Here is a 56,597-nt window from a genome sequence, read left to right on the forward strand (position 1 = left end):
CAGTTCTTCACGATGGGCATCGTTATCGGCCTGATCGGCGTGGTGTTTCGTCTCAACGGCATGACGCTAAACGATATGGCGAACGCCTTCACCGAAGGGGCGAAAATCATGATTGCCCCCGCGCTGCTGGTCGGCTTCGCCAAAGGCATTATGCTGTTGCTGGGTAACGGCGACGCCAGCACGCCGAGCGTGTTGAATACTCTCCTCAACGCCATCGCTGGCGGCATTGGCGAGCTGCACACCGCGGTCGCCGCCTGGTTTATGCTGCTGTTCCAGACGCTGTTCAACTTCTTCGTCACCTCAGGTTCAGGCCAGGCGGCGCTGACCATGCCGCTGATGGCTCCGCTCAGCGATCTGGTCGGCGTTAATCGCCAGGTGGCCGTGCTGGCGTTTCAGTTAGGCGACGGGTTCAGCAATATTATTTACCCTACCTCGGCATCGTTAATGGCGACGCTCGGCGTTTGCCGGGTCGATTTCCGCAGTTGGATTAAGCCCGCGCTGGCCCTGGCTGGTCTGCTGTTTGCCTTCTCCAGCGTGCTGGTGGTTGGCGCGCAGATCATGGGCTACCAGTAACGAAACATGCCGGATGGCGCTGTCGTCATCCGGCATCAACCTCACGCCATCACAGCAGTGATTTTGCGGCTTCGACAATCGCGGCGGCAGTCAGCCCGTATTCCTCCTGCAAAAAATCCTGCGTGCCAACCTGGCCGTAACGTTCTTTTACGCCGACCCGACGCATGGGCACCGGACAGGTTTCCACCAGCACTTCCGCCACCGCCGACCCCAGTCCGTTGTGAATACTGTGGTTCTCGCAGGTCACGATGCGTCCCGTTTTCTCGGCGTAGTTTTTCACCAGCATCCGATCGATAGGTTTCAGGGTGAACATGTCGATCACCGCGGCGCTGACCCCGTTTCTCTCCAGCTGCCGCGCCGCCTCCAGCGCTTCGGCCACCATGATTCCATTAGCAATCAGGGTGATATCATTACCTTCCCGCAGCACGTTGCCTTTACCGATGGTAAACGTCGAGCCGGGCGCGTAGACACTCGGCGCCTGTTTACGAATGGTGCGGACCCAGTAGAATCCCTCAAGGTCGATGAGCTGACGCAGGATATCCTCAAACATCACCGCATCCGTCACCTCCAGCACAATGGCGTGCGCCAGTCCACGCACGATCCCCATATCTTCAAACGACATGTGCGTACCGCCGTTATGACAGGCGGTGACGCCCGCATCCGAGGCGATCACTTTGACGTTATTTCGCTGGTAGTCCAGCGACATAAACAGCTGATCGAAACAGCGGCGGCTGGCAAACGCGGTGAAGGTATGCACGAACGGCTTGCGCCCGGTTAACGCCAATCCCGCGGCGGCGCCAATCACGTTGGCTTCCATAATGCCGCAGTTAATCACATGCTGCGGGTAATCACGGGCTACGCCATCCATCGCCATTGAACTCATCAGGTCTGCTTCCAGCGCGATGATCGGGCTGCCGTCTTTTATCTGCCGGGCCACGAATCCGGCGTATACCTTGCGCATCTCCACGCGATCTTTTTGTCCTGCGGGCGCGAGATTAATCATGCGTGACCTCCAGTTGGCGAATGGCGTTATTCAGGGTTTGCTTCATGTCCTCTGTCAGGCGCAGGTGATGAGAATTGCTCAACTGTTCAAGACATGGCACCCCTTGCCCTTTAATGCTGTCAAGAATGATTACCCGTGGGCGGGCCTGCGCCTCGGGAACAGGCTGGACGGCAGCCAGTAGCGCCGGTATATCATCGCCCTTCACCGTGATGGTATCGAAGCCAAACGCGCGGAATTTTGCATCAAGGCTGAACGGGCGAATAATTTCATCTAACTCGCCGTCCAGTTGCTGCTTATTCCAGTCAACAAACACCGTCAGGTTGTTGAGGCAATGATGAGCAATAAACTGAAACGCTTCCCAGCACTGTCCTTCGTTCAGCTCACCGTCGCCGACAATACAGAAGACCCGGTTCGGACGCTGCGCCAACTTATGCGAGAGCGCCATTCCGGCGGCGATGGAGATCCCCTGCCCCAGCGATCCCGTGGTCGCGTCCACGCCATGGGTTTTCAGCCGATCCGGATGACTGGGCAGCCGGGTGCCGTTCTGATTCAGCGTGTTCAACTCGTCGATCGGGAAATAGCCTTTGATCGCCAGCGTGCTGTAAAGCGCCGGTCCCGCGTGCCCTTTCGAGAGAACAAAGTTATCGCGTTCCGGCCAGTCCGGATCGGCCGGATCGATTTTCATTACCGCGCCGTACAGTACCGCGAGGGTTTCCACCACCGACATACTGCCGCCATAGTGGCCGAAGCCCAGATGGGTGAGTGATTTCAGGGTAGCTACGCGAATATCCCGCGCCAACTGCGTCACTTCTTTTACATTCATGGTTTGGCTCCGTTATTTTCCGCTGAGTGACCTGTCGCCGTCTTGTTCTTTGCGAACAGATTCCAGAGGACCAGTACAACAAACAGCCCGACCACCAGCCCGGTAATCGCCAGAGGCGACAGGTAGCGGGCCAGGTTACCGAGCACAATGCCAATCGCGCCAAAGTCGGCATCCGAAAAGGTGGTGTTGGCAAAGCCGATAGCGCCGAGTACCGGCAAGAGCAGCACCGGGAGGAAGGTAATCAACAGACCGTTGGCGAACGCGCCGAGCATAGCGCCACGACGGCCGCCGGTGGCATTACCGAACACCCCCGCCGTCGCTCCCGTGAAGAAGTGCGGCACGACGCCTGGCAATATCAGCACCAGCTTCATTTGCCCGAGCAGAAACAGCCCCACCAGCCCACCGAGGAAACTAAACAAAAATCCGATCAGCACAGCGTTGGGGGCATAGGGATACACCACCGGGCAATCCAGCGCCGGACGCGCGTTGGGCACCAGTTTTTCAGAGAAGCCGGTGAACGCCGGAACAATTTCCGCAAGGATGAGGCGAACCCCTTGCAGGATAATAAACACCCCGGCGGCAAAGGTAATCGCCATGATGATGGCGTAGACCAGATAGTTCTGCCCGCCGCTGAAGGTGCTTTCCACATACTCCCGACCGGCGCTAACCGCCATGATCAGATAGATGATCATCATGGTCAGCGAAATGGAGATCGAACTGTCGCGCAGGAAGCTTAAATTCTTCGGCAGATTCATTTCTTCGGTCGAACGGGAGCCTTTACCGCACACGCTGCCGATCCAGCCTGACAGCACATACCCCAGGGTACCGAAGTGACCAAAGGCAATGTCGTCGCTACCCGTGATGCGTTTCATGTAGCGTTGCGCCAATGCCGGGAAGAAGGCCATCACCAACCCGAGGATCAGCGAGCCGGTAAAGACCAGCCCCGCTCCCTCAAAACCGGCGACGGTCAGGATCACGCCGATCATACAGGCCATGTAAAAGGTGTGGTGCCCGGTTAAAAATATGTATTTCAGCCGCGTAAAGCGCGCGACAATAATATTCGCCACCATTCCGAACGCCATAATCAGTGCGGTAGCGGCACCGTATTTTTCCAGCGCAATCGAGACAATCGCTTCATTATTCGGAATAATCCCCTGGATAGTAAAAGCGTGTTCAAACATACCGCCTAACGGATTTAATGAGCCGACCAGAACGGTAGCCCCGCCGCCAAGAACAATAAACCCCAGAATTGTTTTAATGGTTCCCTTTACGACATCCGAAAAGGCTTTCTTTTGCGCCACCAGGCCAATAAGCGCAATTAAGCCGACCAGTACCGAAGGCACTTTAAGAATATCAACAACAAAATTCAGCGTTTCAAGGATAAACATAGCCACCTCGATGCATATTTGCGGTCACGCTGTGGTGAGACAGCGCGAAGGATTGGGTGCAGACAGAATTATTGTTTATCGAACCATGCCCGTAGCTGTGTTTCGAGTTCATTGATATCGATAATGTTATTGATTACCACCAGTTGCGCCTCGGGCACGCTGGCGCTGGCGGCAATATCTTTCGCCATCACAAAGAGATCGGCGGCGCCCGGCGTCGCCGAGGAGAGATCGGAATGTTCCACCTCAGCGTCAATATTGAGTTTTTTGAGTACCTTTTTAATATTCATTTCGACCATAAAACTACTGCCCAGGCCGGAGCCACAAATAGCCATAATTTTCATTGTTATTACCTTTTTTAAGTAGAGTTTGTTCGCATCACGCGCAGGCGTAATGTTTCATCAATACAGAGGCATGCGTAAAATTAATAACGTGAAATTATTTTTTTAATCTCCTCCAGGGTGGCCGCCTGATGTAATTTCGCCAGATCGTCATCGTTTGAAAATAATTCAGCCAGGGCCGAAATCATTTCGATATGGCTGTGTTTATCCGCTGCGGCTAATAAAATAATAATATCAACCGGATCATTTTCTCCTGCGCCAAACGACACGCCGTCCGTCAGCTTCAGCAACGATAAGCCGATAGCCTTTGCGCCTTCCTCCGGGCGGGCATGCGGCATCGCCAGCCCGGGCGCCAGCACATAATACGGCCCCAGCTTCTGATGTTGTGCGACGATAGCGCTAACATAATCAGGCGTAATGACGCCCGCCTGCAGCAGCGGCCCGGCGCAAATCCCAAGCGCTTCCCGCCAGTCGCTCACCTGCTCGCGCAGTTGAATCGTGTTATCCGTTAACCAGGTTTCAAGCACGATCGTCCCTCTCTCTTGGCTTAACATGAGCAAACTTTATTCAACCCCAACCACCTTATCTGCGATCGCAATCACAAAGATAGCGCTATCAAACGCTATCGTTCAGATATGTGATAGCGCTATCAAAAACAGATTGCTGTGTGAAATCAGAGCAAATAAGGACAATTAAGGCGTATACTGCGCTAAACGTGACGCAAAAAACGATCATAAAAAAGCGTCTCAACTGGTTGTAATTGCGCAGGAATTTGTATGTCTCTAACCCGAAAACGGCGTAGTACCGGTAAAGTGACCATCGCCGATGTCGCACAGCTTGCGGGTGTCGGCACCATGACCGTCTCGCGTGCCTTGCGCACGCCGGAGCAGGTTTCCGATAAACTGCGGGAGAAAATCGACGCGGCTGTCCACGAGCTGGGATATATGCCGAATCTCGCCGCCAGCGCGCTGGCGTCAGCATCGTCACGTACCATTGCGATGGTGGTGCCAAATCTTGCCGAAGCAGGATGTTCAGAAATGTTTGCCGGATTGCAGCATATTCTGCAACCCGCCGGATACCAGATCATGCTGGCGGAATCCCGTCACCGTCTTGAGCAGGAAGAAAAACTGCTGGAAACGCTGCTGGCTTCCAATATCACCGCGGCGATATTGCTCAGCGTCGAGCACAGCGACACCGTCCGACACTGGCTAAAGAACGCGTCGATTCCGGTCATGGAGATTGGCGCGATCCGTACCGATCCCATTGATATGAATATCGGGATTGATAACGTGGCCGCCATGTTTGAGCTGACGGAGATGCTGATTCAACGTGGCTACCAGAACATTGGCCTGCTGTGTGCGAATCAGGAACAGTGGATCTTTCAACAGCATTTGCAGGGCTGGTATAAAGCGATGCTGCGCCATCATATGTCGCCCAACCGGGTGATTAACGCCGCCCTGCCGCCCAATTTTTCCACCGGGGCTTCGCAACTGCCGGAGTTTATCCTGGCGTGGCCGGAACTGGATGCGCTGGTCTGCGTGTCGGATGAACTGGCCTGCGGCGTCCTGTATGAATGCCAGCGCCGACGGATTAAAGTCCCTGACGACCTGGCGGTTGTGGGGTTTGGCGACAGCGACGTCAGCCGGGTCTGTCAGCCGCCGCTGACCACGATGGCGGTTCCGCACCGCAAAATCGGTCTTGAGGCCGGACGGGCCTTACTGGAAAGAATTCAGGATGGAAACTGGCGCGATCAACAGCCGATCGCCTCCAGTTTATGTCTGCGGGACAGTTGCTGAGGCGTTATTCCGCCTCTTCCTGTTTTTCTTGCTGTTCTTCTTGTTGCCGCTCACCTTTTGCAGACTCGTTTTTGGCGTTGCGGGTCATCCACAGCGCCAGCGCTTTTAGCGAGTCCGGGGTGAATTCGTCACAGCGGGCGGTAATTTCCTCCGGCGTCAGCCAGCATACTTCGCTGACCTCTTCCTCCTGCAAGGCGAAGGGGCCATGCGATACGCAGCTAAACAGCGCGCCCCAGACGCGGCAATGCTCATCTTCAAAGTAGAACTGACCGTGTTCAGCGAACGGAACGCCCGCAATGCCCAGTTCCTCCTCCGCTTCGCGGCGGGCAGAGTCTAACAGTTGTTCGTCTGCCTGAACGACGCCACCGGCCGTGGCGTCTAACATGCCAGGCAAAAAGTCCTTTGTCTCGGTACGACGCTGCACCAGAATTTTGCCCATCCCATCGTGTACCACGATATAGGTTGCACGATGACGCAGGCACTGCGCTCGCATCTGTTCCCGGCTGGATTGTGCGATGACTTCGTTGTCTTCATTCACAATATCCACCCATTCCGTACTTGCCAAACGACGCTGTTCCACCATCAGGAAACCTTCTTTTTCTTAGCACTCTGCGGCGCATTTACATATGTGGGGGTAAATTACGAATTAATCGCCACCTGCGCAATGATACTTTGATCATTGAGTGCGATTACGCTCAATACATTATCGTCCAGCATTCCGTAGCTCGCCGGATGGCCGCCCTTCGGTATGCTCACGGAGCCAGGATTGAAATGGTATATATCGCCCCGCTTTTCTGCCACCGGCAGATGAGTATGTCCGTACACCAGCACATCGTTGGACTGCAGCGCTGGCAGATTTTCCGCTCCAAAAAGATGACCGTGGGTCAAAAAGAGCCGCTGGTTTTCCAGTAACGCCTGCTGCCACGGCGCGGTGAGCGGAAAGTGGAGCAACATCTGATCCACTTCGCTGTCGCAGTTGCCGCGCACGGCGATAATCCGCGACGCATATTCGTTCAACCGCCCGGCGACCTCAGCAGGCGCGTAGCCTTCAGGTAAGGCGTTACGCGGCCCATGATTCAGTATATCACCCAGTATCACCAGCCATTGCGCGCCGCTGCGAGCAAACAGCGCCAGCACGCGCTCAGTGGCCGGTAAGGAACCGTGAATATCGGATGCAAACATCAGTTTCATCACGTCCTCCGCATCATAAAAAAACCGCACTATGATACTGGATTGTAGACCCTTTTTCAGCCCGTACGCTTAGCGGAAAGCGCAATATATCGCTGGACAGAAGCGCGCTGCCATTGAAACGCGGCATATTCCGCCAGCGGCGTCGGCACGTCGTCACCGTTGAGCGCCAGACGGTTGATCATCAGCGCCAGATCGGTGTCCGCCAGACACCATTCGCCGAACAGGTTCGGCGTCCCGTCAGCCAGCAGATGGCTCGCCGTGGCAAACAGCTTTTCCACGCTGGCTTTCCCGGCGTCGCTTAATGGCCCTTTCTTGACGCCGCCGAACACCACATCCGTCGGGCGCTCCTCGCGGACAGGCATCAGGTCGCTCCGGAGCCACGCCTGAATCTGCCGCGCCCGGGCGCGTTTCTCAAGATCGAGGGGATAGATGCGCTCCCATGTCGGCGGCGCAAAGCGATCTTCCAGATACTCCGCAATAGCTGACGACTCGCTAAGTTCGAACCCGTCAATCTCCAGCAGCGGTACCCGGCGCGTCTGGGCGTAACCCTGCCAGCCAGGCGCGAGATGTTCACCGCGATCCAAATCCACCGTTTTCAGGGTAAAAGGAAGCCCCTTTTCCTGGAGCGCGACGTAAGCAGACAGCACGTAAGGGGAGAAAAAATTGGCGTCTGACCAGAGGGTAATCACAGGTTTACTCATAGCTTCCTCGATGTTGATGGTTTTTTTTCTTTCAACATAAAGCGTCTTTCGTTCGCTGTCACCTGATGAAATCTCACACAACACGCCAGGCTTTCTATACTTGTGGTTGTCTCGTAGATAAAACGCTTGCTGGAGCTGAAATGATCGATCTCTATTACGCCCCTACACCCAATGGACACAAGATTACGCTCTTTCTTGAAGAAGCCGAAATGGACTACCGACTGATCAAAGTCGATATCAGTAAGGGCAACCAGTTTCGTCCCGATTTCCTGGCGATATCGCCCAATAACAAAATTCCCGCGATTGTCGATCGCGCCCCTGCGGACGGCGGCGCGCCGCTTAGTCTTTTTGAGTCTGGCGAAATTTTGCTTTACCTGGCGGAAAAAAGCGGCATGTTACTGAGCGGCGAGCTGCGCGAGCGTCATATTACGCTGCAGTGGCTGTTCTGGCAGGTTGGTGGGCTTGGGCCAATGCTGGGGCAAAATCATCATTTCAATCATTTCGCGCCGCAGGCCATCCCGTATGCTATCGAGCGTTACCAGGTGGAAACTCAGCGGCTGTATAACGTGCTCAATAAACGTCTGGAAGCTTCTCCGTGGCTGGGCGGCGAGCATTACAGCATCGCGGATATTGCCTGCTGGCCGTGGATCAATGCCCATCAGCGTCAACGCATCGATCTGGAAATGTACCCGGCGGTAAACAACTGGTTCCAGCGTATCCGCTCGCGTCCGGCCACCGAACGTGCGCTGATGCAGGCGCAACTTAATCCTGAGACGTTGAAAGGATAACGCGCGGCGGTTCTCGTGTATGATGCGAAGGTTCATATATGGAGAACTCTGCAATGTCTCAACCTGACGCTATTATTCGTATAAAAAACCTTCGCTTACGCACCTTTATCGGTATCAAAGAAGAAGAGATCACTAACCGCCAGGATATTGTGATCAACGTTGCGATTCATTATCCGGCAGAAAAAGCGCGGGTCAGCGAAGATATTAACGATGCGTTGAATTACCGTACCATCACGAAAAGCATTCTTCAGCACGTCGAAAACAACCGTTTTTCGTTGCTGGAAAAATTAACGCAGGATGTGCTCGACATCGCACGCGAACACCACTGGGTCACTTATGCTGAAGTGGAAATCGATAAGCTTCACGCGTTACGTTATGCCGATTCGGTATCTATGACCTTAAGCTGGCGGCGTTAGTCGCCTTTACGGGAGGCTGCATGAACATACTGGTTACCGGAGGAACAGGTCTTATCGGCGGACACCTTATCCCGCGTCTGTTGGCGCTCGGGCATCAGGTGACGGTTCTCACTCGCAGCCCCGAAAAAGCCCGGGATCGGCTCGACAGTCGGGTGGCGCTCTGGACCACCCTGGACGATAAAAAGCAGCTTGAAGATGTCGACGCGGTGATCAATCTTGCGGGTGAGCCGATTGCCGACAAGCGCTGGTCGAGCGCACAAAAGGAGCGTCTTTGCCAGAGTCGCTGGCGCATCACGCAGAAACTGGCGGATCTGATTAATGCCAGCGAAACGCCGCCCTCGGTACTGATCTCCGGCTCCGCTACCGGCTATTACGGTGATTTGGGTGAAGTGGTGGTGACCGAGGAAGAGCCGCCGCATAATGAATTCACGCATAAGCTGTGCGCGCGCTGGGAACAAATCGCCTGCACCGCCCAAAGCGATCGCACCCGCGTTTGCCTGCTGCGTACCGGCGTCGTGCTGGCGCCCAAAGGCGGTATTCTCGGTAAAATGGTTCCGCCGTTCCGGCTGGGGCTGGGAGGACCGATTGGCAATGGTCGCCAGTATTTACCGTGGATCCACGTTGATGACATGGTGAACGGCATCCTTTGGCTGCTGGACAACGATCTGCGCGGCCCCTTCAATATGGTTTCGCCCTATCCCGTGCGTAACGAGCAGTTCGCCCATGCGCTGGGACATGCGCTACAGCGCCCTGCTTTCGTTCGCGTCCCGGCGACGGCGATTCGCCTGCTGATGGGCGAGTCCTCGGTGCTGGTATTGGGTGGCCAGCGCGCGCTGCCGAAACGTCTGGAAGCCGCAGGCTTCGCCTTTCGCTGGTATGACCTCGAAGAAGCGCTGGAAGATGTGATTCGCTAACCCTCCGGCCTGTGCATGCTCGCCGTTCCGGTGGTAAGGTAATCAGGATGACTTCCGGAATGGCGATTTTATGGCTTTACTGACGACCCCGCGACTGACGCTCTCCCCTTTTCAGGCGACCGACTGGCCTTTCTTTCTCGCCCTGCGAGAGAACCCGGATATTATGCGGTATATGGGCGAACGCTGCCCGGAACGCGATATCCGTTTACTGTTCGCGCGTCGTCTGGTTTCGAAACATATGTTCGTTATTCGCCAGCATCATGACGCAACCCCGCTTGGGGACGTCGGTCTGCAAATCAGCCACCAATTTCCCCAGGAAGCGGATATCGGCTATTGCCTGCTCCCTGATGTGCAGGGGCGCGGCTTTGCCAGCGAAGCCGTTCGCGCCGTGTGCGAGTATGGCTTTCACGATGCAGGGCTACAGGCGATCAACGCCTGGGTGCTGGCAGAAAACCGGGGGTCCGTAAGATTGCTGGAAAAGCTCGGATTCGCGCGCACGCAGGTGCTGGAAAAAGCATTTACGATCAATGGCATTCGCTATGACGACTGGGGTTACCGGCTGGAAAGCGCCTGAAGGCGCGGCGCTTATCCAACCTGTAAGAAACGTAATTTGCCGCCCGGCGAAACCGGTGACTATTTCAACGAACCTTTAAGAAACTGCTGCAATCGCGGGCTTTGCGGATTGCCAAACAGTTGCTCTGGCTCCCCTTCTTCTTCAATCTTCCCCTGATGCAGGAAAATCACGTGGCTTGACACATGGCGAGCAAAACCCATTTCGTGGGTCACCACTACCATGGTTTTGCCCTCTTCCGCCAGTTGCTGCATGATGCGCAACACTTCACCCACCAGTTCAGGATCCAGCGCAGAGGTCGGCTCATCAAACAACAGCACCTCCGGTTCCATCGCCAGCGCGCGGGCAATCGACACGCGCTGCTGCTGCCCGCCGGAAAGATGCACCGGATATTTACCCTGGGCACGCTCATCAATGCCCACTTTCGCCAGATACTTGATCGCCCGTTCGCGGGCTTCCTGCTTGCTCAGGCCCAGTACCTGAACCGGCGCTTCCATGACGTTTTCCAGCACCGTCATGTGGCTCCACAGGTTAAAGTGCTGAAACACCATCGTCAGACGCGTGCGCAACAGGCGGAGCTGGGTTTTATCCGCCACCTTCAGTTGACCGTCTTTGTCGCGTACCAGCGTGATATTTTGGCCGCTGACCACAATCGATCCTTCGCTCGGCTTCTCAAGAAAGTTAATGCAGCGCAGAAAGGTACTTTTCCCCGAACCCGATGAGCCGATAATACTTATCACATCCCCGGCGTTGGCCTGCAGCGATACCCCTTTCAGCACTTCATGTTCGCCGTAGCGTTTGTGCAAATCGATAACGTTTAATTTATTCTCAGACATCGTGTTACTCGAATTATTTAGAGGAAACATGCTGCAACCAGCGCCTTTCCGCCCTGCGGAACAGACTGATCAGGACATACGAAATGATTAAATACAGCACGGCGGCAAGCCCGAAAGCGGTAAAGGGCTGATAGGTCGCTGAATTGATATCGCGAGCGATTTTAAGCAGATCCGGCACCGTCGCGGTAAAAGCCAGGGCCGTGGAATGCAGCATTAAAATAACCTCGTTGCTGTACGCCGGAAGCGCAATACGCAGCGCCGAAGGCAAAATAATGCAGCGGTACATTTTAAACGAAGAAAAGCCATAGGCCCGCGCGGCCTCGATTTCACCATGCGGCACCGAGCGAATGGCGCCGGCAAAAATCTCGGTAGTATAGGCGCAGGTGTTAAGGGTTAACGCCAGAACGGTACAGTTCAGGCCGCTACGAAAGAAGGCGTTGAGGAAATCGGTGCCTTTGACGATTTCCAGGGTATACATCCCCGAATAGAACACCAGGAGTTGCACATACAGCGGCGTCCCGCGAAAGATATAGGTAAATAACCAGATGGGGAACTGGATAAACTTATTGCTGGACACGCGGCCAATCGCAAGGATCACCGCCAGGATGCCCCCCATCACCACTGATGAGATCAGCAGCCACAGGGTAATCGCCACGCCGGTAAAGCGATAGCCGTCGGTCCAGAGCAGGGATTTCCAGTACTCCTGAATAATGTCGATCACAGGTCAGCCCTCTTTACACCCACGGAGTAACGGCGCTCGAGGAACAGCAGCACACCATTGGACACAGTCGTAAATACCAGATAAATCAGCCCGCACACCACTGCGAAATAAAAGGGCTCCCAGGTGCTCTTACCGGCCAGTTGCGTGGCTTTTACCACATCCTCCAGACCGAGCAGCGAGACCAGCGCCGTGGCTTTCAGGATAACCTGCCAGTTGTTGCCAATGCCGGGCAGCGCATAGCGCATCATTGCCGGAAACATTATGCGGCGAAACGTCTGCGATGACGTAAAACCAAAGGCGGTCGCCGCTTCGATATGACCTCTCGGCACCGCCATGAACGCACCGCGGAAGGTTTCCGTGAAATAGGCGCCGTAGATAAAGCCGAGAGTAATAATACCGGCAATCATTGGATCAATATCGATTTGGCCGACCCCCAGCGCGTCGGTGACCGTATTCAGCGCAATCTGCAGACCGTAGAAGATCAGCAGCATCAGCACCAGATCCGGCACACCGCGAATCAGGGTGGTATACCCTTCGAAAATAAGCCCCGTCACCCGGTTTTGCGAGAGTTTAGCCCCCGCCCCGACGAGGCCGATCAGCACCGCCAGCACGACGGAACTGAGCGCCAGTTCCAGCGTGACGATCGCGCCCTGTAAAATAACACCTGAAAAGCCGTACAACATGCTGCCTGTCCTGTCGTGAGTGGTGAGTAAGCGCCTCTTTTGACGTCACGTCCTTCGTATGCCGGATGGCGGCACTGACCTTATCAGGCCTAAGACAACTGTCTGCAGGCCGGATAAACGTTGCGCCATCAGGCTGAAAAAAGGATCATCACGCCGTTTCGGGCTTTATCTGCACCAGCGGGGATTAACCGCCATAAACATCAAAATCAAAGTACTTTTTCGCCAGCTTTTCGTAAGTCCCGTCAGCGCGCATATCGGCAAACGCTTTATTAAGGGCTTCACGCAGTTCGTTGTCTTCTTTACGCAGACCCATACCGGTCCCGACGCCGAACAGTTTCTCGTCTTTCACAGACGGGCCGCCGAATTTGTAATCTTTGCCAACGGGTTGCTTCAGAAAGCCTTCGCTTGCCGCGACTTCGTCCTGGAATGCCGCATCAATACGTCCCGCAGTCAGGTCAGAGTAGATGTTGTCCTGCCCCTGGTAAGAGACAATCTCAATGCCCTTCGGCGCCCAATGCTCGTTACCAAACGTCTCCTGAGTGGTGCCCTGAAGTACGCCGACGCGCTTGCCTTTCAGCGACTCGACGGTCGGCTGAATATCGGAATCTTTGGCCACCACCAGACGTGAATCAGCGGCATACAGTTTGTCAGTGAAAGCGATCTCCTGCTGGCGCTTTTCCGTGATGGAAAGCGAAGACATGATGGCATCGATTTTCTTCGCTTTTAACGACGGGATCAGCGCGTCCAGCGGGTTCTCAACGAAGGTGCATTGTGTATTGATACGTTTGCACAGCTCTTTCGCCAGATCGATATCAAAACCCACCAGTTCACCCTGTGCGTTTTTCGATTCAAAGGGGGCGTAAGTAGGATCGGTACCAATGCGAATTTTTTGCGGAATGGCGGCAAAAGCTGCAGTAGCGCTGGAGAAGGCCAGCACCAGGGAAAGAGATAACACCAGTTTTTTCATAGCTATCCTCAACAGACTGTCTTTATAGGGGATCTTTACAGGACCAGGTGCGGTTATCGTGCCATTAATCGGGTCGGCAAGGCAAAGCATTCTACCCAAATAGCCGGTTTATTTTGCATGAAAAGCGCTTAAGTATGCATATTTCCGCCAGCCGATCCAACCACTGCACTGTTATGGTGCATTTCTGCCTGACTGCACCGCGAAAGGTTACCCAAACGGTGCAGCCAGATCCCCTCACTGGCGCGATCAGTCGCCGTAGACGTTAAAGTCGAAGTACTTTTTCGCCATCTTGTCGTAAGTACCGTCCTTACGCAGATCGCCCAGCGCCTTGTCAAAGGCCGCTTTCAGCTCAGCGTCGTCCTTACGTAAACCGACGCCCGTCCCGTCGCCAAAGTACTTCTTGTCTTTCACGGAAGGACCGGCAAACGCATAGTCTTTACCGGCAGGTTGTTTCAGGAATCCTTCGCTGGCGGCCACTTCATCCTGCAGAGCAGCATCAAGGCGGCCCGCCGTCAGGTCGGAGTAAATCAGATCCTGGTTGGCGTACGCCACCACATCTACACCTTTACTGCGCCAGTTATCATTGGCATACGCTTCCTGGGTGGACCCCTGCAGAACGCCGACGTGTTTGCCTTTCAGCGCATCCAGCGTCGGTTGGATCGGCGAACCTTTCGCCGCAATCAGTCGTGAGTCAGCCGCGTAGAGTTTGTCAGAGAAGGCGATTTCCTGCTGACGCTTATCGGTGATGGAAAGCGAAGAGATGATGGCATCGATTTTCTTCGCCTTGAGCGACGGGATCAGCGCGTCGAAATCGCTGGCGACCCAGGTACATTTGACCTGCATACGCTTGCACATCTCATTGCCCAGATCGATATCAAAGCCGACAAAATCGCCTTTGGCGTCTTTCGAAGAGAATGGCGCGTAGGTGGTGTCCGTACCGATACGAACCGTTTCCGGTAACGCGGCATAGCTGGATGCGCCAACAGAAAGACCTATCAGTAATGACAGAGCGAGAACTGACTTCTTCATACATAACCCTCAAGTGGAATGACTTTATTATGTTTTGCGTTGTGTTGTGTGTTTGCAGGCTTTTTCATGCAGGTCTTATGCCATTTTCGCGTCGATGAGGATATTCGACGTTAAATATGTTAATAAAACGTTGCAATATTGTCCTGATGTTGAAGATAGCAGGTCTGGCGGATGAACCGCAGCGTTTCGGTGGCTTTTAGCGAATTAAATGTCGAGGATATGATCGCGGTTACAAAATTGCCCTATAACAGGGCAACGGTTGCCAGAAGGCGCGCTAAGCAGGCAGCGCTATGCACCCTGCCAGCGGGCAAAGAGATCCTGCGGTAGCGCAATGTCAAACTGATCAAGAACGCGGTTAACGGTTTGATTTATCACATCATCCAGCGACTGCGGACGATGATAAAACGCCGGAACCGGCGGCATAATCACCGCGCCAATTTCCGCCGCCTGGGTCATTAATCGAAGATGCCCCAGATGCAGCGGTGTTTCCCGCACACAGAGCACCAGCGGACGGCGCTCTTTCAGCACCACGTCGGCGGCGCGGGTGAGCAGACCGTCGGTATAGCTGTGCACAATGCCGGACAGCGTTTTGATCGAACAGGGCAGGATGACCATTCCCGTGGTCTGAAAAGAGCCAGAGGAGACGCTGGCGGCAATGTCACGCGCGTCGTGGGTGACATCAGCAAGCGCCTGCACGTCGCGCAGCGATAAGTCGGTTTCCAGCGACAACGTCTGTCGGGCGGCCTGACTCATAATCAGGTGCGTTTCAACATCCGGCACGTCGCGTAAAACCTGCAACACGCGCACGCCGTAAATGGCGCCGCTGGCGCCGCTAATTCCTACGATGAGTCGTTTCATGATATATCGCCCTGTCTGACTTCTGGGCTGACTTTGCAGGATTTCAGGGGGAGTTGCAAGCAGGGTGCGGAAACCGCACCCTGGGAGGAAGAGATTACCCTTCGTTATGCATTTCGAGATTTTCCACTTCGTTCTGCCGCTGCACCGCTTTGGCGTCGTCATTGCGCAGGGAATCGAGAAAATCCAGATACTGTTGATCAACGTCTTTCGTCACGTACACGCCGTTAAAGACCGAGCATTCAAACTGTTGGATATCCGGGTTCTCGGCGCGTACGGCTTCGATCAGATCGTTCAGATCCTGGAAGATTAGGCCGTCTGCGCCGATAATCTGGCGGATCTCATCCACTTCACGCCCGTGGGCGATCAGTTCGTTAGCGGTAGGCATGTCAATGCCGTACACATTCGGGAAACGAATTTCCGGCGCGGCTGACGCCAGATAGACCTTTTTCGCCCCGGCTTCACGCGCCATCTCAATGATCTGCTCAGAGGTGGTGCCGCGCACGATAGAGTCATCGACCAGCAGAACGTTTTTATCCCGGAACTCCGCGCGATTAGCGTTCAGCTTGCGGCGCACCGATTTACGGCGCAGCTGCTGACCCGGCATGATAAAGGTACGTCCCACGTAGCGGTTTTTCACAAACCCCTGGCGGTACGGCTTACCCAGAATACGGGCAATTTCCAGCGCGATATCGCAGGACGTTTCCGGGATCGGGATCACCACGTCGATATCCAGGTCTTCCCACTCACGGGCAATTTTTTCACCCAGCCTGGTCCCCATATTAACGCGGGCGCTGTAGACGGAAATTTTGTCAATGAAGGAGTCCGGACGCGCGAAGTAGACGTACTCAAACAGACACGGGTTGCTGACCGGGTTTTCCGCACACTGGCGGGTAAACAGCTGGCCTTTTTCCGTGATGTACACCGCCTCGCCGGGCGCGACGTCACGGAGGAATTCGAAGCCCAGCGTATCAAGCGCCACGCTTTCTGAGGCCACCATGTACTCGGTACGGCCATCGCCAATATCGCGTTTGCCCAGCACCAGCGGGCGGATCCCGTTCGGATCGCGAAAGGCGATCATCCCGTGGCCGATAATCATCGCCACGCAGGCATACGCCCCGCGAATCTGGCGGTTAGTCGCGGCGATAGCGGCAAAAATGTTATCGGCTTCCAGCGGATAGTGACGAAAGTTATCCAGCTCGCTGGCAAAGATATTCAGCAGGATCTCTGAATCGGAGGTGGTGTTGATGTGGCGACGCTTTTCTTCGAACAGCTTTTTACGCAGCTCGTGGGCGTTGGTCAGATTGCCATTGTGGGCAAGCGTGATGCCATACGGTGAGTTGACGTAGAATGGCTGAGCCTCTGAGGCGCTGGAGCTGCCAGCCGTTGGGTAGCGCACATGACCGATACCCATGTTGCCCTGCATACGCTGCATGTGACGCGCTTCGAACACGTCGCTCACCAGGCCGTTCGCTTTACGCAAGCGGAAGCAGTTGTTCGCATCAATGGTGATGATGCCTGCGGCATCCTGGCCACGATGCTGGAGCACCGTTAAGGCGTCATAAATCGACTGGTTGACCGGCATAACACCGGCGATACCGACAATACCGCACATACGTCTTTTTCCTCGTTAACCACATCTCAGAACCCAGTCAGGTTCTGGGCAAGAAACTTGACGAGCTTTGCAGATAGTCAAAAAACCATCTGATGATGAAACTGAACTCCGGGATAAGCCGTGACTGACTCCAGTCCTCACTTTTCGACAAACCGGTAAAGGTATCGAGAAAGAACAGAATAGCGGCAACAATCAGTACACCACGCAGAGCCCCAAAACAGATCCCCAGCACCCGGTCAGTACCGGACAACCCGGTTTTTTCGACCAGTTGCCCGATAACAAAGTTGACGACCGCGCCGACAATGAGCGTCGCGATAAACAGCACCGCGATGGCAATCCCGTTTCGAACCAGTTCGTCTTCAAAGCCCGAAAACCAGACAGACAGATAAGTGTAGTAATGGCTGGCGACAAAGAAAGCACAACCCCATGTCACCAACGATAACGCTTCACGTACAAAGCCACGGATCAGGCTAACCAGACAGGAAAAACCAATCACCGCGATAATGGCGTAATCAATCCAGACCATAAGTGTCCCACGATTTAACGCCCTGCCGTCCTGTTCGGGGCGCATTCTAACAGAAAAAGAAAACGTTTGCGTAGGGATTTCCTTCCCGCGCGTAAATAAAAATGGCGCTGAAAAAATATTCAACGCCATCATACTTTTTGGCCGTTTTTGGCCTTGCCGGATGGCGTCGTTAACGCCTTATCCGGCCTGAAAAACCGCGTCGCGCCTGGCGACAGGGGGCTTAGTTCGGACTGTATCCCATCACCACTCCGCTTAGCCCGGAGAGCTGTTTCAGTTCACCAAGCGAGCTTTTCAGCTTGTCGCGAGACGCGTCCGGCCCGACCAGGATGCGGGTGATTTTTCCCTGCACTGGCGTCGACGGCACAGTATATACCCGGTAACCCGCGCCGCGAAGTTTACCCACAATCTCATTGACCTTGTCGGCGTTTTTCAACGCCCCTAACTGAACAACATAGGCTTTCCCGGTCGGTGCCGGTTTTTCTTCTGCCGCAGGCTTAGGCGCAGGCGCTGTCGGCTCTACCACCGGCTGTGGTTTCGGCTGCGGCTTCGGTTTTTCAACCGGTTTTGGTTTTGGCTTTTCAACCGGCGCTGGCGCCGGATCGATTGCCGGATTGTTGGTCGACGCATAGCGCGAAGGGTCCAGCGACGGCGCCGCCGCATCGCCTGCGCGCACTTCTTCCGCAGCGCCTTCCGGCGGCTGGGTCGGCAAAGCCTGCGTGGCGGCGGGCATCATATCAGGCTCATCGCGATCGCCCGGTTTCGGCACCAGCGGGATAGCGGCAAACTCATCCTGATAATGCTTTTTTTGCCCGTCGAGCAGGCCTGGAAGCACAATCACGCCCAGTGCGACCAGCACAATTGTGCCAACTAAACGATTCTGAAATTTACTCGCCACCGATTCTCCCCGCGTCCATCACTTCCATGACATGTGCCACCGTGTGGAATGATCCACATACCAGTACGGTATCTTCTGGTTTCGCCTCCGCCAGCGCCGCCTGCCATGCCTGCGCGACACTGTCATAGACAGTGCCCTGGCCCAGATGTTCCAGCAGCTGTTCCGCCGTCGCGCCGCGCGGCCCTTCCAGCGGAGCACAATACCAGTCGTCGACCACGCTTTTCAACCAGGCCAACGTTCCCGCAATATCCTTATCATGTAGCATACCGATAACCGCCAGCACGCGCCCTTGTTTCGGTAACCCTTTCAGTCGTCCGGTCAGGTATTCCGCCGCATGGGGATTATGCGCGACATCAAGAATGACCCGTGGGGACTCGCTCACAATCTGAAAACGTCCGGGTAGAATCGCCCCGGCAATACCATCGCGGATCGCCTGCTCGCCGATCGTAAGCCCGCTTGCGCGCAGCGCCGCCAGCGCCGTCGCCGCGTTTGGCTGCGGCACCTGCGGCAACGGCAAACCGGTTAACGTACCGTTGGCGTCGGTAAAACACCAGCTGTCGCCCGACACCGCATAATGCCAGTCTACACCGCGTCGCTGGAGCAAAGCCCCTTTTTCCTGCGCGACGTCGGCGATGGTATACGGCATTTCCGGTTCGCCAACAATTGCCGGTTTTTCAGCGCGGAAGATCCCGGCTTTTTCCCGGCCAATGCTTTCGCGATCCGGTCCCAGCCAGTCGGTGTGGTCAAGCGCGATACTGGTGATCACCGCGACGTCAGCATCCACCATATTGGTGGCGTCCAGCCGACCGCCTAACCCCACCTCCAGAATAACGACATCAAGATTCGCCTGCTTAAACAGCCACAGCGCGGATAGCGTACCGTACTCAAAATAGGTCAGGGAAATCTCACCACGCGCAGCTTCAATTTCCGCAAAAGAGGCGGTATGGGCCGATTCCGGCAGTTCTTTACCCGCAATGCGCACGCGCTCAGTGTAACGGACCAGATGCGGCGAACTGTAAACGCCCACGCTGTAGCCTGCCGCCGTCAATACGGACTCCAGCGTGCGGCAGGTTGTGCCTTTGCCGTTCGTTCCGGCGACGGTAAAGACAAATGGCGCGGGCTTTAACACGTCCAGTTTCGCTGCCACCTGACTTACGCGCTCAAGACCCATATCAATCGTTTTAGCGTGGAGATTTTCCAGATAAGAAAGCCACGAGGCCAGGGGCGACGCGGCTTGGGGAATGCGTTTGTTATCCATGATGCCCGTAAATTGGTTACATTGAGAAAAGCAAAAGGCAGCGCCAACTGGCCCTGCCCTTTTGTACTCGTCGTCTTTCAAGCTGCAGGCTTGTTGGCTGCTCTCGTTCACCCGAATCACTTGCCTGTGCAAGCTCATCGGGATGAACGCTCTTGCCGCCTACCTGCAACTCGAAATCCATAGAGTAAATTATCAGGCCTCGGGTTCCTGATCCGGTACCGGAGGTACCACGACGCCTTCACGTGGAGCATCCGGATTCGGCGCGGGTAAGTTCATCAGCTTCGCCAGAATGCTGGCCAGTTTCAGGCGCATTTCCGGACGGCGGACAATCATATCGATAGCGCCTTTTTCGATCAGAAACTCACTGCGCTGGAATCCCGGCGGCAGTTTCTCACGGACGGTTTGCTCGATCACGCGCGGACCGGCGAAGCCAATCAACGCTTTCGGTTCAGCGATATTAAGATCGCCCAGCATCGCGAAGCTTGCGGATACGCCACCCATTGTCGGGTCAGTAAGCACCGAAATGTACGGCAGACCGCGTTCCTGCATTTTCGCCAGCGCAGCGGAAGTTTTCGCCATCTGCATCAACGACATCAGCGCTTCCTGCATACGCGCGCCGCCGGACGCGGAGAAGCAGATCAGCGGGCAGTTATCTTCCAGCGCCTGCTCAACGGCGCGGACGAAACGCGCACCGACAACAGATCCCATGGAACCGCCCATAAAGGCAAATTCAAACGCCGCCGCGACAACCGGCATGCCGTGAAGCGTACCTTTCATGACCACCAGCGCGTCTTTTTCGCCGGTTTCCTTCTGCGCGGAAGCCAGACGATCTTTATACTTCTTGGAGTCACGGAACTTCAGCACGTCTTTCGGCTCAAGTTCGCTACCCAGCTCCACAAGAGAACCTTCATCTAACAGGCTATGCAGGCGATTGCGCGCCGACATGCGCATGTGATGGTCACACTTCGGACAGACCTCAAGATTACGTTCCAGCTCAGCGCGATATAAAACCTGACCGCAGCTATCACATTTGGTCCACACCCCTTCAGGAATGCTTGCCTTGCGGGTTGGAGTAATGTTGCTTTTAATTCGTTCAATCCAGCTCATTGGTGACCTTTCTGCCTGAACCCTGGTTAGCTTTGTTATAAGGGGCGCATGATGCCATTTTTGCCCCCAACAGACCATGAATGTTGCACATTAAAACATAACAGCCCGTAACTTTGGATAAAAAAGTGGTCGAACCGCTGTGTTAGTTTCTATTTTGTTACACGCGACGCAGCACGTTTATGACGAATAATTTCGTAAACGCCGGGCAAGATGGACACCACGATAATGCCGACGATCAACAGCTTCAGGTTATCCTGGATCATCGGGAGAGTGCCGAAGAAGTAGCCCGCGTAGGTAAACAGCAATACCCACAACAGCGCGCCAATCACGTTGTAAGCGGCAAAATGACGATAAGACATATGCCCCATTCCCGCCACGAACGGCGCGAACGTTCTGACGATCGGCACAAAGCGGGCGAGAATGATGGTTTTGCCGCCATGCTTCTCGTAAAACTGGTGGGTTTTGTCGAGGTAACTGCGGCGGAAAATTTTCGAGTCCGGGTTGCTGAAAAGCTTATCGCCGAACAGTCGGCCAATGGTGTAGTTAACCGCGTCGCCAACAATTGCGGCAATCAGCATTAATACCACCATCATATGGACGTTGAGATCGTTATTGGGCAGCGACGCCAGCGCTCCGGCAACGAACAGCAGGGAATCTCCCGGCAGGAACGGCGTGACCACCAGACCCGTTTCACAAAACAAAATCAGGAACAAAATGGCGTATACCCAGATGCCATATTCGGCAACCAGCTCTGCCAGATGCACATCGATGTGCAGGATGAAATCAATAAGAAAGTAAATCAGGTCCATAATTATGCCTTTTACGACGCGAATTAGTCCGCCAGGAACAGCGGGCCCATAGGCGGTTTCGGAAGATCAAACCGGTCCGGATAATCCACCGCGACCAGATACAGCCCTTCCGCTTTCGCCGTTGCCGCTGCAAGCGTTCTGTCCTTTGCCGCTAACAGCTCTGCTATCCAGCTCTCCGGCTGGTTGTTGGCGCCCACTTCCATCAGGCTGCCGACAATATTCCTGACCATATGATGTACAAAGGCATTGGCTTTGATATCGACCACCACATATGCGCCGTAACGCGACACGCTAATATGCATCACGTTACGCCACGGCGTGCGCGACTGGCACTGAACGGCGCGAAACGAGGTAAAATCGTTCTCGCCAATCAGGCATTGCGCCGCGCGGTGCATCCGCTCGGCATCCAGCGGCTCATAGTAATGCGTGACGCCTTTGGCTAAAACCGCCGGACGCAGCCGATGATTGTAGATGATGTAACGATAACGACGAGCCGTGGCGCTAAAGCGGGCATGAAAATCGTCCGGTACAGCTTTCACCCAACGCACGGCAATGTCACCAGGTAAATTCGCATTTACGCCTAACGTCCACGCCGCGTCTTTTCGCTGTGCGGTCGTTTCGAAATGGACGACCTGCCCGGTGCCATGAACGCCTGCATCGGTACGCCCGGCGCAGAAGACGGTAATCGGCTCGTTGGCGACCTGGGAGAGTGCTTTTTCCAGCTTTTCCTGCACGCTGCGCACTTCGTTCTGACGCTGCCAGCCATAATATTTGCTGCCGTCATACTCAATGCCCAGCGCAATTTTATACACCGGCGGCTGTAGCTGGTCGGACATCAGTAGAGATACTCCTGCACCAGCTTCTCGGCAATTTTCACCGCCATCAGGGCGCCGCCAAAGCGAACGTTATCGGCCACCGACCAGAACTGTACTTGCTCCGGCATACCGTAGTCGTTACGCACACAGCCTACGGAAAGCTGCGCGTTGCCAGACGCATCGCCGACCTGAGTGGGGAAATCCGTCTCGTCGGACAGCATGATATCCTCGCCCTGGGCGAAGGCGTCACGGGCCTCTTCTGCCGCCAGCGGACGCAGGGCTTCAAACGCGACCATCTGCGCGTGGCCGTAAAACACCGGCGACCGCACGCAGCTTACGGAGATCATCAGCCCGTCATCCTGCATAATTTTGCGCACTTCATCGACGATACAGCGCTCTTCGCGCACGCTGCCTTCCCGGTCCGGCAACAGCGGTAACATGTTGAAGGCCAACTGGCGACCAAAGAAATCGTCCTCATCGATCGGGATCCCGTTCAGCAGCTTCGCGCTCTGCCCGGCGAGAGCATCGACCGCCTTTTTGCCCTGTGCGGAGGCCGAAAGCAGGCTGGTCACACTGATGCGGGACAAACCGCCCTGGTCGATCAGCGGCTTCAGCGACGCCAGCAGTTGGCTGGTCAGGCTGTTCGGGACGGCGATAACGTTACGGTTACGGTAGTCCGCCAGCACGAACGGGTTCACTTCCGGCACCACCAGCGGCACGTCCGGCTCAAGAGCGAACAGACCGCTGGAGTCAATCACCAGGCATCCTGCGTTGGTGGCGTCGTCCACCCACGCCGCCGTAGCCTCTACGCCCGCGACAAAAAACGCCAGCTGCGCCTGCGTCCAGTCGAACTCTGCCGCGTCCTGCACCGTTACCGTTTTTCCGGCAAAACGCAGATGTTCACCCGCGCTTTCTGGCCGCGCCAGCGCATAGATCTCACCGACCGGGAACTGGCGTTCTGCCAGAGTTTCAAGCAACGCTTCGCCAACGGCGCCCGTCGCGCCGAGAACGGCAATATTCCAGCCTTCAGACATGGTGGTTTACTCCAGAAATAGCAAAGCTCCCCGCTGCGGGCAGGGAGCGACAAAAAGAATGTTAGCGAGCCGGATGATGAACGGCGTTAAACCCGAGCTGATGCAATAGCGCGGCGGCGCTGGCGTCGTCGCACATCACATACAGTGACGACCATTCGCGGCGCTCAAGGTAAGTCTTGCGCAGTTTATCGAATTCACCCGGTATCCCGGCGACGTGACGCAGCGGCGCATCGTCGCGGCGCACATCATACACCAAATGCGCCAGTCTTTTCAGCGTTGGCTGATCTAACGGGCCGTGGAGCGTGATACGGCCAAATTCCGGGGCGGGCAGCAGCGTGTCAAGCGCGACATGCTGGGCGCGCCCGATAAACGCGCTGAACGCTTCAAAGACCTGGGTGGTTCCGCGCGCTTTGCCTTCCAGCGTATAGCCCGCAATATGCGGCGTACCGATATCCACTTTACTGAGCAGTTCTACGTTCAGGTCCGGCTCCCCTTCCCACACGTCCAGCACCACGCTCAACTGCTGTCCCGCGTTCAGGCGCGCCAGCAGCGCCGCGTTATCCACAACCGCGCCACGACAGGCGTTGATCAGGATCGTCCCTGGCTTCAGACGGGCGATCAGCGCCTCATCCGCCAGATGCAAAGTCTTGTACGGACCGTCTTTAAACAGCGGCGTATGGAAGGTCAGGATATCCGCCTCCCGCACCAGCTCGTCAAGCGAGCGGAAATCGCCTTCGTCGCCCCGATCCGCCCGCGGCGGATCGCACAGCAGCGTACGCACGCCGAACGCTTCCAGCCGCGCCTGTAAACGGCGGCCAACGTTACCGACCCCCACAATACCTACGGTACGATCGCGCAGGGCAAAGCCGTCGCGTTCGGCCAGCATCAGCAGCGCGGAAAAGACGTACTCGACGACCGCAATCGCGTTACAGCCAGGCGCCGCCGAAAAACCAATACCGGCCTGCGCAAGCCAGCGGTCATCCACGTGATCGGTTCCCGCCGTTGCCGTGCCGACAAATTTCACCGGTTTCCCCGCCAGCAGCGCTTCATTCACTTTGGTGACCGAACGCACCATGAGGGCGTCCGCATCGTCCAGTTCAGCAACCGGGATTGGGCGGCCAGGAACCGCTTTTACCTCGCCCAGTCGGCTAAACAATTCGCGGGCATAAGGCATATTTTCATCAACGAGAATTTTCACGTCTTTCGTACCTGTTTGAGAACGAGTGTTAACCGGGCAAGTGTGCCATAATCTGGCCGCCAGGCATACTTTGCTAAGATTGATGGTTTAAGGATACGTGATGATGCAACCCATTTCCGGTACTCCCGCGCGCCCTCCGGGTGAAGGGCAACCCGCTTCTTCCGCTGCGGGCGAACAACCGCTCTCTACTCAACAGCGGACGGTACTGGAGCGACTGATAACCCGCCTGATTTCACTGACGCAACAGCAAAGTGCGGAAGTGTGGGCCGGAATGAAACACGATCTTGGCGTGAAAAGCGACACACCGTTGTTGTCCCGCCATTTCCCCGCCGCAGAGCACAATCTCAGCCAGAGACTGAGCGTCGCCCAGCAAAATCATGCCAACCGACAGGTGCTGTCGCAGCTAACGGAATTATTGAGCCAGGGGAATAACCGTCAGGCGGTGAGCGATTTTATTCGCCAGCAATATGGACAAACGGCGCTCAGCCAGCTCACGCCGGATCAGCTAAAGAATGTACTGACGCTGCTCCAGCAGGGACAATTGTCTATTCCGCAACCACAACAGCGCCCGGCAACCGATCGCCCGCTGTTGCCTGCGGAACACAACACCCTGAACCAGTTGGTGACCAAACTTGCCGCCGCGACGGGAGAGTCCGGTAAGCTTATCTGGCAATCCATGCTGGAACTGTCGGGCGTGAAAAGCGGCGAGTTGATCCCGGCGAAGCATTTTACCCATCTGGCGACCTGGCTTCAGGCGCGGCAAACGCTCAGTCTGCAACACGCCCCGACCCTGCAATCGCTGCAGGCGGCGTTGAAGCAACCACTGGAGCCGGCAGAACAGGCATCGCTGAAAGAGTATGCCCAGCACACCTGGCAGATCCAGCCGCAGACGGTGTTGACCACCGCCCAGGTTCAGGATCTGCTGAATCAGATCTTCCTGCGCCGCGTTGAGCGCGACAAAGCGCTCAGCGATCCGCTTCATATTCAGCCAATCTACAGCCCGTTTACCCCGGTGATCGAAACTTTCAAAGCGGCCGCCGCCCGTCCCGGACTGCTGTTTCTCGCCCTGATGGTTGCGCTGCTGATTTTCTGGCTGGTGGTTTAACCCCGGCGAAACGACAGGATCGTCACCAGAATCCCTACCACGGCGGAAATCGCCCCCGCAAGGAAAACTGACGGATAGCCACAGGATGTGGCCAACACGCCCGCCAGCGGGCCAGTGATGGCGTAGGAGATATCCTGAAACGCGGCGTATCCCCCCAGCGCCGTCCCGCGTACCTGTGCCGGGACACGCTTGACCACCTCAACGCCCAGCGCGGGGAAAATAAGCGAGCATCCCGCCCCGGTTAACGCCGCGCCAAGCAGAGCAATCCACGCGGTTGGCGCCAGCCATAGCAGCACCAGACCCACGGTCTCGACCAATAAAGAAGCGATAGCGACTTTAACACCGCCAAAGCGATCCGGCATCCAGCCAAACAGCACGCGCATGAGGACAAACGCACCGCCGAACGCGGTGAGGGTAAAACCCGCCATTGCCCAGCCGTGGCTGGCGAAATAGAGCGAAATAAAGGTGCCGATAACCGCAAAACCCACCCCCTGCAACGCAAGGCCGAGACCGGGTTTCCAGATAAGCCCGACCACGCTCCACAGAGAAGGTCGTTCTCCCGTCTGCGCGGGCACTTTACGTACCGTGCCGTTAAATGCCCATGCCAGCAGCGGCAGCGCCATGGTGGTTCCTGCCAGCGCGGCAAACCCAAAGTGACTGTGGATGAGTAAACCCAGCGGCGCCCCTGCCGCCAGCGCGCCGTAAATCGCCATCCCATTCCAGGACATCACTTTACCGGAACGCGTTGGCCCCACCAGACCCAGCCCCCAGGTCAGCGTACCGGTAAGCAACTGGCTTTCTCCAAAGCCGAGGATCAGGCGTCCTGCGATCAACAGCGCAAATTTCACCGGCGCAGAGACGGGCAACAGCGCCGCCAGCAGCCATGCCCCGCCCGCCAGCGCGCAGGCGAACATGCCCTGCAACGCCGAGCGCTTGGCGCCGTACTGATCGGCGAGCCGTCCGGCATAGCCGCGCGTTAACACGGTGGCGAGAAACTGGATCCCGACGGCGATCCCCACCATCGTATTGCCATAGCCCAGTTCATGGTGGACAAAAAGTGGAATCACGGGCAGCGGCAATCCAACCGTCATGTAGGTCAGGAACACCGCAAAGGCGATACGGAACAGTGAGAAATTGGCAGAAGATGTGGATTCTTTTTCAGCTACGACAGCCATGCATGACTCCAGGCAGCAGAACAAAAAAGGGAGCCTGAAAGCTCCCCTTTGAAATCATCAGGTTCTGCCGGATAGCGGCGATACGCCTTATCCGGCCTGTCACTTACGCTTTCAGCTTGCGCATAACCAGCGTGGCGTTGGTGCCGCCGAAACCAAAGCTGTTGGACATGACGGTCGTCAGTTCGCGCTCGGTGGTTTCAGTCACGATGTTCAGTCCGGCAGCCTGCTCGTCCATCTCTTCAATGTTAATGCTCGGCGCGATAAAACCGTGTTCCAGCATCAGCAGAGAATAAATCGCTTCCTGCACGCCAGCGGCGCCCAGAGAGTGACCGGTCATGGCTTTCGTCGCAGAAATAGCCGGGCTGTTATCGCCAAACACTTCACGAATGGCGCCCAGTTCTTTCACATCACCAACCGGCGTAGAGGTGCCGTGGGAGTTCAGGTAGTCGATGGGGGTGTCCACGCCGTGCATCGCCATCTGCATGCAGCGAACCGCGCCTTCACCGGACGGCGCGACCATGTCTGCGCCATCGGAGGTTGCGCCGTAGCCGACGATCTCCGCATAAATGCGTGCGCCACGGGCCAGCGCGTGCTCCAGTTCTTCAACCACAACCATCCCGCCGCCGCCAGCGATAACGAAACCGTCACGGTGCGCATCATAAGTCCGGGACGCCTTAGCGGGTTGATCGTTGTACTTAGTGGACAGCGCGCCCATCGCGTCGAACTCACAGGCCATTTCCCAGCCCAGCTCTTCGCCGCCGCCGGCAAAGACGATGTCCTGTTTGCCCAGTTGGATCTGCTCTACCGCATTCCCAATGCAGTGCGCGGAGGTCGCACAGGCGGAGCTGATCGAATAGTTTACGCCGTGAATTTTAAACGGCGTCGCGAGGCAAGCGGAAACCGCAGAGCCCATCGCTTTGGTGACGACGTACGGCCCCACCGCTTTCAGGCCGCGCGGGCTACGCATAGCGTCCGCACCGAATACCTGCGCTTTGGAGGAGCCGCCGGAACCGGCAATCAGACCCACGCGCGGGTTGTTCTGATATACCTCTTCGCTCAGGCCCGCGTCAGCGATAGCCTGCTGCATGGAAAGAAAGGCATAAATAGAGGCATCGTTCATGAAACGAACCACTTTACGGTCGATCAAACCGGTTGTATCCAGCTTGACGTTACCCCATACGTGGCTACGCATTCCCGCATCTTTAAACTCTTCGGAGAAGGTGATCCCTGAACGTCCTTCACGCAGAGATGCCAGGACTTCCTGCTGGTTATTACCGATGCTGGAAACGATGCCCAAGCCAGTAATCACTGCACGTTTCATTCAATACCTCTGTAAGTCGCACTATAGTAAGTTTCGACTGGCACAATAGCGTACACTTGTACGCCGAACAAGTCCGATCAGCCATTTTGTCCGGAAATTTGCGCCGCCTGGCACACATCGCTAAGATCGTGGCACTGCCCGTCAGACGAGTAACTTACGTGAAACAAAATGCCATACAACCCGCCAACCTCGAATTCAACGCTGAGGGTACACCTGTTTCCCGAGATTTCGACGATGTGTACTTTTCTAATGATAATGGCCTTGAAGAGACACGTTACGTCTTTCTCGGCGGCAACCGGATCCCTGAGCGTTTTCCGGAACATTCCGACCCGCTTTTTGTGGTCGCAGAGAGCGGCTTCGGCACTGGCCTGAACTTTCTGACGCTCTGGCAGGCGTTTGCCGCGTTTCGCGCCACGCACCCTGAGGCTACGCTACAAAGATTACATTTTATCAGTTTTGAAAAATTTCCCCTGCACCACGACGATCTGGTCGCCGCGCACCAGCGCTGGCCTGAGCTGGCGGCGCTTGCAAAGCAACTCCACGCCCAGTGGCCGTTGCCGCTGGCGGGCTGTCATCGCCTGCTGCTGGATGAAGGACGCGTCACGCTCGATCTGTGGTTTGGAGATATTAACGAACTTACCGACCAACTGGATGACAGTCTGCATCAGAAAGTGGATGCCTGGTTTCTCGACGGCTTCGCGCCCGCCAAAAACCCGGACATGTGGACCCCGGGACTGTTTAACGCTATGGCGCGACTGGCGCGACCCGGCGGTACGCTGGCAACCTTTACCTCCGCGGGATTTGTGCGCCGGGGTTTACAGGAAGCCGGTTTCACCATGCAGAAATACAAAGGTTTTGGCCGCAAGCGTGAAATGCTGCGCGGGGCGATGCTTCAAAGGCTTACGCCTGTCGCCAGAGCGCCGTGGTTTGTCCGCCTGGGCAGCCTTAAGCGTGAAACGGCTATTGTTGGCGGCGGTATCGCCAGCGCCCTGCTGTCCCTGGCGCTGCTGCGTCGCGGCTGGCGGGTCACGCTCTATTGCGCGGACGAAAAACCTGCCCAGGGCGCATCGGGAAACCGTCAGGGTGCGCTTTATCCCCTGCTCAGCAAGCAAGATGCGGCGATAAATCTCTTTTTCCCCGCCGCCTTTACCTTTGCACGCCGTCAGTACGATACTCTCCCGGTTGTTTTCGATCATGACTGGTGCGGCGTCACGCAGGCCGGCTGGGACGAAAAAAGCCAGCAGAAGATCGCGCAACTGTTGTCGCTGGAACTCCCCGACGCGCTGGCGCAGGCGGTAAAAAGTGGACACATGGAAGCATTAACCGGCGTTGATATCGACTGCGCTGGCATTTCCTATCCGCTGGGCGGCTGGCTGTGTCCGGCGCAATTGACTGCCGCAGTGCTGGCGCTGGCTGAACAACAGGGGCTACGTTGCCATTACCGTCATTCGGTCGACGCGCTAAGCGCGACGGCGCACGGCTGGTCCCTGCGCTTTGCCGACGGCACGCAGGCTGAACATGACGTCGTGGTGCTGGCGAACGGCCATGCGATTAACCACTTCACACAGACACAGCCGTTACCCGTTTACCCGGTCGGCGGTCAGGTCAGTCATATTCCCGCCACGCCTGCCCTTTCCGCGCTTCGCCAGGTGCTGTGCTATGACGGTTATCTTACCCCGGTAAATCCGGCTAACCAGCACCATTGTATTGGCGCCAGCTATCATCGCGGCAGTGACGCTACGGAATATCGTGAGGACGATCAGCAGCAGAACCGGCAGCGGTTAATTGACTGCTTCCCGACGGCGAAATGGGCGCAAGAGGTGGATATCAGCGGGAAAGAGGCGCGCTGCGGCGTGCGCTGCGCTACTCGCGACCATTTACCGATGGTCGGCAATGTACCGGATTACGCCGCCACGCTAACGCAGTACGCCAGTCTGGCCAGGGATCCTTCTTCAGCGGCAAACGCGCCCGTACATGAGGATCTCTTTATGCTCGGCGCGCTGGGATCACGCGGCTTGTGCACCGCGCCTCTGTGTGCGGAAATCCTGGCGTCGCAAATGAGCAATGAACCCCTTCCGCTGGATGCGGGTACGCTGGCGGCGCTCAATCCGAATCGTTTATGGGTCAGGAAATTACGGAAAGGGAAAACGGTGAAATAATGGGGTGATGCCGGATGGCGACGCCATCCGGCAAAGGCGCGATTATTGGCTGGTCGCCTTCTGGAACAACGCATCCCACATCTCTTTGACTAACGCCTGATCGCGTGGTGACAGTTCACCCGCACCGATCGCTTTCTCGAGACTGCTGGTGACGTTGGCGTAAACGGCGTCCGCAGAATGGTCATCACGCCCTTCCAGCTCCGCCACGGCTAACGTCAGGTGGCCACGCAAATACCCACTGGCAAATAGCTCATCGTCGCTGGCGTGTTCAACCATGTCGTCGATTAATGCCAGAATGCGTGCTTCAAACTCCGCGATCATCTTCTTTCCTCATTGTAAACGTGGCGCTGGCTTTAGTTTAGCGCTTCCGGCCACGGGAACTGTTCCGCCTTAAGGTCGGGCGTGTGATAATAATCTTGTAACGCTTTGATAAAGCGAGCCGGCCGTTCAGGAATGCCCTTTTCCAGATACTCCATCACCTGCGCATGAACCCGACGCTGAAACACCACGCGGTCCGGTTCGACGTCGCCTTCCAGGTTGTCGCAACTGACGTTGAACGGATACCCCGCCGCCACGCAAAACAACCAGTCAAACGCTTGCGGTTTCACTTCCACATCTTCGAACTTGCTTTGGGTCGCCGCGTCCCGTCCGTCCGGGCAGTACCAGTAACCAAAATCAACCTGTTCACGGCGCGCTTTCCCGGCAATACACCAGTGCGAAATCTCATGCAGGGCGCTGGCGTAAAAACCGTGAGCAAAGACGATCCGGTGATACGGCACCTCTGCATCAGCAGGAAGATAGATCGGTTCGTCATCGCCTTTAATCAGACGGGTATTAAAATCGTCAGCAAAGCAGTCGTTGAACAGGGTAATTAACTGTTCATAGTGGTGTGTACTGTTCATTAATTCATCCCCAGCCAGTGGAGAATCTCCTGTCCATGGTTATCATAAAGTAGTTTGGCGCTCATCACCGCCGAGACGATGACGATCATAGGCCGAATCAGCTTTTGTCCCTTGCTCAATACCAGGCGTGAGCCCATGCGCGCGCCGAGAAACTGCCCAATCAACATAACGAACCCGGTTGCCCAGATCACTTTTCCGCCAATCATAAACAGCAGCAGGCCGCCGATGTTCGACGTGGCGTTCAGCACTTTGGCGTGGGCGGTGGATTTGGCGAGGTTGTAGCCGCAAAGCGTGACAAACGCCAGCGCGTAAAACGACCCGGCGGCAGGGCCGAAGAAGCCGTCGTAAAACCCGACGCAACCCCCCGCGACCAGCGCAAACGGCAAGCCGTACAGGCGACGCTGGCGATCATCTTCACCCAGCTTTGGCATCAGCAAAAAATAGAGACCGATGCAGATCACCAGCACCGGGAGGATCTGACGAAGCACGTCTGCCTGCACGTGCTGCACCAGCAGCGCGCCGCTCATTGAGCCAATAAAGGTCATCGCGATATTCAGTTTCTGATCGGCAAGATCCACCACCTTACGGCGAATAAAGTAGATAGAGGCGGAAATTGAGCCGCCGCAGGCCTGCAATTTATTGGTGGCCAGCGCCTGAGCGGGAGACATGCCTGCCGCCATCAGCGCGGGGATGGTCAGCAGTCCGCCGCCCCCCGCCAGTGAATCGATAAAACCAGCCAGCATCGCAACAAAAAACAGCACAACCAACAGCAGCGGGGAGACCATAAACAGATCGGCGAAATTATCCATTAGAGTACATGCTCATCCAGTAGCGCCTGGCAGGAAGGCGGCAACGGTGGCGGTGTCTTCTTCTCAGGCTTTGTTGTTCCAGGTTTTGGGGGTTCAAACCAGCTTTGCAGTTCAGCGCCACAACCGTCGCCTGGCGGGGGCAAAGGTTGATCTTCGCACTCCAGGCTGTCAGCAGGGCACCGTAATCGTACATGCATATGCGCGCGATGCTGGAACCAGGGTCGCACTTTACGCAACCAGTCGCGATCGTTTCCTGCGTCCAGGCAAAGCTGTTGTTTGATCGCCGGATTCACGAAAATGCGGGTGACGTCATTATCTTCCGCCGCGAGCTTAATCAGGCTAAAGATTTCCGGCTTCCACAGTGAAGGCACAACGTGCTTTCCGTCGCGGGCCACCAAATCCAGCGCCTGCGGTCGCAGCAACTGCGCCTGAGTCCAGCGTGTCTTTGGTAATTGCAGGAAAATGTCCACATCCAGGCCGCTCTGATGGCTGGCGTGGCCGCCGTTAAACCGGCCGCCGGCCGGCATGCCCATATCGCCAATCAGCACCGTCCCCAGCCCCAGGTTATTCACCCGGGTGCTCAGACGCTGAATGAACAGCACCAGATCGGGGTGACCAAAATAACGGCGTTGGTCGGTACGCATGACCTGATAGTGTTCCGACTGGACGGGAAGCGTATCGGCGCCAACGATACAGCCGTTCGAAAAGCTGCCGATCGACTGCGCGCTGCCCGCTATGGGCTGGGTTATTTTCTGCCACGGTGTCGCCGCCTGGCTGACGCTGCCGGCAAGCAGTGCCAGCAGCGCAATCGCGGTTTTTTTCATCTCTTACCAGCGTGGAATATCTGTTGTGACATCCGCATTTTGCGCCCGCTGGCGCAGCAAGTGATCCATGAGCACGATCGCCAGCATCGCCTCAGCGATCGGCACCGCGCGGATCCCGACACATGGATCGTGACGGCCTTTGGTGATCATCTCGACTTCTTCGCCAAAGCGATTAATGGTACGACCCGGAACGGTAATACTGGAGGTTGGCTTCAGCGCCATGTGGGCAATAATTTGCTGCCCACTGCTGATCCCGCCCAAAATGCCGCCCGCATGGTTGCTCTGGAAGCCTTGCGTCGTTATTTCGTCACGGTTTTGGCTTCCGCGCAGCGCCACCACGTCAAAACCGTCGCCAATCTCAACGCCTTTCACGGCGTTAATGCTCATCAGCGCATGGGCGATATCGGCGTCAAGACGATCAAATACCGGCTCGCCGAGACCGGCGGGAACGCCGCTGGCTACCACCGTTACCTTAGCGCCGATAGAATCACCCTCTTTTTTCAGCGCCCGCATCAGTTCGTCAAGGGCGTCGATTTTGTCCGGATCCGGGCAGAAAAAAGGGTTCTGTTCCACCTGCTCCCAGTCTTTGATCGCCAGCGGAATATCGCCCATCTGGGTCAGGCAGCCCTGGATACGGATGCCGTATTTTGCCGCAAGGTATTTCTTGGCAATCGCGCCCGCCGCCACGCGCATCGCGGTCTCGCGTGCGGACGAACGCCCGCCGCCGCGGTAATCGCGCAGGCCATATTTCTGCTCGTAGGTGTAGTCGGCGTGTCCCGGACGAAACACGTCCTTGATGGCGCTGTAATCCTGCGAACGCTGATCGGTATTTTCGATCAGCAAACCGATGCTGGTGCCGGTGGTGACGCCTTCAAATACGCCAGACAAAATTTTCACCTGATCCGGCTCACGGCGCTGGGTCGTGTAGCGAGACGTGCCAGGACGCCGCCTGTCGAGATCGTGCTGCAGGTCAGCTTCGGTCAGAGGAATGCCCGGCGGCACCCCGTCAACAATGCAGCCCAGCGCCAGCCCGTGCGATTCGCCAAAGGTGGTTACCTGAAAGAGTTGTCCAATTGTATTTCCTGCCATTGCGATTCCGTTGTCGTCGTTGTGATTTAGTCTTTATAGAGGCTGAAATGCTCGCGGGCGGCCAGTAACTCGGCTTTGGTCAGCATAAAGACGCCATCGCCGCCGTTGTCGAATTCCAGCCAGGTAAACGGCACATCAGGATAGTGTTCCATCAGATGTACCATGCTGTTCCCGACTTCACAAATCAGAATACCGTTATCTGACAGGTAGTCCGGCGCGTTGCCCAGAATACGGCGGGTCAGTTTCAGGCCATCTGTCCCTGACGCCAGCCCCAGTTCAGGCTCGTGACGATACTCATTCGGCAGATCGGACATATCTTCCGCGTCCACATACGGCGGGTTAGTCACGATCAGATCGTACTGGACTTTTGGCAGGTCGCGGAACAGGTCCGAACGAATGGGGGTGACATGGTGCAGCAGGCCGTGCTCTTCAATATTGTGCTCAGTGACGGCCAGCGCGTCGGCGGAGATATCCACCGCGTCGACTTCCGCTTCCGGAAACGCGTAGGCGCAGGCAATAGCAATGCAACCGCTGCCGGTACACATGTCGAGAATATGCTGCGGCTGTTGGCGAATCAGCCCTTCAAAACGGTTGTTGATCAGCTCGCCAATCGGCGAGCGCGGCACCAGCACGCGTTCATCGACGTAAAATTCATGGCCGCAGAACCAGGCTTTATTCGTCAGATAGGCCACCGGAATACGCTCGTTCACCCGGCGGATCACCCGCTCAACAATGCGGTGGCGTTCGCTGGACGTCAGACGCGCGGTGCGCATGTCTTCGGGAATATCCAGTGGAAGATAAAGTGACGGCAGCACCAGTTGAACGGCTTCATCCCACGGGTTGTCGGTGCCGTGACCGTACCAGATATTCGCCGCGCTAAAACGGCTGACCGCCCAACGCAACATGTCCTGAATGGTATGCAGATCACTTACTGCTTCATCAACGAAAATTTTATCCACCTGTTCCTCCAGGGCATGTACGCAATAATTTCGGCGGCTAGTTTGCCACGAAGCCAGCGATAAATCAGCATTCACACAGGGGACAGGCGTGAAAATTGCGTTTTACGCATTCGCATCGCCGGTGAGTCGGGTAAACTAACGGAAAATGAAAAATGAGACAGCAGAATGAAAAAGAAAACATCGCTCAGCGAGGAGGACCAGGCGCTGTTCCGGCAACTGATGACCGGCACCCGGCAGATTAAGCAGGACACGATTGTCCATCGCCCGCAACGTAAAAAAATCAGCGACGTTCCCGTTAAGCGGCTTCTGTCGGAACAGGCGGACGCCAGCCACTATTTTTCGGACGAATTTCAACCGCTGCTGAATACCGAAGGCCCGGTGAAATACGTACGTTCCGACGTCAGCCACTTCGAGCTGAAGAAAATGCGGCGCGGAGATTATTCACCGGAACTGTTTCTCGATCTTCATGGCCTGACGCAGCTGCAGGCGAAGCAGGAACTCGGCGCGCTGATTGCCGCCTGTCGCCGGGAGCACGTTTTTTGCGCCTGCGTCATGCACGGTCACGGTAAGCATGTACTGAAACAACAGACGCCGCTGTGGCTGGCGCAGCATCCACACGTGATGGCTTTTCATCAGGCCCCAAAAGAGTACGGCGGCGACGCCGCGTTGCTGGTGCTGATAGAGGTGGAAGAGTGGCAACCGCCCGAACTGCCATGATGTAAGGTTGCCGGGGGGAAGCGCAAGCGCTATATCTGGCCTACGAAACAGTCAGCACCGCCGTAGGCCGGATACGCGAAGCGCCATCAGGCAGCGGATGTTTACATCGCTTTTGCCATTTTGAGGTTGCACGGGCTCATCTGCCAGTTGAACACCCCTTTGCCGCTTTCGTCCAGCGTGACGCTGGCGATCGCTGATGTGGTAAACATAGGCGGCGTTTCTCCCGGGCACAATTCAGACACCAAGTAGCCGACTAACGGCAGGTGGGAGATCACCAGAACGCCGGAGACGCCTTCATTGGCCAGCGCCTGAAGATACGCGCTGACGAGGCCGACATCGCCGCAGGGCGTCAACTCCGGCAGAACGTCAACGTTACCCGGCAGGTTCATGCACTCCCCTACCTCGTCCAACGTTTGCTCGGCTCGCAGGAACGGGCTCACCAGAACACGTTCGATATCCACTTTTTGACCTTTCAGCCAGTTCGCCATAAGGCGCGATTCGTCACAACCACAGACGGTTAAGGGACGAACCGAATCACTGGCGGCGTCGAGGGCCGCGTCGCCGTGACGCATGATAAAAACTTGCATATTGCACCGCTTTTGTTAACCAGAATCACCCGCATTCTTGCTGAAACCGTCTGAACGGTCGCCAAAATGCGGTGGCCGGCATTGTGCCTTATCCGTTCACCGAATGAAACGCTGTTTTTTACCTCAACGCTGTAAGTATAGTCAATCTGTGTTTACAATTTAACCAACTCACGGCCATTCGTTGCGGATTCACCCTACATTTGACCTTTAAAATTCAGGCCAGTTGCATCTGCTTTCCAGAAACTTTCACCCCGCTCCGCCATCTGCAATAACGCATCGCACGGCGTAAACCGTGGACCGTACTGCGAAGCCAGGCGTTGCAATACCGCAACCACTTCACCCGCGCCGAGAGAATCCATATAACGGAACGGACCACCGAGAAACGGCGGAAATCCAATGCCGAATACCGCGCCAATATCACCATCGCGAGCGCTGCGGATAACCTGTTCATCGAAGCAACGCGCGGCCTCATTGAGCATCAGCATCACGCACCGTTCAGCCATTTGCCGGGCGGAAAGCCTGCTCTGCCCCTGAACGCCAATAAGCGTATAAATCGCAGGGTCGACCTGTTTTTTGCTTTTACGCCCTTTTGCACCATAAAGATAGAAACCGCGACCATTTTTTCTGCCTTTGCGATCGTCGTTCAAAATTGAGGAAACAACATTTGCAGGGGCGCTAAAACGCTCGCCATAAGCGGCTTCCAGAACAGGGATAATTTTCGTGCCGGTATCGATTCCCACTTCATCCAGCAGTTGAACAGGCCCCACCGGAAAACCAAATTTCACCAACGCGCTGTCGATAGCGTCGACCCGCTCCCCCTCAGTCAGCATGCGTATAGCTTCGTTGATATAGGGTGCGAGAATACGGTTTACATAGAATCCGGCCTTGTCGCGCACCACGATAGGTGTTTTACCCTGTTTCTTCGCCAGCTTAACGGTGGTGGCGATGGTCTGCTCAGAGGTGGCGGCATGGGGAATGACCTCGACCAGGGGCATTTTTTCAACCGGGCTGAAAAAATGCAGACCAATCACCTGCCCCGGCCTGGCGGCATGGGCGGCGATGTCGCTAATCGGTAAAGATGAGGTGTTAGAGGCGAAAATGGTATGGGATGCGCAGTTTTGCTCAACTTCCGCCACCATCTGCTGTTTTAGCGCCAGATCTTCAAAGACAGCTTCTATGACCAGGTCACGATGGGAAAATCCGCGATAGTCGGTGGCGCCTGAAATCAACGCCAGCTGTTTGTCCCGTTCGCTGGCTTTGATATGGCGACGACGTACCTTCGTTTCAAGCTGATCCCAACTGTACTTCAGCGCATGATTGATGCCGTGAACATTAATGTCTTTAATGCGAACCGGTAAGCCGCCTTTACAGGCCGTCACGTAGGCAATTCCCCCTCCCATCAGCCCGCCCCCCAGCACGCCAACGCTGTTAAGCGGCCCCGGCGGGGCATCGCTACCGGGATCTTTTTTCACCTCGGTACTGGCAAAGAAGATATTGCGTAACGCCTGCGATTGCGGCGTCATCGCCAGCTCGCCAAAAGCGCGGGCTTCCGCGTCGTAACCACTGCTGCTGCCCTGCGCCAGGCCAGTTTCGATCACCTGAAGAATACGTTCTGTCGCCGGGTAGTTACCGTGTGTTTTCAGTTCGGTTTTTTTACTGACCATACGGAACAACAGCGCGCGCCCCAGCGGCCCCGCCAGAACGCGTTCGCGCACCGGCAGCGTTCGCGACGTTGACCGATCCTGTTTAGCCCGTTCAACCGCAGCCTCGAGCAGAATCGACAACGGAACCACATCGTCCACCAGCCCCATCTTTAACGCCTGCTTCGCACGCAGTTGTTTGCCGGTGAGGATCATCTCCAGCGCCGTACTGACTCCGACCAGCCGCGGCAAACGCTGTGTGCCGCCGGAACCCGGCAGCAGCCCCAGTTGTACTTCCGGCAGGCCCAATACCGTTTTGCTGTCATCGGTACAGATTCGCTCATGACAGGCCAGCGCCAGTTCCAGTCCGCCGCCCAGACAGGCGCCGTGAATAGCGGCGATGACGGGCACGGGAAGACCGTTGATTTCCGCCATCAGTTGTTGACCCTGACGCGCCAGCGCCTCCGCTTCCTGCGCGCTTGCGCAGTTGCCAATCATGTTGATGTCCGCGCCAGCAATAAAATTATCCGCTTTCGCGGAAATAAAAACGACGCCGCGCAGTTCCCTGTTTTCGCGAAGCTGTTTCAGGATCGCGCGTACCTGACTCGCAAACTCCGCTTTCAGGGTATTCATCTTTTCACCGGGTACATCTATGGAGATAACCGCCACATTGTCCGGACGCAGATTAAGCGTAAAAGCCGATGTCATTTCCATTATTCTGCCTCCAGTACCATCGCCGCACCCAGACCGCCTGCCGCACAGGCAGTGACTAAACCGAAGCCGCCTCCCCGACGGCGCAATTCGTGCAGAGTCTGAGTGATCATCCGGGCGCCGGTGGCGGCAAACGGGTGCCCGTAAGCAATCGAACCACCGAGCACGTTGAACTTGCTGTCATCCACCTCACCGGTGGCATGGGCGCGTCCCAACACCTCACGGGCAAAACGCTCACTGCCCAGCAGTTGCAGATTCGCCAGCGTCTGAGCGGCAAAGGCTTCGTGCATATCAATCAGCGTCAGATCGCTCAGGCTTAAGCCCGCCCGATCCAGCGCCAGCGGCGTTGACCAGGCCGGTCCCAGCAGCATGTCCTGCCAGACATCGATAGCGGTAAAGGCGTAGCTGCGTAAATAGCCGAGCGGAATCAGCCCCAGCTCTTTCGCGCGGGATTCGGTCATCAGGATCACCGCTGCCGCCCCGTCTGTCAGGGGCGTACTGTTGGCAGCGGTCACCGTGCCATGTTTACGGTCAAAGGCCGGACGCAGTCTGGCGTAATCCGCCAGCGTCGAGTTGCCGCGAATATTGTTATCTTCAGACAGCGGCGCCTTGAACGGCGGCGTCCAGGCGGTCATCACTTCATCGGCTAACTTTCCTTCCGCCCACGCCTGCGCCGCGCGCTGATGTGAACGGTGGGCCAGCGCATCCTGCTGCTCACGGGTGATTCCGTAGGTTTTCGCCATCTGTTCCGCCGTATCTCCCATCCGCAGGCCAGTCGAATATTCGGCGACGGCGGGCGGCACGGGCATCAGATCGCGTAAGCGCAGGCGGGAAAAGAGTTTCAGACGTTGCCCCATCGTCCTGGCTTTATTCACATCCACGAGGACTCGCGCCAGTTTTTTACTGACGCCAATGGGCAATACCGACGAGGAATCCGCGCCACCGGCAATCCCCGCGCGGATCGTACCCGCCATCAGGCTTTCCGCTACGTTAGCGACCGCCTGAAAGCTGGTCGCGCAGGCGCGGCTTACGCTGTAAGCGTCGGTATGCACGCTCATACCGGTGCCGAGGACAATTTCACGGGCGATATTTGGCGCTTCCGGCATCTGGACAACCTGACCAAAGACCAGTTGCTCTATGACGTCTACGGGGATCTCACTGCGGGCCAGCAGTTCGCCCACCACCATTTTGCCAAGATCGACAGCGGGAATACCATAAAAGGCGGTAGCCTGGCGGGCAAAAGGGGTACGTAACCCGCTCACAATGGCAATGCGATCGCCCTGGCGGGTGACCAGCGGTATAGCCTGACTCATAACACTCCCCTGTAAAAATAAAATAAGTGGTCTGACCTGATCATAGTCTTAACCAATTTTTTACATTTAGCCAAGCAGGGGCGGATGAAAGTGAGAGCTGTGACACAGTGAATAATGACGGGATGAAACGAAAAAGCCCCGACAAAAGGTTGTCGGGGCAGATAAATAATGAAGGGATTAACGCAGACCGAGCTGGAAGATCAGGGTTTCGGCTTCGCAGGCAAAGACAAAATCGATGTCCAGGCGCACGCCGTCAGATTCTTCAGTGAAAGTCGAAGTAATTTGGCAAGGCTCGGACTCCACGTTCCGCGCTTTTTCGGTCAGCGCCGCCAGCGTTTCTTCCGCTTCTGCGCGGTTAGCGAACACACGGCTGTATGACGCGGTGCAATCGGAGTTGTCCATGATGGTACCAACGTCCATACAGCAGCAAACCGGGGTTTCATCAGCACTGCATTTACTCATTGTAGATTTCCTCTGTATTCGCACCCAGGGTGCCAGATAAACGATAGCGATATTTTACGCCTCCGACTTTCGCCTCTCCAGTCGTTAATGGTGGGAAATGCGAGAAGTGACCGAAATCACACTTAAAAATGATCTAAAACAAATTCAACCCAAACGGCTATGTGCGCTCCCCGGCAAAATTGCCAGCTGGATCGCGTTTCTGAGATCACAATTGAAAAAACTTATAAACATACTTGCAACATATCAGCTGGTCAGACCTATACTCACGCCACTGGTCTGATTTCTATGTCGTACCGCAGACCCTACACTTCGCGCTCCTGTTACAGCATGTAACATAATTTGTATAAAAATAAATCATTGAGGTTATGGTCATGAGCCAGAAAACCCTGTTTACAAAGTCTGCTCTCGCAGTTGCAGTGGCACTTATATCTACCCAGGCCTGGTCTGCAGGCTTTCAGCTAAACGAATTTTCTTCCTCTGGCCTTGGCCGGGCCTATTCAGGTGAAGGCGCTATCGCGGACGACGTGGGTAACGTTAGCCGTAACCCGGCGCTGATCACTATGTTCGACCGCCCAACCTTCTCGGGCGGCGCAATCTTTGTTGATCCGGACGTGGATATCTCCGGTCGCTCGCGCATTGGTAATGATGCCAGCCAGGATAACATTGCGCCGACGGCGTGGGTGCCAAACCTGCACTTTGTGGCCCCGATTAACGATCAGTTTGGTTGGGGGGCATCTGTCACCTCTAACTACGGCCTGGCGACGGAGTTTAATAACAACTACGCCGCGGGCTCCATGGGCGGAAAAACCGATCTGGAAACGCTCAACCTGAACCTGAGCGGCGCTTATCGTCTGAACAATCATTTCAGCTTCGGCCTCGGTTTTAACGCCGTTTATGCCAAAGCTAAGCTCGAGCGTTATGCCGGCGACCTGCCGCAGCAAATCGTGGCAGGCTCCGGCGGACGTATTCCTCCGGCACTGGCGGCGCAATACCCGGCGGATACCCAGATTGCGCGTCTGAAGGGCGACGAATGGGGCTTCGGCTGGAACGCCGGGATCCTTTATGAAGTCGATAAAGACAACCGTTACGGTTTTACCTACCGTTCAGAAGTCAAAGTTGACTTCGACGGCGATTACCGCAGCAGCCTGCCATCGACTGACCGTATTCCGCCGCAACTGCGTCCGGTCTTTGCCAGCCTGCCTGCTGGAACTAACGGCGGGACGATCGACGGTTCACTTAACCTGAACCTGCCGGAAATGTGGGAAATTTCAGGTTACAACCGCGTCGCGCCACAGTGGGCGGTTCACTACAGCATGGCTTATACCAGCTGGAGTCAGTTCGAAGAGCTGAAGGCGAAAGGCAGCAACGGTCAGACGCTGTTTTATAAAGAAGAGGGCTTTAAAGACTCTTATCGCATCGCGCTGGGTACAACCTATTACTATGACGATACCTGGACGTTCCGTACCGGTATCGCCTTTGATGACAGCCCGGTTCCGGCCAACCGTCGTTCCATTTCTATTCCGGATCAGGACCGCTTCTGGCTGAGCGCTGGCGCTACCTACGCCTTCAATAAAGATGCCTCAGTGGATGTTGGCGTGTCTTACATGCACGGCCAGAAAGTGAAGTTTGAAGAAGGCCCGTACTCTTTCGAATCTGAAGGGAAAGCCTGGCTGTACGGTATGAACCTGAACTACGCATTCTGATCATGGTCAGATGAATAAAAGGGGGCGCCTTCTGGCGTCCCCTTTTTTATGCATCCAAAAAATCATCGTACCCGCTAACGGCGCGAACGCCAGGCCCGGCCAGACGCTTCGCGGTCCGGTATTCATTTATTCTGAGTCGATCTCTTTTAAATCGTCCTGGATCGCCTGCGCGTTCGGGTTTTCTTGCGGCTTGAGCTTCCCGCCGTTGGCAATGAAGTCGTGACGCTGGAAATAAGCCTCACGCACCAAGATGTACGGATCGGAAGACTGACGCAACAGGCCGTCGGAGTCCAGCAACTGAGCACGCGTTTCAATCCCTTCGAGGGTCCACTTACCGATCGACATCGGCCAGGTCAGCCATGAAAGGACTGGATATAGCGTATCGGCCATATCGCCGCCATCCTCACGCAGCGTCCAACTGCCATAGAACGGTAACTGGACGTAAGGGCCATAGCCTACACCGTAATGTCCTAAGGTGCTGCCGAAGCGATGCGGCTCAACGCGCTGCAGTTTCGGGTTCGCCATACCGGCGACGTCAATAAAGCCGCCCATGCCGAGAAGGGTGTTCAGGAAGAAACGGGTGAAATGCACCATCCCCTGATACGGATCGCCCTGCAGAAAATAGTTCACCATGACCGCAGGTTCTTCGAGGTTGCCGGTGAAGTTGCTTAAACCATTACGGGCTGGCTGTGGGACATAATCACGCCAGGCGACAGCCACCGGTCGAACGACATACGGATCCAACACGTTAAAGTTGAAATTGTACATGGTGCGGTTAAACCCTTCTAACGGATCTGAACGCCCCTGTTGTTCTGTACCGGAACTCGCACACCCCACCAGCAGTGTGGTTCCCAGCGCAAGCGCCGACAGGCGAAGCTTCATAAATGTCTCCCTGTTAATTATGGCTATCGCGGATTGCCATCCATGACGGAACGCTAACGTATCCGCCTGTTAAGGTGTGAGCGATTGTAACAGCACGTCAAACGATGTCTATATCACCGCGCCTGTTGAATTGATCATAGCCTGGCTATGCACTCGCGTAGCGCTTCTATTCTAGCCGGAAGCAGAAAAACAAACGTTACCATTTTTGCGATTTCAGAGTTTCTCACCCAGGTATCCAGCGAAAAGCCGCTACGCTTTATCTGACAGGCGCGCATCCAGGAGGCGAATTATGGATAATCTCGAAGACGATAAGATCGACAAGCATAGCGATGAACTGGAAGTAGAAAGCGAGGAAAAACAGAGCGGGAAAAAGATAGAAGTGGATGAGGACCGACTCCCCTCACGGGCAATGGCCATTCACGAACATATCCGCCAGGATGGAGAGAAAGAGCTGGAGCGTGACGCGATGGCGCTGCTGTGGTCCGCTATCGCGGCCGGACTGTCGATGGGCGCCTCGCTGCTGGCAAAAGGCATCTTCCACGTGCAGCTTGAGGGCGTGCCGGGCAGTTTTTTACTTGAGAATCTCGGTTATACCTTTGGTTTTATCATTGTCATTATGGCTCGCCAGCAGCTGTTTACGGAAAACACCGTGACGGCGGTTCTGCCCGTCATGCAAAATCCCACGGCGGGCAATTTTGGCCTGCTGATGCGTCTGTGGGGCGTGGTGCTGCTGGGTAACGTGCTCGGTACCGGCATTGCCGCCTGGGCGTTTGAGTATATGCCCATTTTTGATGAAGAAACCCGTGACGCGTTTGTCAAAATCGGCATGGACGTGATGAAAAACACGCCGACCGAAATGTTTGCCAACGCGATCATTTCCGGTTGGTTAATCGCGACCATGGTGTGGATGTTTCCGGCAGCCGGCGCGGCGAAAATTGTGGTCATCATCCTGATGACGTGGCTGATTGCCCTGGGCGATACCACCCATATCGTCGTGGGATCGGTGGAGATCCTTTACCTCGTCTTTAACGGCACCCTGCACTGGAGCGACTTCTTATGGCCGTTTGCCCTGCCAACACTGGCGGGTAATATCTGCGGCGGTACCTTTATTTTCGCCCTGATGAGCCACGCGCAGATCCGTAACGACATGAGCAACAAGCGTAAAGAAGAAGCGCGACTTCACGCCGAGCGGTTCAAAAAACAGCAGAAAGAGCAGGAAAAACAATCCTGAATGGCGATGGTTTGAGCAGTCAGGCGGCACCGTACTTACTCCGGCGAACAAAAACCGCTATACTCGTGCCGCTTCGTCCCCTTAGTTAAATGGATATAACGAGCCCCTCCTAAGGGCTAGTTGCAGGTTCGATTCCTGCAGGGGACACCATGAACACTTCTCACTAAGTCCAATTAATTCTATAACTCACTGTTTTAACTGTTTTCATCTCCTTATAGTCGTCCAGCACAGTACCATTATTTCTAATGGAATCTATACATCTTTGCGTATTACATTGTGTATAACTGAGTTCGATCTTTTTTCTATACACATGCTGCTATCTGACATCCAAATAAAAAGAGCAAAACCGAAGGACAAACCCTTTACGCTTAACGATGGTATGGGACTATCACTCCTCATCGACACAACGGGCAGCAAAGGCTGGCGTTTCCGCTATCGCTTTGCAGGTAAGCCGAAGATGATTTCCTTTGGTGTATATGGCGATGTGTCGTTGGCACAGGCACGTACCAAACGTGACGAAGCCCGTTCGATGTTGGCCAAAGGGATCAACCCAAGTGAAGCCAGAAAGGCAAATAAGATTGCTTTGCAGTTTGCTCATGAGAACAACTTTGAATCTGTGGCCAGAGAATGGCACTCATCGAAAAAAGCCACCTGGTCAGAGTGAAAATAGACCCGTTTTAGTTCCATGCATTTTTTGAGATCCCGGCCAGATAATGTTGTTGTCGGTTCTCCTCTGGTGTCATATTGCTCAGTGATTCATGCGGGCGTTCACAGTTATATTCTGACGACCATTTTTCCGTGATTTCCCGCACTTCATTCAGCGTTCTGAACAGATAAAAATCGAGTATTTCTGTACGGTATGTCCGGTTAAAGCGCTCAATGAAAGCGTTCTGCGCCGGCCTGCCCGGCTGGATAAATTCCAGTTTTACTCCATGTTTATCTGCCCAATCAACCAGCGCCAGAGAGATAAACTCCGGACCATTATCCATGCGAATCATGGCTGGATAGCCGCGGTTTGCCGCGATCCTGTCGGGGACCCGGACCACTCGCGGGGCTGGCAGATTCAGATCGATTTCAATCGACAATGCCTCCCGGTTAAAGTCATCAACGACATTGAACGTGCGAAAGCGACGACCGCAAATCAGAGCGTCATGCATGAAATCAACGGACCAGCTCTGGTTTAACGCTTCGGGCGTAGCCAGCGGTGATGGATTACGCACATGCAGACGCTGTTTACCTTTGCGGCGAAAATTCAGCTTAAGCAGACAGTAAATACGGTGGATCCTTTTATGATTCCACTGGTATCCCTGACGCCGCAGGATCTGAAATAATTTTGGAAAACCATATCGTGGATACCGTTCGGCAGCAGCCTGGAATGCGAAAATAACAGGTTCATCACGAGTGGTATCCGGGCGGTAATGGTAAACCGTTCTGCTCAGATTCAGACTCCGGCAGGCCTGACGAATACTGAGTCCGAATGTCGTTATCAAATGCGTTACCAGCTCACGCTTAAAGGCTGGTTTTAAAGCTTTTTTCGATGACGACTTTCAGTGCCCGGTTCTCAGGACTGAGATCGGCAAACATCTGTTTGAGGCGTCGGTTCTCGCCCACCAGATCCTTTATCTTTTTAATATCAGAAGCTTCCATGCCGCCGTATTTAGACTTCCTGTTGTAGTAAGTGGCTTCAGAGATACCAGCCTCCCGGCAGACATCCTTGACGGTACGTCTGGCTTCAACCGACTTAATCACGGCGATGATCTGGTGCTCAGTAAAACGGTCTTTACGCATAGTGATCTCCTTCGTTGGCAGCGTGAGTATGCCGGAAGATCTCTAAATGTGAATGGCACGATTATGCGGGATACTTACAAAATCACCTGCTATGAATAACCGCGACAATTAAAGCCACGGCTATTCAAAAAGAATACTAAACACTATAAAACCACATTAAGAGCAAGTCAACCTTGATTTCTTTCCATATAGATCTTTTGGTTTCTTACAATTCTGCAAAAATTATCTTGAAACCCCATCATTATATGATGCGTATTATGATTATGGAAAACAACTTGTTCATTCAAATCTTTTTTTATATAAAATGTTTGTGTCGTTGGAGCATCATGACTAAACAACATATATACTTGATCATTATAAAACCCATGCTTAAAACTATTGAAAATAGAGTTAATATAAAACAAGAAATTTGTGTTGTCTGATTCAAAGTTAATACCGTCACCCAAAAGTATTCTTTCGAAGTCATTCCTTGGGGTATCCACGTTAAGTATGGATGCTAAACTATCTTTTCTTAAGATTTTTGTGGTTCTAAATTCTGGGGTAGCCATTACATACGTCAATTGAACCAACGTATCAAGTACTCTTCTCATATGATAGACCATTTCCTCTGTGTAAAAATTAAGGAAATGTTTGTTATCTGGAGTGTGACAAATTTCTGGGGCATTCTCAGCATATATGACAGGTAAGTCCGCAGGAGCCCCAGATAAAGGATTACTTATTATCTCACTCCACTTATCACATGCCATTTTATATAGATGCTGCACCATCCTTACCTGTTGAACAATATGTATTTTCGTAACATGAGAGTTAATTAAAGTATCGTACACAGGATAGTTTGGAAAAAAATCACTCATTGCAGACAGATGTAACATATTTAATGTTGACGAATGTCTTTGCGCATCGTAATTAACTTCTTCAAAAAAATTGTTATTTGCATTCGCAATTGGCATAGCAATCTCCGTTAAATATATAACAAAATCGAATAATAAATCGCTTTGAAGCATTTTAGTCTTAATTAAGTGCTATGATCAACTATCTAAAAATTACCAATGAACCGAGTAATACCAGCAGTAGTATCATTATTCCGAACAGAGGAGCACATTATGCAGAAATGTTCAGAACTCGACATCAAACATATATCCCTCACAATATCCCTGCCGTTGCTATAGCAGAAAAATAAGCACTAAAAATCATAGAGTTACAATGTTTAATGGTTCCTGCAGGGGACACTTTCTCATTCACTTCCCCCTTCCCTGTTTATGCCCTAATAGTTCTCTCCGCGGCTTGCCGATTCATGGTATGACGGAAATCGTGCGGGCGCAGCATGGGCAGAAAATCACTGTCCCTGACTCAGCCCGCACGTTGAGTGGTGCGACGACGCAGAAGGCGTTGATGCCGTTCCGCAGGTTTCCGGCCTTACAGCACTTTACTCAGAAATTCGGCGGTGCGGGGATTAGCCGGCGAAGTAAAGAGCGTCTCCGGCGAGCCTTCTTCCTGAATAACGCCGTGGTCGATGAAAATCACCCGATCCGCGACCTCCCGGGCGAAGCCCATTTCATGGGTCACGATGACCATCGTCATCCCTTCATCGGCCAGTTTTTTCATGACCTCCAGCACATCACCGACCAGTTCCGGGTCCAGCGCCGAGGTCGGCTCATCAAAAAGCATAATTGACGGGTTCATCGCCAACGCGCGGGCAATCGCGACGCGCTGCTGCTGTCCACCGGATAAACGGGACGGCCAGGCATCGCGTTTATCACTCAGTCCGACTTTTTCGAGCAGCATTTCAGCCCGGCCGATCGCCTCTTTACGCGACACCCCCTGAAGCATTTCTGGCGCCATGATCAGGTTTTCCAGCACCGTCATATGCGGAAACAGGTTAAAACGCTGGAACACCATTCCGACGCTTTCTCGCATTTTGTTGAGATCGGTTTTACGATCGTGTACCGCAAAGCCGTTCACCACCACTTCGCCTTCCGTCACCGATTCCAGCGCGTTCATGCAGCGCAGAAATGTACTTTTGCCTGACCCTGAAGGCCCAATGATGCACACCACCTCTTGCGGCTGAATGTCACAATCAATGCCGCGCAGCACAGGGTTGTCGCCAAAGTGTTTATGTAAATTTTTAATGTGGATCACTTTTACCGAACCTCTTTTCCAGACGATTAACCAGTTGCGCGAGCAGGAAGGTGAGCACCCAATACACCAGCGAAATGGTCAGATAGGGTTCCCAGTAAGTGGCGTAGGCGCCCGAGACCGTACGCGCCGCATACGCCAGATCGGCAAGCCCGATGGCCGACGCCAGAGAGGAGTCTTTGACAATCGCGATAGCGTTATTGCCCAGTGGCGGAAGAATACGGCGAAAGGCCTGTGGAAGAATCACTTTGCGCATGGTTTTCCACCATGGCATTCCGAGCGCGCGTGAGGCTTCCATTTGTCCAGGGTCAATCGACTGGATCCCCGCACGAAAGATTTCAGAAACGTAAGCGCCTGCGTTCAGCGTAATGGCGACGATACAGGATAAAAACGCGCCATAGCCCGACCGCAGTTCGCGGGCAACGTCCGCGCTCATGATTCCGCTGGTCACCAGTATCCCGTCACGCGGGTTAATGAACAGGGGAACCAGCGCAAAATGGACCACCATGATCTGTACAAACAGGGGCGTGCCGCGAAACGCGCTGACGTAAAAGCGCACCGGAAACTGAACCAGATAGCGCAATGCATACTTCCAGAAGCCATGTTCGGCCTTCGCCATTCGGCCAAGGCCCAGCGTCAGACCCCAGAGCGTGCCGAGAAAGACGCAAATGATTGTGCATTTAATTGTCATCCACGCGCCTTCCATAAAGAGCGGCGCATACTCCTGGATGATTTCCCAACGAAATCCCGTCATGGTATTCCCCTGCAAAAAGGCTGACACTCACTGCGTGTCAGCCTAAAAAGAAAGAAAATGAAAATGTTACTCAGCGGGAAGCGTCGGCACTTCGCTGTCGAACCAGGTTTTGTAGATTTTATCGTAGGTGCCGTCAGCGATAATCTTCTTCAGCCCGGCATTGATTTTTTGTTGCAGCTCGGTATTACCTTTGGCAACCGCAATGCCAAAATACTGACGTTCGAATTTTGCATCGGGTACCAGCTTGAACTGTTTTTCCGGGTGCTGCTTGATGTAATACTTCACCACGCCAACATCGCCCACCGCCGCGCTTACGCCATCTTCAAACAGCTCCTGCAGCATTAACGGGGTGTTGTCAAAACGTTTAATCGCCGTGCTGTTTTTACCCAGTACACCGGATACCACGATGTCGCCAGTGCTGGAGTTCACCACCCCGACCTTTTCCTCTTTTAGCGATGCCAGGGAGGTCACAGTGGAATCAGCAGGAACAACGATCGACTGCTCAGCCGGGAAGTAAGGATGGGAAAAATCGACCATCTGCTTGCGCTTATCGGTGATGGTGATGCCTGAAATGATAATGTCGCGATCCCCGGAATTTAGCGTGGCGAAAATGCCTTCCCACGGCGTGTTGACCAGTTTGACCTCGAAATTTTCCGCTTTGGCGATAGCTTTAATGATGTCGATATCAAAGCCTTCCAGTTGTTTCTGGCTGTTTTCAAACTCAAACGGGCGATACGTTCCGCCAGCACCCACGACGTATGTCTCTTGCGCCGCCATCGCTGCGCCCGTCAGGGCGATCATCAAACAGCCTGCTTTCATCCACTTACTGAACATCTGACGCTCCTTCATTGTTTTTATGCACATTTATTGCATAAAAATACACACACAACGGTTCTGATGCAAACACTATCTGGGCAGGCTGTTTATCAATGGAGAATGAGGATCAAGGGAGACTAAAAAAGACGGAAAACGGCGCGCCGATATGTGTAGATGAAGATAATGAAGAATTTTCTGAGTACTGCTTAAGGTTAATTTAAGCCAACCTGCGACTGGCCTAAAGATTATTATTAGGATAATTGTCATTAAAAAAGCAGATTCTGAAAAAGATAGCCACGGCTATGTTCCATTTACGCGATCAATCTGAAAATGGCATTCGCACTCTCAGATTATTATGCGCATGAATGCGAATGCCGGTGAAATAAAAATAACAATGCCGCATACAAATGAAAGTACATTACCTTCAGATTAATTAACGTTTTCCGTAGCCCACCATAAAACGAATCATCAGGCCGCAGGCGGGAGAAAGGAAAAGAAACAATCCCGTGACCATTTCGTCACCAACGGTCAACCACATCGTCAGATAGTAAATGATAGCGGCGAGCGCAACCATCCCGATGAAGGCGCAGACGGCGGAACCCCAGCCTAAAACCTGGCCGACATAGCCGCTAACGCCCAGTATACTTACCGCCAGAAACGCCCAGAAAAAGATCATCGCCGTGCCTCCTTTTGCGTGTAGCCGTAGCGTAAGCCCTTACTCTCCTTACACTTTCCATCTTATGCCAAAGCGATAGCCTCGGCAAATATTGCAACTTTTATTTAACAACCGTACGTTATGCGAATATTCCGTATTGTTCTTTTTTAACATCCTTAAAAACAACCAATTATAAACAGCGTAATTATTTTATCCTCACCATAAAAATATTTACGCTTCTTGATTAATTATTTGTAGCTGACGTTGATCGGGTGATGGTACATTATGTGTCCAGCATTCATGCCCCTCGTGGTTTTATCCTGAAGCAGTTTTACACTCTTTACGGGAACCATTGTCGTACATGATGGACTAAGAATTGAGTGTACCGCGTTGGACTCCACATCTTCTGCGATACAACATTTATTATCGGCAGAAGGTCTCTATGTTCCCAACATGCAAATTTTCCCGCGCGTTTTTGCATCCGCGCTACTGGCTCACCTGGTTTGGTCTGGGTGTTCTCTGGTTACTGGTGCAATTGCCTTACCCTGTCCTGCGCGCGCTTGGTACCCGTACCGGTACGCTCGCCCGTCCGTTTCTGAAACGCCGCGAATCCATTGCGCGTAAAAATCTTGAGCTTTGCTTTCCGTCTTATACCGCCGAACAGCGGGAAACGATGATCGTTGAAAATTTCCGCTCGCTCGGTATGGCGCTGCTGGAAACCGGCATGGCCTGGTTCTGGCCCGACCGTCGCGTGCGTAAATGGTTTGACGTTGAAGGCCTGGATAACCTGAAACGCGCCCAGATGCAGAACCGCGGCGTTATGGTTGTGGGCGTACACTTTATGTCGCTGGAGCTGGGAGGACGCGTCATGGGTCTTTGCCAGCCGATGATGGCGACCTACCGTCCGCATAACAATCCGCTGATGGAGTGGGTGCAAACCCGGGGCCGTATGCGTTCCAACAAAGCGATGATTGGCAGAAACAACCTTCGCGGTATTGTCGGCGCGCTGAAAAAAGGCGAAGCCGTGTGGTTTGCGCCGGATCAGGATTACGGCCCGAAAGGCAGTTCCTTCGCACCTTTCTTCGCCGTGAAGAATGTCGCTACAACGAATGGTACCTATGTGCTGTCACGACTGTCGGGGGCGGCAATGCTCACCGTCACGATGGTGAGAAAGGCCGACAACCACGGTTATCGTCTGTATATCACCCCACAAATGGAAGGCTATCCGACGGATGAAAGCCAGGCGGCAGCCTACATGAACAAAATCATCGAAAAAGAGATCATGCGCGCGCCGGAGCAGTATCTCTGGATCCACCGCCGCTTCAAAACCCGTCCGTTAGGTGAAGCATCCCTCTACGTTTAAAAAGGCCGCAAGGCCTTTTTTATTGCTGCAACCAGAATAACCTTGATTTTATTCCGGTTTTATTGCGTCTCTTCTGCCCTGATATTGGCGTCGCTGAAGTGCAATTTATTACCGGCAGAAATTAAACTGTCGCCGAATCACGACACTTGTAAGTTACTAAAAGTAAATAAGAAAATGCCACTTGTCTCACTCCATTTTTAGGCGTACATTAGCGCCGTCTGGAGCAAAGAAGCACAGAATTCTGAGGCGGTGCCAGAGGTCAGTTCGGGAACATTCCGAGTTTCCGTGTTGCGGGTACCGGCTCTCTATAATCAAATGAGATGAAAATTCATTCAGGCGTATCAGTCACGACGCGGAGAGATGAAACGTGAAATATTTCTTTATGGGCATTTCTTTTATGGTCATCGTTTGGGCCGGTACGTTTGCCCTGATGATCTAAAGACAGCAATGCAGCAAAAAAACAGGAGCCGCCAGGCTCCTGTTTGCTTTTGTCGGCGTTATGTCATTGCTCTAAGAGTTTACGGCTGAAGGCCTGATAAACGCAGCGCCATCAGGCAAGATGTCCACCCGCCCGGTACACCGCTAAAACGGTGGTTTAGCTGGCGGATTCAGAAACGGACTTTGCCGCAGCAGGCAACAGCCCGTCCGCGCGGAACATTGCTTTGATACCTCTGATAGCCTGACGAATACGATCGCGGTTCTCAATGAGCGCAAAGCGCACGTGCGTATCGCCATAGTCACCAAAACCGATGCCCGGTGACACGCAGACCTTTGCGTCATTCAGCAGTTTTTTGGCGAACTCCAGCGACCCCATTGCCGCATACTGTTCCGGGATTTTTGCCCACACATACATAGACGCCCTGGGCATATCGACCATCCACCCGGCTTCATGCAGCCCTTTCACCAGAACGTCGCGGCGGCGCTTGTACTGCTCAGCAATGTCTCGCACGCACTGCTGGTCTCCTTCCAGCGCCGCAATCGCCGCGACCTGCAGCGGCGTAAAAGTGCCGTAATCATGGTAACTTTTAATTCTCGCCAGCGCGCTGACCAGCGTTTTGTTGCCGACCATAAAACCAATGCGCCAGCCCGCCATGTTGTAGCTTTTCGACAAGGTGAAAAACTCCACCGCCACGTCGCGCGCACCGGGCACCTGCATGATCGACGGCGCTTTCCAGCCGTCATACACGATGTCGGCATAGGCCAGATCGTGAACCACCAGCACGTCATAGCGCTTCGCCAGCGCCACGACCCTCTCAAAAAATTCCAGTTCCACGCACTGGGCGGTTGGGTTCGATGGAAAACCGAGAATCATCATCTTCGGCTTCGGATAACTTTCGCGGATCGCACGCTCAAGCTCGTTGAAGAAATCGACGCCTTCCACCAACGGCACCGATCGCACCTGGGCACCGGCTATCACCGCGCCGTAAATATGGATGGGATAACTGGGGTTGGGTACCAGCACGGTATCGCCATGATCGAGCGTAGCCAGCATCAGGTGGGCCAGCCCCTCTTTCGAACCGATGGTAACAATAGCCTCAGATTCCGGATCGATATCGACCGCATACCGTTCCTGATACCAGCGGGAGATCGCCCGGCGCAGGCGCGGTATACCGCGAGAGGTGGAATAACCGTGCGTATCCGGGCGCTGGGCTACGGTGCACAATTTTTCGACAATGTGAGGCGGCGTCGCGCCGTCCGGGTTTCCCATACTGAAATCGATAATGTCTTCGCCGCGCCGACGCGCAGCCATCTTCAGTTCAGCTGTGATGTTAAACACATAGGGAGGGAGACGATCGATACGCGTAAAGCGACGTTCAGGGCGAGAGTCAGCCATAATTTCCTCAGATTAACGTTAGCGCCCGGACCGTCCGAGCGACGCTGCCACGATGGTGGCACGCTTAGAAAATAGCCTGAATAATTTCTCGCTGTCGAGAGGGAAAGGAAAATATTTTTTCACCCACAAAAAGGGGAAGTACTATTTTAAACGGGGAAACTTCGTAGTTTTACTGGTTTCGAAGGTTACTTTTTAATAACATTTTGTCCTTAAACTAATAACCAATCTGCATACTGTTTTTGCAAGGACCCTGTCATTAAACCGCTTTATTAACTATCCCCTTTTGAAAACAGGGTTTTTCCTCATTAGAAAGGTTGATGAGTACGCTGGTGATCGGCGCCACGGTTACCTATCATAGTGTTTTCCCCTTTTGGCCAGAGTCCTCCGTGCACGAAATATTTACTATGCTGCTGGCGGTGTTTGATCGGGCAGCGCTGATGCTTTTCTGCTTGTTCTTTCTTATCCGCATCCGACTGTTTCGCGAACTGCTGCATAAGTCGGCCCATACGCCCAAAGAGCTACTCGCCGTCACCGCGATTTTTTCGCTGTTCGCCCTGTTCAGCACCTGGTCAGGCGTTCCGGTAGAAGGTTCGCTGGTGAACGTGCGGATCATCGCCGTGATGTCCGGCGGGATTCTGTTTGGTCCCTGGGTAGGCATCATCACCGGCGTGATTGCCGGTACCCACCGCTATCTGATCGATATCGGCGGCGTCACCGCCGTCCCCTGCTTTATCACCAGCATACTGGCAGGCTGCATCGCAGGCTGGATCAACCGTCGGGTCCCTAAAGCGCAGCACTGGCGCGTGGGGATATTAGGCGGCATGCTGTGCGAAACGCTGACCATGATTCTGGTGATCGTCTGGGCGCCGTCGACCGCTCTGGGGCTGGATATCGTTTCCAAGATCGGCATTCCCATGATCCTCGGCAGCGTCTGCATTGGCTTTATTGTGCTGCTGGTGCGAAGCGTTGAAGGGGAAAAAGAGGCCAGCGCGGCGCGCCAGGCCAAACTGGCGCTGGACATCGCTAACAAAACCCTGCCCCTGTTTCGCCACGTGAACAGCGAATCGCTACGTCAGATCTGCGAAATCATTCGCCATGATATTCATGCCGACGCCGTGGCGATCACCAACACTCAGCATGTACTGGCCTATGTAGGCGTCGGTGAAACAAACTACCGCGATCGCGACGACATGATTAGCCCCACCACCCGGCAGGCGATCAATTACGGAAAAATCATTATTAAAAACAATGATGAAGCGCACCGAACGCCGGAAATTCATTCGATGCTGGTGATTCCGCTTTGGGAAAAAGGTGTGGTGACCGGTACGCTGAAGATTTACTACTGCCATGCGCACCAGATCACTTCATCCCTGCAGGAGATGGCGGTGGGACTGTCGCAGATCATTTCGACCCAACTGGAAGTGTCGCGCACTGAACAACTGCGGGAAATGGCAAATAAGGCAGAGCTTCGCGCGCTACAAAGTAAAATTAATCCTCATTTCCTGTTTAATGCGCTGAACGCGATATCGTCGTCGATCCGACTGAATCCGGACACCGCCCGTCAGCTGATTTTTAACCTGTCGCGATACCTGCGCTATAACATCGAATTAAAAGACGACGAACAGATCGACATAAAGAAAGAGCTGTATCAGATAAAAGATTATATCGCCATTGAGCAGGCCCGCTTTGGCGATAAGTTGACGGTGATATATGACATCGACGAAGAGGTTAACTGCGCGATTCCCAGCCTGCTGATTCAGCCGCTGGTGGAAAACGCTATTGTCCACGGTATTCAGCCCTGTAAAGGGAAAGGCGTGGTGACCATCAGCGTGGCGGAATGCGGCAATCGGGTGCGCATCGCGGTGCGCGATACCGGTCACGGCATCGACCCGAAAGTGATCGCGCGCGTCGAATCCAATGAAATGCCTGGCAATAAAATCGGTCTGCTTAACGTCCATCATCGCGTTAAGCTGTTATACGGGGAGGGCCTGCATATACGGCGTCTGGAACCGGGCACCGAGATTGCCTTTTATGTTCCCAATCAGCGGACTGCCGCCTCACCGGCCACGTTATTGCTTTAATCCGGAGGAATACAGTGAAAGTCATCATTGTTGAAGATGAATTCCTTGCCCAGCAGGAACTGAGCTGGCTGATTAAAGAGCATAGCCAGATGGATATTGTCGGCACGTTTGACGACGGGCTGGACGTGTTGAAGTTTTTACAGCATAACCGCGTCGACGCCATTTTTCTGGATATCAACATCCCGTCCCTCGACGGCGTGCTGCTGGCGCAGAATATCAGTCAGTTCGCGCATAAGCCCTTTATTGTGTTCATCACTGCGTGGAAAGAGCATGCGGTGGAAGCGTTTGAACTGGAAGCATTTGACTATATTCTCAAGCCGTATCAGGAGTCCCGCATTGTTGGAATGCTGCAAAAACTGGAAGCAGCCTGGCACCTGCAGCAGTCCGGCGCAGCAACGGCGGGCGCGGTTATACGGGAAAATGACACCATCAATCTGGTTAAAGACGAGCGGATCATCGTCACGCCGATCAACGATATTTATTACGCCGAAGCGCATGAAAAAATGACGTTTGTTTATACGCGGCGTGATTCATACGTTATGCCTGTCAACCTCACGGAGTTCTGCAATAAGCTGCCGCCTGCCCATTTCTTCCGCTGCCATCGTTCGTTCTGCGTTAACCTGAATAAAATTCGCGAGATCGAACCCTGGTTCAACAATACCTATATATTGCGGCTGAAAGATTTGGAATTTGAGGTGCCGGTGAGCCGGAGTAAGGTGAAAGAGTTCAGA

General features: G+C 54.5%; 58 protein-coding genes, 1 tRNA gene and 1 pseudogene (2 of these 60 cut by a window edge). 17 read left to right on the plus strand and 43 right to left on the minus strand.

What is annotated here, in order from left to right; translation table 11 throughout:
* Window positions 1-573: the 3' portion of a putative basic amino acid antiporter YfcC gene (gene yfcC / locus CSE01S_RS16285; protein ID WP_042290704.1), read on the plus strand. It extends 954 nt beyond the left edge of the window; the window shows 573 of its 1,527 coding nt (coding positions 955-1,527); the start codon falls outside the window, past its left edge; it ends in the stop codon at window positions 571-573.
* A 49-nt stretch (window positions 574-622) separates the two neighbouring features.
* Here yfcC and CSE01S_RS16290 read toward each other — a convergent pair whose 3' ends face one another.
* From CSE01S_RS16290 to CSE01S_RS16310, 5 genes are all read right to left on the minus strand, one after another.
* Window positions 623-1,576, minus strand: coding sequence for a transketolase family protein (locus tag CSE01S_RS16290; protein ID WP_042290705.1), 954 nt, complete (start codon window positions 1,574-1,576; stop codon window positions 623-625).
* Window positions 1,569-2,399 (minus strand): transketolase, encoded by an 831-nt coding sequence (locus tag CSE01S_RS16295; protein WP_042290707.1) that lies wholly within the window; start codon window positions 2,397-2,399, stop codon window positions 1,569-1,571. Before CSE01S_RS16295 ends, CSE01S_RS16290 begins: the two co-directional genes overlap by 8 nt.
* Complete coding sequence (locus CSE01S_RS16300) at window positions 2,396-3,787, minus strand: PTS ascorbate transporter subunit IIC (protein WP_042290708.1); 1,392 nt, start codon at window positions 3,785-3,787, stop codon at window positions 2,396-2,398. The genes CSE01S_RS16295 and CSE01S_RS16300 overlap by 4 nt, the downstream gene beginning before the upstream one ends.
* 68 nt (window positions 3,788-3,855) lie before the next feature.
* Window positions 3,856-4,128 (minus strand): PTS sugar transporter subunit IIB, encoded by a 273-nt coding sequence (locus tag CSE01S_RS16305; protein WP_042290710.1) that lies wholly within the window; start codon window positions 4,126-4,128, stop codon window positions 3,856-3,858.
* Window positions 4,129-4,208: 80 nt separating this feature from the next.
* Entirely contained in the window at window positions 4,209-4,652 is a 444-nt protein-coding gene (locus tag CSE01S_RS16310) for a PTS sugar transporter subunit IIA (protein ID WP_042290711.1), read from the minus strand.
* Between the two features lie 249 nt (window positions 4,653-4,901).
* On the opposite strand from CSE01S_RS16310, the gene CSE01S_RS16315 reads away from it, so the two are divergent.
* On the plus strand, window positions 4,902-5,921 hold the full coding sequence (locus tag CSE01S_RS16315) for a LacI family DNA-binding transcriptional regulator (protein WP_042290713.1): 1,020 nt from the start codon (window positions 4,902-4,904) through the stop codon (window positions 5,919-5,921).
* A gap of 4 nt (window positions 5,922-5,925) precedes the next feature.
* Here the strand turns inward: CSE01S_RS16315 and yfcD are convergent, their stop codons facing one another.
* From yfcD to yfcF, 3 genes are read right to left on the minus strand one after another with little or no spacing between them, the layout of a single operon-like run.
* Window positions 5,926-6,504, minus strand: a complete 579-nt coding sequence (yfcD, locus tag CSE01S_RS16320; RefSeq protein WP_042290714.1) for an NUDIX hydrolase YfcD — start codon at window positions 6,502-6,504, stop codon at window positions 5,926-5,928.
* Window positions 6,505-6,560: 56 nt separating this feature from the next.
* Window positions 6,561-7,112 carry a phosphodiesterase gene (gene yfcE / locus CSE01S_RS16325; protein ID WP_042290716.1) on the minus strand — a complete coding sequence of 184 codons (552 nt, stop codon included), beginning with the start codon at window positions 7,110-7,112 and terminating at the stop codon, window positions 6,561-6,563.
* A gap of 56 nt (window positions 7,113-7,168) precedes the next feature.
* Window positions 7,169-7,813 carry a glutathione transferase gene (gene yfcF, locus CSE01S_RS16330; RefSeq protein WP_042290718.1) on the minus strand — a complete coding sequence of 215 codons (645 nt, stop codon included), beginning with the start codon at window positions 7,811-7,813 and terminating at the stop codon, window positions 7,169-7,171.
* A 140-nt stretch (window positions 7,814-7,953) separates the two neighbouring features.
* Between yfcF and yfcG the strand changes: the two genes are divergently transcribed.
* From yfcG to CSE01S_RS16350, 4 genes are all read left to right on the plus strand, one after another.
* Window positions 7,954-8,601: a GSH-dependent disulfide bond oxidoreductase gene (yfcG, locus tag CSE01S_RS16335; RefSeq protein WP_042290720.1), complete on the plus strand. Its 648-nt coding sequence runs from the start codon at window positions 7,954-7,956 to the stop codon at window positions 8,599-8,601.
* Between the two features lie 53 nt (window positions 8,602-8,654).
* Window positions 8,655-9,017, plus strand: coding sequence for a dihydroneopterin triphosphate 2'-epimerase (folX, locus tag CSE01S_RS16340; RefSeq protein ID WP_042290722.1), 363 nt, complete (start codon window positions 8,655-8,657; stop codon window positions 9,015-9,017).
* 20 nt (window positions 9,018-9,037) lie between these two features.
* Window positions 9,038-9,931 (plus strand): TIGR01777 family oxidoreductase, encoded by an 894-nt coding sequence (locus CSE01S_RS16345; RefSeq protein WP_042290723.1) that lies wholly within the window; start codon window positions 9,038-9,040, stop codon window positions 9,929-9,931.
* Between the two features lie 70 nt (window positions 9,932-10,001).
* Window positions 10,002-10,505: a GNAT family N-acetyltransferase gene (locus tag CSE01S_RS16350; RefSeq protein WP_042290725.1), complete on the plus strand. Its 504-nt coding sequence runs from the start codon at window positions 10,002-10,004 to the stop codon at window positions 10,503-10,505.
* A gap of 59 nt (window positions 10,506-10,564) precedes the next feature.
* On the opposite strand, the gene hisP is transcribed toward CSE01S_RS16350, so the two are convergent.
* From hisP to pdxB, 15 genes are all read right to left on the minus strand, one after another.
* Entirely contained in the window at window positions 10,565-11,338 is a 774-nt protein-coding gene (gene hisP / locus CSE01S_RS16355; RefSeq protein ID WP_042290727.1) for a histidine ABC transporter ATP-binding protein HisP, read from the minus strand.
* 13 nt (window positions 11,339-11,351) lie between these two features.
* The gene (hisM, locus tag CSE01S_RS16360; RefSeq protein WP_042290728.1) at window positions 11,352-12,059 is read right to left on the minus strand and encodes a histidine ABC transporter permease HisM; all 708 of its coding nucleotides are present in this window, start codon (window positions 12,057-12,059) and stop codon (window positions 11,352-11,354) included.
* Complete coding sequence (locus CSE01S_RS16365; RefSeq protein ID WP_042290730.1) at window positions 12,056-12,742, minus strand: histidine ABC transporter permease HisQ; 687 nt, start codon at window positions 12,740-12,742, stop codon at window positions 12,056-12,058. The genes hisM and CSE01S_RS16365 overlap by 4 nt, the downstream gene beginning before the upstream one ends.
* Window positions 12,743-12,926: 184 nt before the next feature.
* Window positions 12,927-13,709, minus strand: coding sequence for a histidine ABC transporter substrate-binding protein HisJ (gene hisJ / locus CSE01S_RS16370; protein WP_042290731.1), 783 nt, complete (start codon window positions 13,707-13,709; stop codon window positions 12,927-12,929).
* Window positions 13,710-13,955: 246 nt separating this feature from the next.
* Complete coding sequence (gene argT / locus CSE01S_RS16375) at window positions 13,956-14,738, minus strand: lysine/arginine/ornithine ABC transporter substrate-binding protein ArgT (protein ID WP_042290732.1); 783 nt, start codon at window positions 14,736-14,738, stop codon at window positions 13,956-13,958.
* A gap of 288 nt (window positions 14,739-15,026) precedes the next feature.
* Window positions 15,027-15,596 carry a flavin prenyltransferase UbiX gene (gene ubiX, locus CSE01S_RS16380; RefSeq protein ID WP_042290734.1) on the minus strand — a complete coding sequence of 190 codons (570 nt, stop codon included), beginning with the start codon at window positions 15,594-15,596 and terminating at the stop codon, window positions 15,027-15,029.
* Window positions 15,597-15,690: 94 nt separating this feature from the next.
* Entirely contained in the window at window positions 15,691-17,208 is a 1,518-nt protein-coding gene (gene purF, locus CSE01S_RS16385; RefSeq protein WP_042290735.1) for an amidophosphoribosyltransferase, read from the minus strand.
* 37 nt (window positions 17,209-17,245) lie between these two features.
* Entirely contained in the window at window positions 17,246-17,734 is a 489-nt protein-coding gene (cvpA, locus tag CSE01S_RS16390) for a colicin V production protein (protein WP_042290946.1), read from the minus strand.
* A 220-nt stretch (window positions 17,735-17,954) separates the two neighbouring features.
* Window positions 17,955-18,629, minus strand: coding sequence for a cell division protein DedD (dedD, locus tag CSE01S_RS16395; protein WP_042290737.1), 675 nt, complete (start codon window positions 18,627-18,629; stop codon window positions 17,955-17,957).
* A complete protein-coding gene (gene folC, locus CSE01S_RS16400; RefSeq protein ID WP_042290738.1) occupies window positions 18,619-19,887 on the minus strand; it encodes a bifunctional tetrahydrofolate synthase/dihydrofolate synthase in 1,269 nt (422 codons plus the stop codon). Before folC ends, dedD begins: the two co-directional genes overlap by 11 nt.
* 192 nt (window positions 19,888-20,079) lie before the next feature.
* Window positions 20,080-20,994: an acetyl-CoA carboxylase, carboxyltransferase subunit beta gene (gene accD / locus CSE01S_RS16405; protein ID WP_042290740.1), complete on the minus strand. Its 915-nt coding sequence runs from the start codon at window positions 20,992-20,994 to the stop codon at window positions 20,080-20,082.
* A gap of 149 nt (window positions 20,995-21,143) precedes the next feature.
* Window positions 21,144-21,803 carry a DedA family protein gene (locus tag CSE01S_RS16410; protein ID WP_042290742.1) on the minus strand — a complete coding sequence of 220 codons (660 nt, stop codon included), beginning with the start codon at window positions 21,801-21,803 and terminating at the stop codon, window positions 21,144-21,146.
* A 23-nt stretch (window positions 21,804-21,826) separates the two neighbouring features.
* The gene (gene truA, locus CSE01S_RS16415) at window positions 21,827-22,639 is read right to left on the minus strand and encodes a tRNA pseudouridine(38-40) synthase TruA (protein WP_042290744.1); all 813 of its coding nucleotides are present in this window, start codon (window positions 22,637-22,639) and stop codon (window positions 21,827-21,829) included.
* A complete protein-coding gene (locus tag CSE01S_RS16420; RefSeq protein ID WP_042290745.1) occupies window positions 22,639-23,652 on the minus strand; it encodes an aspartate-semialdehyde dehydrogenase in 1,014 nt (337 codons plus the stop codon). The genes truA and CSE01S_RS16420 overlap by 1 nt, the downstream gene beginning before the upstream one ends.
* Before the next feature lie 61 nt (window positions 23,653-23,713).
* Window positions 23,714-24,850, minus strand: coding sequence for a 4-phosphoerythronate dehydrogenase PdxB (gene pdxB / locus CSE01S_RS16425; protein ID WP_042290746.1), 1,137 nt, complete (start codon window positions 24,848-24,850; stop codon window positions 23,714-23,716).
* A 103-nt stretch (window positions 24,851-24,953) separates the two neighbouring features.
* Between pdxB and flk the strand changes: the two genes are divergently transcribed.
* Complete coding sequence (flk, locus tag CSE01S_RS16430; protein WP_042290948.1) at window positions 24,954-25,955, plus strand: flagella biosynthesis regulator Flk; 1,002 nt, start codon at window positions 24,954-24,956, stop codon at window positions 25,953-25,955.
* Here the strand turns inward: flk and CSE01S_RS16435 are convergent.
* Both CSE01S_RS16435 and fabB read right to left on the minus strand, forming a co-directional pair.
* Complete coding sequence (locus CSE01S_RS16435) at window positions 25,952-27,130, minus strand: MFS transporter (protein ID WP_042290748.1); 1,179 nt, start codon at window positions 27,128-27,130, stop codon at window positions 25,952-25,954. The genes flk and CSE01S_RS16435 overlap by 4 nt on opposite strands.
* Window positions 27,131-27,233: 103 nt before the next feature.
* Entirely contained in the window at window positions 27,234-28,451 is a 1,218-nt protein-coding gene (gene fabB, locus CSE01S_RS16440; protein WP_042290749.1) for a beta-ketoacyl-ACP synthase I, read from the minus strand.
* Window positions 28,452-28,609: 158 nt separating this feature from the next.
* Between fabB and mnmC the strand changes: the two genes are divergently transcribed.
* Window positions 28,610-30,610, plus strand: coding sequence for a bifunctional tRNA (5-methylaminomethyl-2-thiouridine)(34)-methyltransferase MnmC2/FAD-dependent 5-carboxymethylaminomethyl-2-thiouridine(34) oxidoreductase MnmC1 (gene mnmC, locus CSE01S_RS16445; protein ID WP_042290751.1), 2,001 nt, complete (start codon window positions 28,610-28,612; stop codon window positions 30,608-30,610).
* 42 nt (window positions 30,611-30,652) lie between these two features.
* On the opposite strand, the gene CSE01S_RS16450 is transcribed toward mnmC, so the two are convergent.
* From CSE01S_RS16450 to prmB, 6 genes are read right to left on the minus strand one after another with little or no spacing between them, the layout of a single operon-like run.
* Window positions 30,653-30,931 carry a YfcL family protein gene (locus tag CSE01S_RS16450; RefSeq protein ID WP_042290754.1) on the minus strand — a complete coding sequence of 93 codons (279 nt, stop codon included), beginning with the start codon at window positions 30,929-30,931 and terminating at the stop codon, window positions 30,653-30,655.
* 32 nt (window positions 30,932-30,963) lie between these two features.
* Window positions 30,964-31,512, minus strand: coding sequence for an elongation factor P hydroxylase (locus CSE01S_RS16455; protein WP_042290756.1), 549 nt, complete (start codon window positions 31,510-31,512; stop codon window positions 30,964-30,966).
* Entirely contained in the window at window positions 31,512-32,321 is an 810-nt protein-coding gene (locus CSE01S_RS16460) for a sulfite exporter TauE/SafE family protein (protein ID WP_042290758.1), read from the minus strand. Before CSE01S_RS16460 ends, CSE01S_RS16455 begins: the two co-directional genes overlap by 1 nt.
* Window positions 32,321-33,145: a penicillin-insensitive murein endopeptidase gene (gene mepA, locus CSE01S_RS16465; protein ID WP_042290760.1), complete on the minus strand. Its 825-nt coding sequence runs from the start codon at window positions 33,143-33,145 to the stop codon at window positions 32,321-32,323. The genes CSE01S_RS16460 and mepA overlap by 1 nt, the downstream gene beginning before the upstream one ends.
* 3 nt (window positions 33,146-33,148) lie before the next feature.
* Window positions 33,149-34,234 (minus strand): chorismate synthase, encoded by a 1,086-nt coding sequence (gene aroC, locus CSE01S_RS16470; protein WP_042290762.1) that lies wholly within the window; start codon window positions 34,232-34,234, stop codon window positions 33,149-33,151.
* A gap of 26 nt (window positions 34,235-34,260) precedes the next feature.
* Complete coding sequence (prmB, locus tag CSE01S_RS16475; protein WP_042290764.1) at window positions 34,261-35,193, minus strand: 50S ribosomal protein L3 N(5)-glutamine methyltransferase; 933 nt, start codon at window positions 35,191-35,193, stop codon at window positions 34,261-34,263.
* A 165-nt stretch (window positions 35,194-35,358) separates the two neighbouring features.
* On the opposite strand from prmB, the gene smrB reads away from it, so the two are divergent.
* Entirely contained in the window at window positions 35,359-35,910 is a 552-nt protein-coding gene (gene smrB, locus CSE01S_RS16480) for an endonuclease SmrB (RefSeq protein WP_042290766.1), read from the plus strand.
* 101 nt (window positions 35,911-36,011) lie between these two features.
* Here the strand turns inward: smrB and sixA are convergent, their stop codons facing one another.
* The 4 genes from sixA to CSE01S_RS16500 form a co-directional block, all read right to left on the minus strand.
* Window positions 36,012-36,497, minus strand: coding sequence for a phosphohistidine phosphatase SixA (sixA, locus tag CSE01S_RS16485; RefSeq protein WP_042290767.1), 486 nt, complete (start codon window positions 36,495-36,497; stop codon window positions 36,012-36,014).
* Between the two features lie 194 nt (window positions 36,498-36,691).
* Entirely contained in the window at window positions 36,692-38,851 is a 2,160-nt protein-coding gene (fadJ, locus tag CSE01S_RS16490) for a fatty acid oxidation complex subunit alpha FadJ (protein WP_042290768.1), read from the minus strand.
* Window positions 38,851-40,161, minus strand: coding sequence for an acetyl-CoA C-acyltransferase FadI (fadI, locus tag CSE01S_RS16495; protein ID WP_042290769.1), 1,311 nt, complete (start codon window positions 40,159-40,161; stop codon window positions 38,851-38,853). The genes fadJ and fadI overlap by 1 nt, the downstream gene beginning before the upstream one ends.
* 177 nt (window positions 40,162-40,338) lie before the next feature.
* Window positions 40,339-40,623, minus strand: a complete 285-nt coding sequence (locus CSE01S_RS16500) for a YfcZ/YiiS family protein (RefSeq protein ID WP_042290770.1) — start codon at window positions 40,621-40,623, stop codon at window positions 40,339-40,341.
* Between the two features lie 365 nt (window positions 40,624-40,988).
* Here CSE01S_RS16500 and fadL point away from each other — a divergent pair, with 365 nt between their 5' ends.
* Window positions 40,989-42,326 (plus strand): long-chain fatty acid transporter FadL, encoded by a 1,338-nt coding sequence (gene fadL, locus CSE01S_RS16505; RefSeq protein WP_082636823.1) that lies wholly within the window; start codon window positions 40,989-40,991, stop codon window positions 42,324-42,326.
* A gap of 126 nt (window positions 42,327-42,452) precedes the next feature.
* Here fadL and mlaA read toward each other — a convergent pair whose 3' ends face one another.
* Complete coding sequence (gene mlaA, locus CSE01S_RS16510) at window positions 42,453-43,208, minus strand: phospholipid-binding lipoprotein MlaA (RefSeq protein WP_042290774.1); 756 nt, start codon at window positions 43,206-43,208, stop codon at window positions 42,453-42,455.
* Window positions 43,209-43,497: 289 nt separating this feature from the next.
* Here mlaA and CSE01S_RS16515 point away from each other — a divergent pair, with 289 nt between their 5' ends.
* The 3 genes and pseudogenes from CSE01S_RS16515 to CSE01S_RS16525 all read left to right on the plus strand — a co-directional run.
* A complete protein-coding gene (locus CSE01S_RS16515; protein WP_042290775.1) occupies window positions 43,498-44,439 on the plus strand; it encodes a formate/nitrite transporter family protein in 942 nt (313 codons plus the stop codon).
* A gap of 75 nt (window positions 44,440-44,514) precedes the next feature.
* A tRNA-Arg gene (locus CSE01S_RS16520) sits at window positions 44,515-44,589 on the plus strand.
* Window positions 44,590-44,749: 160 nt separating this feature from the next.
* Window positions 44,750-45,100: pseudogene (locus CSE01S_RS16525) on the plus strand (Arm DNA-binding domain-containing protein); the annotation flags it as partial.
* A 16-nt stretch (window positions 45,101-45,116) separates the two neighbouring features.
* Here CSE01S_RS16525 and CSE01S_RS23135 read toward each other — a convergent pair.
* The 6 genes from CSE01S_RS23135 to CSE01S_RS16565 all read right to left on the minus strand — a co-directional run bounded on the left by CSE01S_RS23135 (window position 45,117) and on the right by CSE01S_RS16565 (window position 50,609).
* Window positions 45,117-46,227 (minus strand): IS3 family transposase gene (locus tag CSE01S_RS23135; protein ID WP_148365426.1). Its coding sequence is split into 2 segments (ribosomal slippage): window positions 45,117-45,975 and window positions 45,974-46,227, totalling 1,113 coding nucleotides; the frame shifts between segments, so codons are not numbered across the junction.
* 167 nt (window positions 46,228-46,394) lie between these two features.
* Window positions 46,395-47,177 (minus strand): hypothetical protein, encoded by a 783-nt coding sequence (locus tag CSE01S_RS16545; protein ID WP_042290780.1) that lies wholly within the window; start codon window positions 47,175-47,177, stop codon window positions 46,395-46,397.
* Between the two features lie 466 nt (window positions 47,178-47,643).
* On the minus strand, window positions 47,644-48,366 hold the full coding sequence (locus CSE01S_RS16550) for an amino acid ABC transporter ATP-binding protein (protein WP_042290782.1): 723 nt from the start codon (window positions 48,364-48,366) through the stop codon (window positions 47,644-47,646).
* Window positions 48,353-49,117 (minus strand): amino acid ABC transporter permease, encoded by a 765-nt coding sequence (locus CSE01S_RS16555; protein WP_042290784.1) that lies wholly within the window; start codon window positions 49,115-49,117, stop codon window positions 48,353-48,355. The genes CSE01S_RS16550 and CSE01S_RS16555 overlap by 14 nt, the downstream gene beginning before the upstream one ends.
* Before the next feature lie 66 nt (window positions 49,118-49,183).
* The gene (locus CSE01S_RS16560; protein ID WP_042290786.1) at window positions 49,184-49,951 is read right to left on the minus strand and encodes a basic amino acid ABC transporter substrate-binding protein; all 768 of its coding nucleotides are present in this window, start codon (window positions 49,949-49,951) and stop codon (window positions 49,184-49,186) included.
* A 415-nt stretch (window positions 49,952-50,366) separates the two neighbouring features.
* The gene (locus tag CSE01S_RS16565; protein WP_042290787.1) at window positions 50,367-50,609 is read right to left on the minus strand and encodes a YfdY family protein; all 243 of its coding nucleotides are present in this window, start codon (window positions 50,607-50,609) and stop codon (window positions 50,367-50,369) included.
* 421 nt (window positions 50,610-51,030) lie between these two features.
* Between CSE01S_RS16565 and lpxP the strand changes: the two genes are divergently transcribed.
* Window positions 51,031-51,951 carry a kdo(2)-lipid IV(A) palmitoleoyltransferase gene (gene lpxP, locus CSE01S_RS16570; protein WP_042290789.1) on the plus strand — a complete coding sequence of 307 codons (921 nt, stop codon included), beginning with the start codon at window positions 51,031-51,033 and terminating at the stop codon, window positions 51,949-51,951.
* A gap of 367 nt (window positions 51,952-52,318) precedes the next feature.
* Window positions 52,319-52,390 (plus strand): membrane protein YpdK, encoded by a 72-nt coding sequence (gene ypdK, locus CSE01S_RS23140; RefSeq protein WP_010723117.1) that lies wholly within the window; start codon window positions 52,319-52,321, stop codon window positions 52,388-52,390.
* 156 nt (window positions 52,391-52,546) lie between these two features.
* On the opposite strand, the gene alaC is transcribed toward ypdK, so the two are convergent.
* On the minus strand, window positions 52,547-53,785 hold the full coding sequence (gene alaC, locus CSE01S_RS16575) for an alanine transaminase (RefSeq protein WP_042290790.1): 1,239 nt from the start codon (window positions 53,783-53,785) through the stop codon (window positions 52,547-52,549).
* Window positions 53,786-54,171: 386 nt separating this feature from the next.
* Here alaC and ypdA point away from each other — a divergent pair, with 386 nt between their 5' ends.
* Complete coding sequence (gene ypdA, locus CSE01S_RS16580) at window positions 54,172-55,866, plus strand: two-component system sensor histidine kinase YpdA (protein WP_148365428.1); 1,695 nt, start codon at window positions 54,172-54,174, stop codon at window positions 55,864-55,866.
* Window positions 55,867-55,880: 14 nt separating this feature from the next.
* Window positions 55,881-56,597: the 5' portion of a LytR/AlgR family response regulator transcription factor gene (locus CSE01S_RS16585; RefSeq protein ID WP_042290791.1), read on the plus strand. Its footprint extends 18 nt past the window's final position; only the first 717 of its 735 coding nucleotides appear in the window; its start codon is at window positions 55,881-55,883; its stop codon lies beyond the right edge, outside the window.

It is taken from the genome of Citrobacter sedlakii NBRC 105722, from assembly GCF_000759835.1.
Taxonomy (GTDB): Bacteria; Pseudomonadota; Gammaproteobacteria; order Enterobacterales; family Enterobacteriaceae; genus Citrobacter_A; species Citrobacter_A sedlakii.

Excerpts from the sequence above, each read along its gene's own strand:
- CSE01S_RS16460 (WP_042290758.1), bottom strand. The coding sequence starts at position 32,321 with ATGGATAATTTCGCCGATCTGTTTATGGTCTCCCCGCTGCTGTTGGTT.
- ubiX (WP_042290734.1), bottom strand. The coding sequence starts at position 15,596 with ATGAAACGACTCATCGTAGGAATTAGCGGCGCCAGCGGCGCCATTTAC.
- CSE01S_RS16545 (WP_042290780.1), bottom strand. The coding sequence starts at position 47,177 with ATGCCAATTGCGAATGCAAATAACAATTTTTTTGAAGAAGTTAATTAC.
- purF (WP_042290735.1), bottom strand. The coding sequence starts at position 17,208 with ATGTGCGGTATTGTCGGTATCGCCGGTGTTATGCCGGTCAACCAGTCG.
- cvpA (WP_042290946.1), bottom strand. The coding sequence starts at position 17,734 with ATGGTCTGGATTGATTACGCCATTATCGCGGTGATTGGTTTTTCCTGT.
- yfcD (WP_042290714.1), bottom strand. The coding sequence starts at position 6,504 with ATGGTGGAACAGCGTCGTTTGGCAAGTACGGAATGGGTGGATATTGTG.
- hisJ (WP_042290731.1), bottom strand. The coding sequence starts at position 13,709 with ATGAAAAAACTGGTGTTATCTCTTTCCCTGGTGCTGGCCTTCTCCAGC.
- yfcE (WP_042290716.1), bottom strand. The coding sequence starts at position 7,112 with ATGAAACTGATGTTTGCATCCGATATTCACGGTTCCTTACCGGCCACT.
- CSE01S_RS16500 (WP_042290770.1), bottom strand. The coding sequence starts at position 40,623 with ATGAGTAAATGCAGTGCTGATGAAACCCCGGTTTGCTGCTGTATGGAC.
- folC (WP_042290738.1), bottom strand. The coding sequence starts at position 19,887 with ATGGATAACAAACGCATTCCCCAAGCCGCGTCGCCCCTGGCCTCGTGG.
- CSE01S_RS16365 (WP_042290730.1), bottom strand. The coding sequence starts at position 12,742 with ATGTTGTACGGCTTTTCAGGTGTTATTTTACAGGGCGCGATCGTCACG.
- hisP (WP_042290727.1), bottom strand. The coding sequence starts at position 11,338 with ATGTCTGAGAATAAATTAAACGTTATCGATTTGCACAAACGCTACGGC.
- argT (WP_042290732.1), bottom strand. The coding sequence starts at position 14,738 with ATGAAGAAGTCAGTTCTCGCTCTGTCATTACTGATAGGTCTTTCTGTT.
- mepA (WP_042290760.1), bottom strand. The coding sequence starts at position 33,145 with ATGAAAAAAACCGCGATTGCGCTGCTGGCACTGCTTGCCGGCAGCGTC.
- CSE01S_RS16435 (WP_042290748.1), bottom strand. The coding sequence starts at position 27,130 with ATGGCTGTCGTAGCTGAAAAAGAATCCACATCTTCTGCCAATTTCTCA.
- CSE01S_RS16555 (WP_042290784.1), bottom strand. The coding sequence starts at position 49,117 with ATGACGGGATTTCGTTGGGAAATCATCCAGGAGTATGCGCCGCTCTTT.
- CSE01S_RS16560 (WP_042290786.1), bottom strand. The coding sequence starts at position 49,951 with ATGTTCAGTAAGTGGATGAAAGCAGGCTGTTTGATGATCGCCCTGACG.
- CSE01S_RS16295 (WP_042290707.1), bottom strand. The coding sequence starts at position 2,399 with ATGAATGTAAAAGAAGTGACGCAGTTGGCGCGGGATATTCGCGTAGCT.
- CSE01S_RS16350 (WP_042290725.1), top strand. The coding sequence starts at position 10,002 with ATGGCTTTACTGACGACCCCGCGACTGACGCTCTCCCCTTTTCAGGCG.
- sixA (WP_042290767.1), bottom strand. The coding sequence starts at position 36,497 with ATGCAAGTTTTTATCATGCGTCACGGCGACGCGGCCCTCGACGCCGCC.
- CSE01S_RS16515 (WP_042290775.1), top strand. The coding sequence starts at position 43,498 with ATGGATAATCTCGAAGACGATAAGATCGACAAGCATAGCGATGAACTG.
- folX (WP_042290722.1), top strand. The coding sequence starts at position 8,655 with ATGTCTCAACCTGACGCTATTATTCGTATAAAAAACCTTCGCTTACGC.
- yfcF (WP_042290718.1), bottom strand. The coding sequence starts at position 7,813 with ATGAGTAAACCTGTGATTACCCTCTGGTCAGACGCCAATTTTTTCTCC.
- alaC (WP_042290790.1), bottom strand. The coding sequence starts at position 53,785 with ATGGCTGACTCTCGCCCTGAACGTCGCTTTACGCGTATCGATCGTCTC.
- aroC (WP_042290762.1), bottom strand. The coding sequence starts at position 34,234 with ATGGCAGGAAATACAATTGGACAACTCTTTCAGGTAACCACCTTTGGC.
- truA (WP_042290744.1), bottom strand. The coding sequence starts at position 22,639 with ATGTCCGACCAGCTACAGCCGCCGGTGTATAAAATTGCGCTGGGCATT.
- lpxP (WP_042290789.1), top strand. The coding sequence starts at position 51,031 with ATGTTCCCAACATGCAAATTTTCCCGCGCGTTTTTGCATCCGCGCTAC.
- CSE01S_RS16300 (WP_042290708.1), bottom strand. The coding sequence starts at position 3,787 with ATGTTTATCCTTGAAACGCTGAATTTTGTTGTTGATATTCTTAAAGTG.
- CSE01S_RS16455 (WP_042290756.1), bottom strand. The coding sequence starts at position 31,512 with ATGAACAGTACACACCACTATGAACAGTTAATTACCCTGTTCAACGAC.
- CSE01S_RS16345 (WP_042290723.1), top strand. The coding sequence starts at position 9,038 with ATGAACATACTGGTTACCGGAGGAACAGGTCTTATCGGCGGACACCTT.
- CSE01S_RS16450 (WP_042290754.1), bottom strand. The coding sequence starts at position 30,931 with ATGATCGCGGAGTTTGAAGCACGCATTCTGGCATTAATCGACGACATG.
- accD (WP_042290740.1), bottom strand. The coding sequence starts at position 20,994 with ATGAGCTGGATTGAACGAATTAAAAGCAACATTACTCCAACCCGCAAG.
- CSE01S_RS16410 (WP_042290742.1), bottom strand. The coding sequence starts at position 21,803 with ATGGACCTGATTTACTTTCTTATTGATTTCATCCTGCACATCGATGTG.
- CSE01S_RS16565 (WP_042290787.1), bottom strand. The coding sequence starts at position 50,609 with ATGATCTTTTTCTGGGCGTTTCTGGCGGTAAGTATACTGGGCGTTAGC.
- fadL (WP_082636823.1), top strand. The coding sequence starts at position 40,989 with ATGGTCATGAGCCAGAAAACCCTGTTTACAAAGTCTGCTCTCGCAGTT.
- flk (WP_042290948.1), top strand. The coding sequence starts at position 24,954 with ATGCAACCCATTTCCGGTACTCCCGCGCGCCCTCCGGGTGAAGGGCAA.
- fadI (WP_042290769.1), bottom strand. The coding sequence starts at position 40,161 with ATGAGTCAGGCTATACCGCTGGTCACCCGCCAGGGCGATCGCATTGCC.
- smrB (WP_042290766.1), top strand. The coding sequence starts at position 35,359 with ATGAAAAAGAAAACATCGCTCAGCGAGGAGGACCAGGCGCTGTTCCGG.
- CSE01S_RS16315 (WP_042290713.1), top strand. The coding sequence starts at position 4,902 with ATGTCTCTAACCCGAAAACGGCGTAGTACCGGTAAAGTGACCATCGCC.
- fadJ (WP_042290768.1), bottom strand. The coding sequence starts at position 38,851 with ATGGAAATGACATCGGCTTTTACGCTTAATCTGCGTCCGGACAATGTG.
- CSE01S_RS16290 (WP_042290705.1), bottom strand. The coding sequence starts at position 1,576 with ATGATTAATCTCGCGCCCGCAGGACAAAAAGATCGCGTGGAGATGCGC.
- CSE01S_RS16420 (WP_042290745.1), bottom strand. The coding sequence starts at position 23,652 with ATGTCTGAAGGCTGGAATATTGCCGTTCTCGGCGCGACGGGCGCCGTT.
- mlaA (WP_042290774.1), bottom strand. The coding sequence starts at position 43,208 with ATGAAGCTTCGCCTGTCGGCGCTTGCGCTGGGAACCACACTGCTGGTG.
- CSE01S_RS16305 (WP_042290710.1), bottom strand. The coding sequence starts at position 4,128 with ATGAAAATTATGGCTATTTGTGGCTCCGGCCTGGGCAGTAGTTTTATG.
- fabB (WP_042290749.1), bottom strand. The coding sequence starts at position 28,451 with ATGAAACGTGCAGTGATTACTGGCTTGGGCATCGTTTCCAGCATCGGT.
- yfcG (WP_042290720.1), top strand. The coding sequence starts at position 7,954 with ATGATCGATCTCTATTACGCCCCTACACCCAATGGACACAAGATTACG.